Below are 57,671 nucleotides of genomic sequence, written 5' to 3' on the forward strand. Positions count from 1 at the left end.
TGGGACGAAACTTATTACAGCATACGATCAACCGGCACTTGGAGCTGTTTATAAACTAGTTTCGATTGAGAATGAAGATGGAACCATGATGGATACAATAAAAATTTCCGGTAATCCAGAGAAAGTCACCACACCTGGTCTTAAGCGTGTCTATCGAATTATTAATAGCAGCAGTGGAAAAGCAGAAGGGGATTATATTGCCCTTGAGGAGGAAAATCCACAAGAAGAAGAGCGCTTGAAAATGTTTCATCCTGTTCACACCTATGTGAGCAAATTTGTTACTAATTTTATAGCGAAAGAACTTCATAAGGACATATTTATTAAGGGAGAGCTGGTGTACAAACTACCAGACCTTAAAGCGGCTCAACAATATACCTTTGAAAATCTTGAGCTGTTATGGAATGAATACAAGCGCTCCCTGCATCCTGAAGAATATCCCGTAGATTTGAGTCAAAAATGCTGGGACAATAAAATGAAAAATATTGAAGAAGTAAAGCAAAAGGTTCAAGAGCGTCTGCAAGTAAAATAATCAAGGAGGAACAGAAGTGGGCAAAATAGGTATCTATGGATCATCCTTTGATCCGGTCACTAATGTCCATTTATGGACAGCGTCTACGATTGCTAATAGGGCGAAGCTTGACCGTGTCATTTTCCTGCCTTGTGCGAACAACCGAATTGATAAGCAGATGAAAACAAGTAATGAACATCGCTGGAACATGCTTCAAATGGCGATCGCAGATAATCATAAATTTGAAGCGAGTGATTATGAAATGAACGAGCTTGCCGGTACAAGTAAGCAGTACACTTGGTATACGATGGAATATTTTACAGAGGTATACCCGAATGATGAACTATATTTCATTATGGGAGCAGATCTCCTAATTGAGATGGATAATCAAGATCTGCCTATTCATAAGCGTTGGAAACATCGAGAAAAGCTGATTGCAAATCATAAATTTATCGTTATGGCCCGAGATGGAATTGATATGTTAAAAGCTATCTCTAAAAGTCCGCTGCTTCGAAATTCCGATGACGGCAGAAAGTTTCACTTAATCGATAAAGGATTGCAAATGGAAATAAGCAGTTCTTACATCCGCGATGAACTGGCTGCAGGAGGAGAACCAAGATACCTTTTGCCTGATCCATGTTACCAATATATAAAGGATCATGGTTTGTATCAGAAAGAACGATTGTAGGTGTACATGCATAATCAAGCTGTCGATATTCTCGACAGCTTTTTTCTGTGTTGCCGCACCAAGCCTTCCGCACAAGAAGATGCCGGAAGCGCACACTATTTGTCCGATTCCGCACACAAAAAAGCTTCAAGCGCACAGAAATATTCTGTTTCGCACAAAAGAGATGCCTAGAGGAAAGCAACCCCCTAAGCAACACGCGAATAAAGACAGTTTGGATGGAGAAAGAGTCTCGGTTGAAGGGATGAGTGATGGTACGAAGGATCAATTATACTTGGCTCTCCGCCTGGCAAGTATTGATAAATATGTTCAGGAAAATGAACATATTCCTTTCATAGTTGACGATATACTGATCCATTTTGATGATGAACGGGCAAAAGAAACCTTAAAGGTACTATTAGAGCTATCAAAGAAAACACAAGTTATATTCTTCACTCATCATTCTAGGTTGATTGAGTTAATGAAGGATATAGCCAGTGAGGTGAACAACTTACGAAGTTAGTGGGTGTTTAGTGAATTTTTTTTACCAAATCCTTCGAAGGTAACTAGTATGAATGGTATTTAATTGGTAAAATATGAATACCCAACTTTGGTGTCGGCATAGATATAACCTGTCAGGAGGAGTGAAAAATGGAACAAAAAAAAGTTCATTTATTTCCGTATCAGGTGAAAACTGTCGAACTTGAAACAACTGAAGTGCCAAGAGGAGTCGAATTGATTCAGGCTCCAAACGTGTGGAACAAATCAAAAGGAAAAGGTATTACAGTAGCCATACTCGACACAGGCTGTGATATAACCCACCCAGATTTGAAGAATCGGATTATCGGCGGGCGGAATTTTACTGATGATGATCAATCCAATCCCGAAATGTTTGTCGATTATAATGGACATGGTACCCATGTGGCCGGGACAATTGCGGCGGAAAAGAATGATGTTGGTGTGGCAGGAGTGGCACCTGAAGCTGATTTATTAATTTTGAAGGTTTTAGACAAAAAAGGTTCCGGCCAATACGAATGGATTATTAATGGAATCAATTATGCGGTCGAACAAAAGGTAGATATTATCTCAATGAGTCTTGGAGGTTCTGAGGATGTCCCAGAGCTCCATCAAGCAATCCAACAGGCAATTTCTAAACAGATTCTTGTCGTGTGTGCAGCAGGGAATGATGGTGACGGAGATGATACTACGGATGAAATGGGCTATCCCGGCTGCTATAACGAAGTCATTAGTGTAGGGGCAATTGATTTAGAGAGAAGGTCTTCACCGTTTACCAATTCTAATAATGAGGTGGACCTGGTTGCTCCGGGTGAGGAGATTCTCTCAACCTATCTAAATGGCCAGTATGCTAAACTGAGTGGTACGTCGATGGCGACTCCTCATGTATCTGGTGCGCTGGCGTTAATTAAAGTGATGGTAAACGAGAGCTTTGGACGAACACTGACTGAACCGGAGCTCTATTCACAGTTAATTAGAAGAACAATTCCGCTGGGGAATTCCCCGAAGCTTGAAGGCAATGGGTTGTTATATCTTACAACGGTAGACTATTTAGAAGAAGTCCTAAGTAAGAAAATGAAACCTGAGAAGTTAAGTATATGATGAATGACCTTTTGCATGAACTTGCCCAAGAACGTGCGTGGTGCAAAGCTGAGCTAAAAGCTGTTTTGAATCGTGATTATTATAATGAAGGTACCGACTTAAAACAAAAAAATGACTATTACCGTATGATTTCTTTTAAGGATAGTTATCTATCTTCACGAATAAGAAAGCTTTTAGAAGAAACACATCTTCAAAAATTAAGCTATACCCCGCATCGATATTTATATCCCTGGGTCGATCTACAGGAAGATCGAACGCTTAAAAGTTTGTATTCGGGGAAAAGGATGGATCCCCTTGAGGTGATTGAAGCGGATATTCGGAAATTAGAGCAAGAAGCTCAGCAGGGACAATTAGGGACGTCACTTTTAAACTGTGAACATGTGGTTCCACAATCCTGGTTTCACAAGAAAGATCCGATGAAAGGAGATCTTCATCACCTTTTTGCCTGTGACCCTGGATGTAATAGCATCCGCGGTAACCATCCATATGATGACTTTTTAGATTATATTCCAGAGCGGTTGATTCTTGGTATAAAGGATGGATGCGGAAAAAATGAGGGTGGAAAGTTTGAGCCTGAATACGGAAAAGGAATCGTGGCTCGGTCCACCCTCTATTTTTTACTGCGCTACCCGCAAACCATATCGCACGAACTGGTGAATATCTCTCTTTTACTAGAATGGCATCAAAGGTTTCCGGTATCACGCTATGAATTGCACCGAAATCAAGCCATTCAGGAGCTGCAAGGAAATCGTAATCCTTTTATTGATTTTCCTGAATCTGCACGGTCAATGATTCTATAAATATAGGGAAAAACTTGAGAAAACCCGGAATTTCGGCATTTCTCAAGTTTTTTTTGTTATTTTAAAAGAACATAGAATGTAAAATCGTCCGCTGGTTTGATACAATTAGTAGTATGAGTATAATAAAGGAATGATAATTTTGAAAAAACTTAGCTGGATAATTTCAGGAATTGGTGCCTTGTTGATTGTTGGGGGGCTGCTTTATCCTCTGGACATGATTACAAAAAATACATTTATTTATATGCTGCTTGGCGGTTCAGTCACTATGTTTATTGCATCAATGATTAGAGCCTATGCGATAATGAAAGACAAATAAAAAAGTTGTACCTGTAAAAACAGGTACAACTTTTTATTATTTAGTTACAAAATTTTCGGTATAATAGGGTCGTTTGTCTGAACTGAAGTCAACACCGACGCCTAATTCTCTGAAGTCCTTCTGCAGGATGTTTTCCCGGTGGCCAAGTGAGTTCATTAGGCCCTCATGTGCAAAGATACTACTGAGCTGTCCAGTAGCTAGGTTTTCCCCAGCTGTGCTAAAGCGGATGTTGTCAGCTTTCATTCGGTCAAAGGGAGACTCACCTCTGAGGTTAGTATGGTTAAAGTAATTATTCTTAGCCATATCAGCACTGTGCTTACGAGCAGTGTCCTTAACGACTTCATTCCATGTTAGGAAGTTAAGGCCATGGGTGACTCGAGCAGCATTGGTCAAATCAAATAATTGATATTCAAATCCTTCTTTAAGTTCATCATTCGGTTCAGGATAGAATGTCTTTTTTTGCTTTTCAAGTTCTGCAGATATGATTTGAATCGCAGTAACGCGATCGTTTTCATGTTTATCGTAAAAAATAGTAATATAGTTGTCATCGAGTTTGAAGAGGGTAGATTCCTGCGTGTCTTGCATCTGATAAGTAACAATACCTTTTCGCATAGACGTAAGTGGTTCACCAAGAAGCTTAAGTGCTTCATTTTTAGAACTGTTCAGGGTAATTCCAGATTTAGACGTAATTAGGTCCTGATTAGTATACAGCCCAGCGACCTTCCCTGCATCGTTGTAGGCGGCCATAAAGAAATTTTGATAATCAGTATGATAAGTGTGCCATTTCACACCATATTCGTTAATAGACGCCCGTTTAGCCTTCCCAACCTGTTTCTCAACTTTTTCTTTTGAATCACCAATTTCGATGTTATAAACAGAGAATGATTGAGTAGTTGGTGAGGATAAATCAGGTTTTTCCACTGACTTTGACTCGAACTTCGAATCAGGGTCCATTTTTTGATCCAATTTATCAATCAATGTAGATAATCCAGTTTGTAATCGTTCAAAAGTTGAGATGACAGTAGGATTTTCTTTGATAGATATAATATCAGTCTTAGCATCTATATAGGCAGCTTGATAATTGCCGTTCTTTAAATGGTCGCCGTACAAATTCCAGACACCAGCTAGAATAAGGCATACAATGATTAATTTTATCAAACGTTCCAAATATTCTCCTCCTAACTTTATATAGAAACGTGTATAGTTATATCCATTTATGAAGTTGTATCAAACTATTTTATCTTTTTTTAATAAATAAATGAAACATTGGGTCTCTAGTAAATTAAGTAAAAAAAGAGGGTGACACTAGAACGTTGGCCGTTCGGTGTCATCCTCTTTTAAAATCAGCTGATTTTGAAGCTGAAGAGTTTATGCCATTTTTTTTGTTGTTTAGTCAAGGTAATGCCCATTTTATTCAGGAGAGTTTCACAGAACCTTCCGTTGTCACTGATGACTAACTTACCGGAAGGATCTACTATTTCTGTTTCCATACTGCCATGATTCACTGGCATTCCATCGAAGAAGGTAAGCGGCCACTTTTTAATGAGAGCAGCACTACGTGTTTTATTATTATATTCATACAATAGAATATCTTGATCTATCGTAATAAAGTTTCCAGCTTTTTGTTCATCCTCGTAGTATCCTTCGGAAATAAACTTAGCAGTTGGATGCAGCTCCTGCAGCATTCTTATTCCGTTTTTACTCATTCCCATGTTATCCCGTTTAAGCAAGAAAGGGGTGACTTGGATGTTTTTAATATGATAATCATGTAACCGTTCAGCGGTCAGCAAGTATTTAAAATCATGTGTGACCGTTGTTTGTATTGTATATTCAGGATGCGCAAATTTCATTTCCAGCGCATCAAGAAATTCTTTTGAATCCTCATTTTTATTAATATTTTCATAGTTTAAATGCCCGCAATTTGTAAGGAATGATAAATTCCAATTGTCTTTATTGTGAATATCTGTATCCAAACGGTAGTCCAACAGTTCTTCAAGACTGTATCTAAAATATTCATTCAGCCCAAGAAAAGCAAAATACCGACTTGTTAGGATTAACAGGCCATAGACTTTAGTTTCGTTCTTCACAAATTCCGCTTCAATTGCTTTTAATATTACCTCATCAGAATGAAGGCAGTATTTTTCAGCTTCAAGCAATAGTGGTTCAAACTGACTGATCAACGATTTTTGTGAAAAAGTCGGCTTGCTTCCAATCCAGTTATACATGATATCCTCCCAGAAATTACTTTATTTTGCTAATTCATTTGTTTATTATAAAGAGTGTTTCAGAAATAAGATAGTGTATTTTTTTCCTTTTTATCTTTTTTTATTTTAGTAAAGATTATCTCCACAATATAATAAGTTTTTCGTCAATCTTCGTCATGGTTCTTTCCTTATTTCTTCTGCTTGTCGAAATGTATTTTTCCCCTTAACTTCGAACGAAACGCTGTAGAGTTAAGCAATTTTCATAGATTGTCTTAGTATCTTCTATAAGATTATAATTACCTTTGCCTGTATTATATAAGAAGAAATAAAAAATGACAGGACTTTATAATTATTTTCATTTATTTGATTTGCTTTTTGGGTATTTTCCTGTTATTCTAAATAAGAATTATTTTTGTTCGGTACTACGATTACAAAAAGTTTTTACTTTTCGTCTCGATATGTAACTTAGAGCAAGAATAGTAATACATTGTGTGTAAAACGCACTAGGAGGCAACAAAAATGGAACAAGGTAAAGTAAAATGGTTTAACGCAGAAAAAGGATTCGGCTTCATCGAACGCGAAAACGGAGACGATGTATTCGTACATTTCTCAGCTATCCAAAGCGAAGGTTTCAAATCTTTAGACGAAGGTCAAGAAGTTACTTTTGAAGTAGAACAAGGTCAACGTGGACCCCAAGCTTCTAACGTTCAAAAAGCATAATATTGATCCATCATATAGAACAGGCTCTATTTATAGAGCCTGTTTTTTTGTGTATAAAAACACTTATTCCTTGACGAGATGGGCAAAGATAGGAGAAAAGTTATAAATTCGATCAGAAAAGTCGGAATATTTCATTTCTTTATTGACATCTATAATGTATACGTGTAAGTTTATAAAGAATTTAATAATAATCTTATCAAGAGAGGCGGAGGGACTGACCCTGTGAAGCCTCGGCAACCGGCAAGTGTACGGTGCCAAATTCAGAAGGACCGTGGTGTCCTGAAGATGAGATGTGGTGGTACGTGATAGTTTCTTTGTACTTTGCCCTTCTCATTGAGGAGGGCTTTTTGTTGTTTTCTGTACGATTACGAATTAAAAGGAGGAAAAGGAGTATGACACAACTGAAATTTGCCTATTGGGTACCAAACGTAAGCGGGGGATTAGTCATATCAAGGCTGCCGCAAAGAACGGACTGGAGTTTTGAAGCGAATAAGCGTTATGCACAAATAGCAGAGAAAAATGGTTTTGAATATGCATTATTGCAAACACGTTTTATAGCAAGTTATGGCGCAGAAAATCAACTAGAAGCCATTACACTAGCGTCTGCTTTAGCAAGTGTCACGGAAAAACTGCACCTTATATCGGCTGTTCATCCAGGATTATGGCATCCTGCAGTATATGCGAAGATGCTGGCAACACTCGATCATGTAAGTAACGGACGGGCAGCGGTTAATATCGTCAGCGGGTGGTTTAAAAAGGAATTTACAGGTTATGGTGAGCACTGGCTTGATCATGATGAACGATACCGCCGTTCTGAAGAGTTTATCGATGTTCTTCGTTCACTTTGGAAAGAAGAAGAAACAACATATAAAGGTGATTTTTACCGAATCAATCAAGCTCCTTTTAAACCAAAACCAAAAGAGAGAGACGGTATTCCTATCTTTCAAGGAGGAAATTCAGAAGCAGCAAGAGCAATGGCTGCAAGAGTATCGGATTATTATTTTATGAACGGTAATACACTTGAAGGATTTAAAAAGCAGATAGATGATGTGAAAGCGAGGGCAGCAAAAGAGGGACGAGAGGTTAAGTTTGCTGCAAATGGCTTTGTAATCGTGAGAGATACGGAAGAAGAGGCAATTGAATTGCTGCGAGACATTATAAGTCATGGAGATTCAAAGGCCGTTGAAGGCTTTAAAAACAGCGTGAAGGGTGCAGGGCAGTCAACCAAGGATAAAGACGGCATGTGGGCGGAGTCAACGCTCGAAGATCTCGTTCAATATAACGATGGATTTAAAACAGGATTGATTGGCACGGCTGAGCAAGTAGCGGATCGTATTATTGAACTTAAGAAACTAGGTATAGATTTAGTATTAACCGGTTATTTCCATTACGAAGAAGACTTAGAACGCTTCGGGCAAGATGTAATCCCCTTAGTCCGCAAAAAAGAAGCAGCACTAACAGTATCTCTCGTTTAAACCATTCTTCCATCCATACCCCATTGGGATATGGATTTTTTTTTAGTAGCTGAAACCCTCTATACGCCTCTTATTTATCAGAATTTACAGTCTATTTGTAAAATTTAAACATTGTCATTGTTTACATTTTTAATTACTATCTTTATAAAATATTTTATTGGAGGAGGAATGCTCGAATCGTCGTTTTATAACAAAAATAGAAGGGGGTAATGGGTAATGAAAAATATGAAGATACACGCTATTGTTTTCATGCTAGTTGTACTTACAGAATATATAGGCATACATAAGTTTGATCTTGGAATAGGGGTATTGGCATTATTTCCGATGCTTTATGCTATGGTACTCGGAGCCATTATCAGCTGGCCGTCGTTAAAGCTGCTAAAGAAACAGGAAATGAAGAGGGCTGCCTATGTCTTAGAAATTGCTTTCTTATTATTTGTGGCTAAATTAGGGACGATGATGGGTCCGTCTTTATCTCAACTTGCGGATGCCGGTCTGCCTTTGTTGTTTCAGGAAATGGGACATTTCCTCGGAACTATTGCTGTAGGCTTGCCGATCGCCCTTTTAATTGGGATGAAACGCGAAGCGATTGGCGCCACCTTTTCTATTGATCGTGAACCCAATCTTGCTATTATTGCTGAAAAATATGGTGCTGATTCGCCGGAATCAAGAGGAGCGCTTGGTGTCTATGTTTGTGGGACATTATTTGGTTCCATCTATTTAGCCTTACTGGCTGGATTCCTAGGAAACCTTGGGATCTTTCATCCGATTTCCTTAGCCATGGGAGCGGGTGTCGGTTCAGGAAGCATGATGGCTGCTGCGACTGGGGCACTAGCTGTTGTATTCCCAAAAGATGCAGAACAAATTGCCTTATTTGCAGGTGCAGCTAATATTATGACCATCATCATTGGGACGTATGTATGTATCTTTTTCTCTCTTCCTGTTACAGCTAAACTCTACGATAAGTTTGAACCGATTTTGGGAAGATGGAGCAAAAGTAAACCAACAGCGAAGAGTGAGGGGAAATCAATATGAAACAAAAAATAGGAATCATTTTTATCATTGGTATAATCGCCTTATTGGGTAACTGGGTAGGGTATGGAATACCTCCGCAGGATGCACTCGCAGGTATGCTTATCGTGATTGCCGTTACTGCTGCTGGACTGGCTATTACAACCTTCTTACCGCTGAAGCTGCCAGCAGTTGTCTGGATTTCGCTGCTGGCTTTATTGGTTACATCCCCAATTTTTCCAGGGCATGAATCGTTGGCTCAAGCAACTGGAAAGATTGAATTTATGGCGCTTGCCACACCAATTCTCGCTTATGCTGGTCTCTCTTTTGGCAAGGATATTCAAGAATTTAAGAAGCTGGGCTGGAGAATTGTGGTCATCTCACTGGTTGTTTATACAGGTACCTTCTTATTTGCAACCATTTTTGCTGAAATTACCTTTAAACTAACAGGAAAATTCCATTAATAGTTACGAAAGAAATTTGCTGTTAAGAAGAAAGATAGGAAAAGGGATAAACCAACTCGTCTTCCTGTACATGATTTCAACTAACGTGTATACTTTACTCAATTAACGCAGAGAATAATTGGGGTGAAGAGTTGGGACATTTATATGGAAAAACGTTTAATTGTGAAAAAGAATTGACCTTGTCGATCATTGGAGGCAAGTGGAAAATGCTTATCCTGTGGCATTTGGGAAGAGAAGGCACCAAGCGCTTTGGCGAATTAAAAAAAATGATACCTGGTATTACTCAGCGGATGCTTGCCAGCCAATTGCGCGAACTAGAAGATGATTTAATCCTTCATCGGGAGGTTTATCCTGTTGTCCCTCCAAAGGTTGAATATTCACTAACTGAGCGCGGTGAAACGTTAATGCCTATTTTGGAAGCGATGTATAATTGGGGTAAAGAGTATATGGACACTACTTCCGTTGACAAAGTGGTTGAAATATTAGAAAGTCATTAGATATTATTTTTGCTTAGTATACTTTTTCGCACTATATGCGGAAAAAGTGCGTACTTCTCATCACTTGTATATTGATTTAGAATGACATTAACAACATGAAAGATAAAATCCATAAGGGGAGTGAATAGATTGGAATTACAATTAGCAATAGATCTTGTAAATACAGAAGAAGCAATTAAAATCGTGGAAGAGGTTGCTGAATTTATTGATATCGTAGAAATTGGAACACCAGTCATTATTAATGAAGGACTAAGAGCGGTTAAAGAAATGAAAACTGCTTTTCCTTCATTAAAAGTACTTGCTGATTTAAAAGTGATGGATGCAGGCGGCTATGAGGTAATGAAAGCATCAGAAGCAGGAGCTGATATTGTTACAATATTAGGGGCTACAGATGATGCAACTATTACTGGAGCTGTGGAAGAAGCAAAAAAACATGGCAGTAAGATTTTAATTGATATGATAAATGTAAAAGACATCGCACAACGTGCACAAGAAATTGATGCACTTGGAGTCGATTATATTTGTGTTCATACTGGTTATGACCTTCAAGCAGAAGGTGAAAATTCATTTGAACAGCTTCGCACCATTAAAAAAGTTGTAAAACACGCTAAGACTGCTGTAGCAGGTGGAATTAAACTTGATACCTTGGCTGAAGTACTTGCTGCTGAGCCAGATTTAGTGATTGTAGGCGGCGGTATTACGGGTGTGGATGATAAAAAAGCGGTAGCTGCTCAAATGCAGCAAATGGTGAAGCAGGCTTCCGTTAAAGCATGAACACAGTTGATTACACCAAAGTGATTGTAAATGAACTTGAGCAGACTTTGGCTAAGGTTTCTGCTGATGAGTTAGATCAACTTGTCAATGCAGTCCTGAGGGCAGAAAAAGTCTTTGTAGCTGGTGCTGGCCGCTCGGGGTTCATGGCGAAATCCTTTGCCATGCGCTTGATGCATATGGGTGTACAAGCCTATGTTGTAGGAGAAACAATTACACCTGGAATCGGAAAAGCTGATCTTCTGATTGCAGGCTCTGGTTCTGGCACGACAAAAAGCTTAATCGCGATGGCTGAAAAAGCTAAAAGCCTTGAAGCTATCTGTACAGCAATCACTATTAATGCTGATTCCAAATTAGCAAACATATGTGATATTACTGTTCAGATTCCCGCCAAGCCAAAAGACAGTGAAAGTAATCAGTATCAATCGATCCAGCCCATGGGATCTTTGTTTGAACAAAGCCTTTTGCTGATCTATGATGCAGTCATCTTAGCGCTCATGGATAAAAAGGAACTCAATGGACAAACCATGTATGGGCAGCATGCGAACTTGGAATGAAAAATCAAAAATTCCCTCTGTATTTTTATACAGGGGGTTTTTTGTCGTTAAAACGTGTGTATAGGACAAACCTGGATGTGGGGAACATGTAAACAAGGAGGCGATAACTAAATGGAAACCATTGAAATTTTGTCCTTGATGATCAGCTTTGGGATGTTTGTGATCGCGATACTCCAGTTTCATGACGATGATAAAAAATTCTAATTCATTAAAAGAGTGAAGCGGGAGAGGAATAATACCCGCTTTTTTTATAGTTGTTCGTACGACTATATACAAATCTATCAGATTCCCATATAGTTACAATAGGGAAAAGAAATAGATACATAGGGGGGATTTTAGATTAATCATTTCTTATTTAATATTCCAGGTAATAATAGCTGGAAGAGATACCTGCTGTCTTCAGTTATTATAATTGCTTCTATATTTGCAGGTAGTTTTCTTTATTTAATTCTAGGTTTTCTTTATTCGACAATGAGTGGAAGCGATGCTCATCTCGATCTGGAAACAGGTGAAATAGTGGGGATGGACCCTACCATTGACTTGTTATTCTTAAATTTACTTTATGTCTTTTGGTTTTTAGGCATCTGGTTTTCTATTAGGGTTGTTCATAAACGTAAACTTAGAACACTTGTTACCGGAGCCACACGAATTCAGTGGAAACAAATCTTTAGTGGATTCGGGCTTTTCTTTGCACTTTTAATGATGCTTCAATTCATTTATTTCGTTTTGTTTCCTGAGCATTATATTTGGAACGATTTTGATGGTTCTAAATTTCTTTTCCTTTTTATCGTCGTTTTACTTTTAACACCGATTCAAACCACTGTCGAAGAATTAATCTTTAGAGGCTTCTTATTACAATGGATTGCAAAACTGAGCAGAAACCCAGTTATCCTGTCAATCATCATGGCAATCATATTTGGTTCCTTACATTTTGCTAATCCAGAAATGGAGCGTTCCGCAATGTGGGTGGGGCTGGACTATGTATTTGTTGGCTTTATGCTGACGTTTATCGCTGTGAAAGTTGGCAGTTCTGAGCTATCGATAGGGGCACATGCAGCGAATAATATGTTCCTTTTTTGGTTCTTAGCTGATGCTGATTCGGTTGGCGGTTCTGTTCCTGCCCTATTTACGGTTGCCGGGAATAACCCTGCTGTCTCATTTTTTATGGACGTCGTTTTATTTCTCGTATTTTATTTAGTAGTCACAAAAAAATTTAAACCTTCTGCTAACAAATTTGTATAAAAAAATGACCATCCCCTCATGTAGAGTGGATGGTCATTTTTTATAATTATATCTTTTTCTTCATCCAGAGTGGATAAATTAGTAATCCGAAGACAAATAATCCGATTCCAAGTAAGAATGTAGTCATATTAGCCGTACCAGTTTTAATGACCCAAATCGAATAGAATAGAGCAATTACGGTAATGACACCGTCGATTTTCCTTGCTCTTTTCGTTAAGTCATAGGTGTCACCCGTGATAACGAGTTTAAGCTGGTATACAGCAGAAACTAGGTATGGAATTAAGTACGCTAATGTCGCAATTGTCATTGAAAACTTATAGGCTTGAGTAACAGTTGCCGAGATCGTCGAGAATAAAAACAGTTGTGTCATAATGTTCGTTAAGGTCATAGAGCGAATGGGTGTGCCATTTTTGTTAGTTTTAGCGAAAAAGGCTGGAAATAAATTTACCTTTGCCGCTTGATAAGGTACTTCGGAGCTGACAACAATCCAACCGATTGCTGAGCCAAGTAAAGAGATAATCGCTAAACCAGACATCAGGTAACTGCCGCCGCTGCCAATCACCTGCTCTAACGCATCTGCAAGTGGTTTTTGTGAACCGCGTAACTCTTCTTGAGATAAAGCTCCCATTGTTAAGAGGGTAATACCCATATAGATGATTAGAGATACAATCAGACCGATAATTGTTGCCTTTTTAACATCATTTTGTGATTTAGCCCGGTTTGATAGCATAACAGCTGCTTCAATCCCGATAAACGCCCATAGCGTAGAGATTGCTGCTGAATTAATTTGACCGCCTAGTGACAAGGGATTGCCGGAAGGGTCGATATATTCAGCGCTTCCGCCAAGGTTAGAAGCATCAAAGATAAATAGTGCTGCAATAATAAAGAAGGCGAATCCTAACACTTTTGTTATCGTTGCTGCTAAATTGAGCTTACCAGCACTGTTAAAGCTTCTGGATAAAATTAATTGAATACCCCATAGAGCTGCAGAACAAATGATGAAGGTAATTCCTTTACCGACTTCCACTGAGTAGTTTCCAATAGTAAACCAAATTTTATTACTTTGCATAACTGGGAAAAAGGTTGTTAGGTACCCGGCAAATGAAATGATTACCGAAGCAGTAGCAGCCCAGTTTGCTGCCCAATATCCCCAAGCCATACTATATCCCGCAATCCGTCCGGTTTTTGGTGAAGAAAACATATCCTGTGCATAGCTTTGAGGTCCAGCTTTCAATTCGGGCTTGCGTACGGCTAAATTCCCGAAGACTAAAGCGATAAATAATACCCCGATGCCAGTTACTGCCCAAGCAAGTGTTGAACCAAGTGGACTTGAATCAACGGCTAAAGTTGCTGGAAGTATGAAAATCCCGCTTCCGACCATATTTCCTATTACGAATGTGGTTAGTATCCACAATCCCCATTTCTTATCCATCTTAATCTACCTTTCTAGTGAATCATTTTTTTGAAAGTCCTATGTGTTTTTACTTATAAGAAGCTGTGGAATCCTGCAAATGTATTAGTTAAAAATAATGTAGTCATATGATATATAGCCTGTGAAAAATTTAAATAACTACCTTAATACTTTGTCAGTATAATACAACATTTTAGTCTGGTAAAGTGGTAAATAACTAAAACATCAAAGTAAAATAAATGAAAATCATCGCAATAGTAAGAAAATTTAGTTTCAACACAGGTTTTCTGATAGCCTAGTATAATTTAAATTGATAAATAATTAAGAATAGTATGTATAATTAGATTGAAAAAAATTCCTTTTTGAAATATAATTTATAGAATATTTAAAAACTTCCAACAGGAGGAACTATCATGAAATTATTTATATCTGTGGATATGGAAGGGATTACGGGTTTAGTAGATTATACCCAAGTTGATTCTGGGAAGCATAATTATGAACGAAGTCGAATTATTATGACAGATGAGGCAAATGCTGTGGTCGAGTCAGCTTTCAAGTCGGGCTGCAAGGAAGTGTTTGTAAATGATAGTCATTCCAAAATGAACAATTTGCTTATTGAGAGGTTTCATCCAGAAACACAAGTGATTACAGGAGATGTTAAGCCCTATTCTATGGTACAAGGCCTTGAGTCCTCCTTCACAGGAGCGATTTTTACCGGGTATCATGCCAGAGCTTCCGTACCGGGAGTTATGTCACACTCGATGATTTTTGGAGTAAGAAATATGTACATAAATGATGTAACCATCGGAGAATTAGGATTTAATGCGTACGTTGCCGGTCATTATGGCGTTCCAATCTTAATGGTAGCGGGAGACGACCGTGCCGCCTTAGAAGCAGAACAGCTTATTCCTCATATCACGACAGCCATAGTGAAGAAAACGATTTCCCGTTCCGCCGTCACGACACTCACCCCAGCTAAAGCTCAAGATCTTTTAAAGGAAAAAACAGCGCTCGCTTTAAAGAATTCAGACAAGGTAAAACCTCTTATTCCTCCGAACGATCCACTTTTAGCGATCGAATTTGCTAATTATGGCCAAGCTGAATGGGCAAACTTAATGCCCGGAACAGAATTGGTACCTGGAACAACCACTGTTCGTTTTCAGGCAAAAGATATTTTAGAAGCATACCAGGCCATGCTTGTCATGACAGAATTAGCGATGAAGACGACATTTTGCTAGGGAGGATTAGCGTATGACTTCTTACATATTAAAGCGGCTAGGAGCTATGCTAGTAACACTGTGGCTGATTGTTACGCTGACATTTTTCCTTATGCATTCCGTGCCAGGGTCGCCATTTAATGAAGAAAGAACAACAAACGAGGCCATTCAAAAAAATCTAGAGGCCTATTTTCATTTAGATGAACCTCTTTATGTACAATATGGAATCTATATGAAGTCACTGGTTACATTTGATTTCGGTCCATCGATTAAACGATCATCAGATTCGGTAAATGCAATGCTCGAAAGAGGATTTCCGATATCCTTTGAACTTGGCTTCATCACGTTAGTAACAGCAATTGTTTCTGGCCTGTTTCTTGGAATAATTGCGGCGCTTCGTCACAATGGTTTCGTTGATTACTTAGCTATGACCATTGCTGTTTTAGGCATATCTATACCAAACTTTGTTCTAGCGACTTTACTAATTCAACAATTAGCTGTCACCTACGAGATTTTTCCTGCAGCAACATGGCAAAGTCCAATGCATATGGTACTGCCGACACTCGCACTTGCTACAGGACCTATGGCGATCATTGCCAGGCTGACCCGCGCGAGTATGCTTGAGGTATTAACACAAGATTACATAAGAACAGCGAAAGCAAAAGGATTATCACCAGTTAAGATTGTATTTAAACATGCATTAAGAAATGCAATGCTTCCAGTAGTAACGGTTTTGGGGACGCTTGCCGCCAGTATTTTAACCGGAACGTTTGTCATTGAAAAAATCTTTGCTATTCCGGGTATGGGAAGATATTTTGTTGAAAGTATCAGCAACCGTGATTACCCCGTTATTATGGGAACAACGGTTTTCTATAGTGCGATCCTAATTATTATGCTTTTTTTGGTCGACATCGCCTATGGACTTCTCGATCCACGAATAAAACTGCATAAGAAGGAGGGGAGATAATGGAACTGCGTAAGAAACAGAATTCACCCATCACCCCGGACATCCCCGATGAGTGGTTTACTCCAAGGGCAAAGGATATTGAACAGGCAGAAAAGGTTACAAGGCCAAGTCTTTCCTATTGGAAAGATGCTTGGTACCGGCTATTAAAAAATAAGCTTGCTATTTTAGGCCTTTTCTTCTTACTGTTTGTCGTTTTTATGGCCATATTCGGTCCATTAATTTCCCAGCATGGATTAGATCAAAAGCTGCAGGACCAAAACCTGCCGCCATCTACTACGTATTGGTTTGGAACAGATGGATTAGGCCGAGATGTGTTTACACGGACTTGGTATGGAGCTAGGGTTTCGTTATTTGTCGGTGTGGCGGCAGCATTAATAGACTTTATTGTTGGTGTTACATATGGAGGGTTTTCAGGTTATAAGGGCGGTAAAATCGACAATGTTATGATGCGTATTATTGAAGTGCTCTATGGTCTGCCTCATTTATTGGTCGTCATCTTGTTAATGGTAGTAATGGGGCCGGGTCTTGCGACAATTATTGTCGCCTTATCGGTAACAGGGTGGATTGGAATGGCACGGATTGTTCGCGGGCAGGTTTTACAAATAAAGAATTATGAATTTGTATTGGCTTCTAAAACATTTGGGACCAAAACAGGTCGAATTATTCGGAAAAACTTACTTCCCAATACAATGGGACCGATTATCGTTCAAATGACTTTGACGGTACCAGCCGCCATATTTGCAGAGGCTTTTTTAAGTTTCTTGGGTCTTGGTATTCAACCCCCGTTCACCAGCTGGGGAATGATGGCTGATGAGGGGTTATCATCGATCTTAACGGGTTATTGGTGGAGATTATTTTTCCCGGCATTCTTCATCTCTGTCACAATGTTTGCATTTAATGTGCTGGGAGACGGACTCCAGGACGCACTAGATCCAAAAATGAGGAGGTAAGCAGCATGGAAAAAATCCTTCAAGTGAAAGACCTTCAAGTCGCATTTAAGACATTTGGCGGTGAAGTTCAAGCGGTTCGCGGGGTAACCTTTGATCTTCTAAAAGGAGAGACGCTGGCCATTGTAGGAGAATCAGGCTGTGGTAAAAGTGTGACCTCACAGGCCATTATGGGTTTGATTCCATCGCCTCCAGGTAAAATTGCCGGCGGAGAGATTATTTTTAAAAATCGTGATTTAACGAGTTTACCAGAAAAAGAGTGGCGCAATGTCCGCGGAGCTGATATTTCTATGATATTCCAAGATCCAATGACGGCTTTAAATCCGACATTGACTGTTGGCGAGCAAATCATTGAAGGAATTATTCAACACGAAAAAATAGCGCGGACTGAAGCAAAAGCGAAGGCCATTGACATGCTGAATCTAGTAGGGATTCCAGTCCCTGAATCAAGAATGAAGCAATATCCTCACCAGTTCAGCGGCGGTATGCGGCAGCGGATTATGATTGCAATGGCATTAATTTGTCAGCCAGAGATTTTGATTGCAGATGAACCAACCACAGCTCTTGATGTGACCATTCAGGCACAAATTCTTGAACTTTTTAGAGATATCCAGAATCGAACCGGTGTATCGATTGTTCTAATTACACATGATCTCGGAGTAGTAGCACAAGTCGCTGACCGAATTGCGGTTATGTATGCAGGTAAAATTGTTGAGACTGGAACAAGAAGAGAAATCTTTTATAATCCTCAGCACCCATATACAAGAGGGCTGTTACAATCAGTTCCGAGATTAGACAGGGAGGATGCCGAGCTGATTCCAATAGCGGGATCACCGCCAGATTTATTTGCTCCTCCAACAGGGTGTCCATTTACGGCTAGGTGTGAATCAGCTATGGAAGTATGCAGCCGAGTTTATCCGATTGAAACGAGGTTGTCTGAGCAGCATCAAGTGCATTGCTGGTTACAGGACAAACGGGCTCGGAAACTGGTTGTACCGGTTATTACAATTAGTTAATAATCATTCCGGTGGAGTGATTTTTATAAAAATTAAGGGGGAAGAAAATGAAAAAACTTTCGATGTTACTGCTCATAATCATGGTATTTGCACTTGCTGCCTGTACGGCGAACGAAAATGCCGGTACAGAAAAGAAAGAAGGAGAAGAAAAGAATAGTAAAAAGGAAAAAATCCTTTATCTAAATAATGAATCAGAACCGACTTCGTTTGACCCTGTGATTGGGTATGATATTAAATCTTGGGATCCATTGAACAATCTGATGGAGGGGTTAACACGACTAGGAAAAGATCATAAACCAGAAGGGGCTATGGCCGAAGACTGGAAAGTATCAGACGATGGTAAAACATATACATTCAATCTTCGTAAAGATGCTAAATGGTCTAATGGTGACGATGTTACAGCAGGAGACTTTGTCTTCGCTTGGAAAAGACTGCTCAATGCTGAGACAGGTTCAGGAGCAGCGTTCTTAGGCTACTTTATCGAAGGTGGAGAAGCTTATAATACGGGAGAAGGTACAGCAGATGATGTGAAAGTAAAGGCTGTTGATGAAAAAACGTTTGAAGTTACGTTAACAAGCCCTCAAGCCTACTTTCTTAGTGTCATTACAAACCCTGCCTTTTTCCCAGTGAATGAAAAAGTAGCTACTGAGAATCCGCAATGGTTTGCTGAAGCAGATAGTTTTGTTGGTAATGGACCGTTTAATTTAACGGAGTGGGTTCATGACAGTCACTTTGTGATGAAGAAAAATGATACGTACTGGGATAAGAAAAACGTGAAACTTGATCAAGTAAATTGGGCGATTATTGATGACAGAAACACAGCATACCAAATGTTCCAAAAAAATGAGTTGGATGTATCTGCTATACCGCCGGATTTAAGTGAACAGCTAATGAAAGATGACAAAGTAAAAATTGATGACCAAGCAGGACTGTATTTTTACCGATTCAATATAACCATGGAGCCTTTCCAAAATAAAAATATTCGAAAAGCATTTGCATTGGCTGTTGATCAAGCACAGCTTGTAGACTATGTAGTAAAAAATGAACATAAACCAGCATATGGGTATGTTTCAAATGGATTTGAAGATCCATCTGGAAAAGATTTCAGAGAAACGAATGGCGATTTAATTAAAACCGATGTAAAGCAGGCAAAAGAACTATTAGAGAAAGGACTAAAGGAAGAAGGATATGAGAAGCTTCCAGAAGTAACGTTAACTTACAGTACACTTGATACTCATCAAAAAATTGCTGAGGCTATGCAGCAGATGTTTAAAGATAATCTTGGTGTCGAGGTCAAGTTAGCAAGCGTGGAAGCCAATGTTTTCGCAACAGATCAGAAAGCTTTAAAATACCAATTTGCCCGCAGCTCGTTTATTGCTGACTATGCAGATCCAATTAACTTTGTCGAAAACTTTCAAACTGGTCACCCGAACAACCGTACAGGTTGGGGAAATAAAGAATACGATCAGTTAATTAAAGATGCTAAAAATGAAAAAGATGAAGCAAAACGTTATGAACTAATGTATGAAGCTGAAAAATTCCTTATGGAAGAAGCACCGTTTGTTCCGATCCACTTCTATAACCAAGTTTCTCTATTTGCTGAAGGCGTAACGGATATTGTCCGTCATCCAGTTGGTTATACGGAATTGAAATGGGCAGATAAAAACTAAAAGATCCAAGATTACTGGCAGAATGGGGATGTTCCTAGGACATCCCCATTCTGGATAAGATAAGGATGTGAGGAACATGATCGTTAAACCATCCCGGCTGAAACGGGGAGATACTGTTGGAATTATTGCACCAGCAAGTCCGCCAAATCGTGAAAATTTACAACGGTCTCTGGCCTTTCTAGCGGATTTAGGGTTAAAAGTGAAAATGGGTCAGCATGTAGAACAAATAAATGGTTATTTAGCAGGATCAGATAATGAAAGAATAGAAGATTTACATACTATGTTCCAAGATGATGAAATCAAAGCGATTATCTGTGCTGGAGGCGGGTATGGAACCGCACGAATTGCAGACAGAATTGATTATTCCTTAGTGGCAGCTAATCCAAAAATATTTTGGGGTTATAGTGATATTACTTTTTTACATCAAGCTTTTTTGAAAAAAACGGGTTTGGTCACATTTCATGGACCGATGTTGGCTTCAGACATTGGGAAGGAAGACGTTGACGAGTTATCAAAAAAATTATTTGCTCAGCTTTTTGTGCCAGGGGAGGTTACCTACAATGAAGAAATTTCTCCTCTTCATACTGTCGTCAGCGGAAAAGCAAGCGGACAGCTGATCGGTGGAAATTTGTCATTACTAACAAGTACACTTGGCACGCAGTTTGAACTGGAAACAGCGGGAAAACTGCTGCTGATTGAGGATGTCAATGAAGAACCACGTGCAATAGATAGGATGCTGAATCAATTATATATGAGTGGAAAGTTGAGTCAGGCCGCGGGTATCGTTATCGGAGATTTTGCCAATTGTGTTCCTACGAGAAATCTGAGCTTATCACTAGTTGAGGTCCTTGACCATTATCTAAAGCTCGCAAACAAACCAGCTCTTTCAGGCTTTAAAATTGGCCATTGTTCACCTAATATCTCCATCCCGCTTGGCGTTGATGCCACACTTGATGCGGATAAAAAAGAGTTCATTGTATCAGCAGGAGTCGAATAGGCTGACATGAACAATACTGCGTGGGGTAGTTATTACACGCAGACGGGAATTTGGAGGATTTCAGTCTAATTTCAATCCAGAGAAGGAAGGTCATCATATGAAAATTGTCCAAATGGATACGTTTAGGATTGCTGTTCCTTTAAAAAAACCATTTAAAACCGCCTTACGGACAGTTCATACAGCTGAAGCTATATATGTGAAAATCATCTGTGATACTGGCGTGATTGGATGGGGAGAAGCACCGCCGACGCTTGTCATTACAGGAGATAGTTTACAAAGTATCGAGACAACTATTCAAATGGTTATCAAACCTGTTTTAATAGGAAGAAGTTTGTCGAATTATGAAGATATTTTCCGGGAAATGAATGCAAGTATTGTGGGTCATTCAAGTGCAAAAGCTTCGGTAGATATGGCGGTTTATGATTGTGTATCACAGCATGCTAAAATGCCGCTCTATCAATTTTTAGGCGGCTACCGTGACAAACTGGAAACGGACTATACTGTCAGTGTAAATAGTCCTCAAGAAATGGCTGAAGATGCTGTTTCGTACATTCAGCAAGGCTTCAATGTATTGAAAATTAAAGTCGGAAAAGATGATAGTTCAACAGATATTGAGCGGATTTCAGCCATCAGAGAACAGATTGGTAAAGATGTCGTGATTAGACTCGATGCGAATCAAGGCTGGGAGCCTAAAGAAGCTATTCGAGTCATCCGAAAAATGGAGGATCTCGATTTACAAATTGAACTCGTTGAGCAGCCTGTTAAAGCATGGGATATACAGGGAATGAAGCAGGTAACAGATGCTGTCGATACACTGATTATGGCTGATGAAGCTGTTTTCACACCTAAACAGGCGTTCGAAGTATTGAAAACGAGAAGTGCCGATTTAATTAACATTAAGCTGATGAAAGCAGGTGGCATCCATCAAGCTCAAGCCATTAATAGTATGGCAGAAGTATGCGGTGTCGAATGCATGATGGGAAGTATGATTGAAACAAAGCTTGGTATTAGTGCAGCGGCTCATTTCGCAGCTAGCAAAAAAAACATAACGCGCTATGATTTTGACGCACCATTAATGCTGTCGAAAGACATAATTAATGGAGGGATAATCTACCAAGGAAGAAACATTCGTATAAGCGAAAGTCGTGGATTAGGCATTAAAAACGTTGATCTTACTGGAGGTGCAGGGGATGGGAACTAAGTATATCATCAATGTGCCAGTTGCGAGTATTTGGACAAATCCGGAGAGTGTGAGGGATATTGACAGTCAAACAATTTCTAATCCTGCATTCCTGGAAGAGTGGCTCGACGAAATGACTTATGACGATAGGCTGGCGCTATGTGACCAAAACCTTTTACAAACACAAGCACTAATCGGCGAAGAAGTGGACGTTATCCATGAAATAGATGGTTGGTCAGAGATCATTCTTCTAGGGCAGCCCACAAAAAAGCATCCTCGTGGTTACCCAGGCTGGATTCCAAGTATCCAATTAACGGAGGTAAGCGATTGGAATCTTGACGAGATGGTGGCGGTAGTAAGTAGTAAGCAAATCGTTATCTATTTGGAAGATGACACGGAAATGATGAAGGTTAGTTATCAAACAGTACTTCCTATTCTAGAAGAAAAACAGGATGAGATCGTTGTTCAATTACCAGTAGGAACGGGGATTTTGAAAGCCAGTGACGTAGAAATTCTATCTTCACTCGCAAAGAGACCTATGGGTTTGGGGCAGCAAATTATTAACAGCGGTGAGAGATTTCTAGGTCTTCCTTATTTATGGGGCGGAACCAGCAGTTATGGCTATGATTGCTCTGGATTCACGTTTAGTATGTGCAAAGCGAATGGGTACGTGATTCCACGCGATGCAGACGATCAATTTACACAAGGATTGCAGGTAAATCTTGAACACATAGAACCTGGAGATTTATTGTTCTTCGCATATGAAGAAGGAAAAGGAACACTACATCATGTTGGTCTATATTACGGTGAGGGCAAATTGCTGCATTCACCCAATACGGGGCGAAGTATCGAAATTATCGATCTTGCAGGAACCATTTATGAAAAAGAGCTTTGCGGGGCCTGCCGTTATTGGACTGGGACGGAGGAATAGAATGGAAGATCAAGTGCTGTTAGAAGTAAAAAACTTAAAAAAACATTTTTCTTTAGGTAAAGGAGAAACATTAAAAGCGGTCGATGGAATATCTTTTAAAGTATTAAAGGGAGAAACCTTTGGCGTTGTTGGAGAATCTGGCTGTGGTAAATCCACGGCAGGGCGGACGATTATCGGGCTTTATGATCAAACGGACGGGGAAGTTATTTTTAAAGGGAAAAATATCCATAATATGAATGAAAAAGAACGATTTTCATTTTATCGCAATATGCAGATGATTTTTCAAGATCCTTATGCTTCCTTGAATCCTCGTTCAACTGTCAGGGAAATAATCTCCGAACCAATGGAGGTTCATGGATTATATCCGGATAAAAAAGAACGATTGGAGAGGGTGCAGGAGCTTCTTGAGGATGTGGGGTTAAATCGTGACCATGCAGACCGTTATCCGCATGAGTTCAGCGGTGGTCAAAGGCAACGAATCGGGATAGCCCGAGCGCTTGCATTAAATCCCGAATTTATCATCGCCGACGAACCCATATCAGCACTAGATGTATCTGTTCAGGCACAGGTGGTTAACCTGCTAAAACGTCTCCAAAAGGAGAAAGGGTTGACCTATCTCTTCATAGCGCATGATTTGTCGATGGTTAAACAGATTTCAAGTAGAATTGCCGTTATGTACCTAGGACATATCGTAGAGCTGACGGACAGCCGCCAACTATATAAAGAGCCCCTTCATCCATATACAAAAGCGCTGCTGTCGGCTATACCGATACCTGATCCAGATATCGAAGATCAAAGAGAGCGGATTATCCTAGAAGGAGAATTGCCAAGTCCAGTTGATCCTCCAAGTGGATGTGTTTTTCGGACTCGTTGTCCATATGCAATGGATACGTGTGCTGCGCATAAGCCGGAGTGGCAGGAAATTGAAACGGGACATTTTGTAGCCTGTCATTTATATAATAAAAAATATTCTCAAGGTGACTTCAGCACAGTAGCTGTAAGCAAGTAGAAAGAAGGGGACTAGATGTCGTTACCGACTATTGAAAAAGATATAATCGAATTAGTTCAGCAATTCGACGGCAGGATCAGCTATAAAATTGAAAAAGCCGAACAAGTCATCGAATACAACAGTCATGATATCTATCAATCTGCGAGTCTAATCAAAATCCCAATGCTTGTGGAAGGCTTTCGGCAAGTAGAAAAAAACAAAATTTCTTTTACTCAACATGTTCCCTTTATTCAAGGGGATGTGGCAGGTGGATCTGGAGTGTTGTCTGCCCTATCTAATTCACTTCATTTAACAGTTAAAGACTTGCTGGTTCTCATGACCATTGTCTCAGATAACACGGCAACGAACATGCTGATCAGCTTACTAGGAATGGATAACATTAATACGTGCATGGACGACCTAGGGATGAAAAATACTATGCTGCAAAGGCGAATGATGGATCTTCAGGCGGCAGCAGACGGCCGTGAAAACATTACCTCGGCAGCAGATATGGTTACCTGTCTCAAAGCAATTCATAAGGGTGGAGAGCTGCTTTCGTCAAGCAGACAGCAAATCCTAGAGATCATGGGAAAACAGCAGTTTTGCGACAAACTGCCTGCCATGATGGGGAACAAAGTGAAGATCGCAAATAAGACCGGTTCCCTTGACGGTGTTTCTCACGATGCCGCTATTATTAGCTACAAATCAGAAACGGTCTACGCGGCCATTCTTACTGACCAGATTTCTTCAAATGAAGAAAGCCGCCAACTCATCAGCCAAATCGGTAAATTGATTTATGATGACTTAGTGGAATGATAAAAAAACAGTGCCATTCATCCGAATGCACTGTTTTTTTATGGTATATTATTACAAAACGAGATAAGGAGAATACTAAGGATGAAGGTGAAAAAAAGAACGGGAATGAAAATACTGATCGCTGTCATTTTAGCAGGCTCCGTATATACAGCATTTTTACATACAAAAATCTATACATATAGTCATCGTGAAGTTTCAAAGGGAGCCGATTACCTGATCATACTCGGAGCAAGAGTAAAAGGAACCGTGCCATCCCTTGCACTAAAGCATCGAATTGATGAAGCTGCAGACTATCTTAAGGATAATCCAAAGACGATTGTTATTGTGTCAGGCGGCAAAGGTCCTGGAGAGGATATAACGGAGGCAGAGGCGATGCAAACAGATTTAATCGCACAAGGCATTGCGACTAGTCGAATTATTCTTGAAGACCGATCGACAACAACAGATGAAAACATTCATTTTTCAAAACAGCTAATCCCTGCTGATAAAGAAAAAGGGTTACTCGTTACGAATGATTTTCATATTTATCGTGCGATAAAAATAGCCGAGCAATATGACTTGGAAATGGGCGGTATCCCAGCAAAAACACCAGAGGTCATACTAGTTAAAACATACGTACGGGAATACATGGCTATTACTAAGTTTTATCTATGGAGTCTTTTTAAGTAAGTATTCGAGTTAACCCACTAAAAGATCACAATATTACCTTTCATTTTTTGTAGGATACTTTAAGCTTCTGCCCATCAGCCAAATTGCAAGACTAGTACCCCACAGAATTAAGGCAGAGCCCAACCCAACCACAGACATAAATGTATGAATTTGATGCTCCCCGAGTGAAATTTTTTCAGGTAAAAACAGCCATGTACTAATCGCCAGTAAACAAAGCAATGCGCCTGTAACATAATAGAGTTTGACGTGGAATAGAGAAGCCAGCGGGAGAAAATGAACACCGACAATGATAGCTATTATAACCGGGATAAGTTCAGTGTGATGAGTAACATTACTGATAGCAATCGTGATTGCTATGGCCAAACCCTCTGCGGCAAAAATAACGTTAAACCAAACCATTCTACGCTTCTCGTGCCTTAGGTCATCTCTTGAGACCTGATTCGTCAATTCCCGCGTTGCTCGGATTAATGAGACTCCGCAGCTGAGTAGTGCTATACCGATGGCCGCAGCAATAAGTAACAATAATGGCCCTCCCAAGCCTTCTAATCCCATAATTCCTGTGTACGCCCAAAGAGTACCGAAAACCGCCATGAAAATTACCCCAGATGCCGTTCCGCGTAAAGCAGAAGCAGTAATCGTTTTTGATGATTGTGTCACAAATGAAACCACCTTTCAAACCAAGAATAGTTCATTATGACCCTATAAAGGCCTAGTGCACTCCGAACTAAATAAAAGTTAACCAGCTTTATTATTTATGACTTTATTTTAAGTTAAATACCTTTTTATCTATTTTGGCGTTTCACTTCCTCAATGGGATGCAGGGTTAAGTAGGTTATAGGCGTTAAGAACAACAAAGTGCTCAGTCTCAAAAAATATTCGTGAAAATGTAGAAGAGGATGAACAGGGAAAAGAGTAATGCTATTGAAGGTATAGAGTGAGTGCTTAAAACAAATAGTAAGGTAAAATTCGCTAAGAGAGGAATCAGCTATGTCCGTAAAAAAACTGAGTAAAGTCTTCCTCTTGGTTTTGCTTATCTATGTGTTTTACGTATGTGTAACTGCTGTGGCAATCTTTTATATTCCTATTGAAAAAGAAGCACAACTAAAAAATGTGCCATCATTTTTAGGTAAGGATTCGACGGATCGAGTCTTGCTTCTTGAAAATGGTTATGATTCAGGCAAAGTCCGTATTCAAATGATTAAAGAAGCTGATCAATCTATTGATATTGCCTATTATTCATTGGGAAAAGGGGAAACAACAGAGTTATTTCTTGGAGCTCTTTTGGATGCAGCTGATCGAGGTGTCCGCATTCGCGTTTTATTGGATGGGATCTGTCATGGACTAAGAGGCAAAATGAGCGATGCCCGTTATGCTCTGGCCTCACACAAAAACATTGAACTAAGGTATTATGAATCAGTTGATCTCTTGAGGCCTTGGACTTGGCATAACCGTCTCCATGATAAAATTATGACTGTTGATCAGAAGCTAAGTATCATTGGCGGCAGAAATATAGGGGATAAATATTTAGCAAAGAAACCTCCTGAAGATTTTGTTTATGACCGCGACTTACTTATTTATAATGCTAAACAGGATACAGAAAGTGTTATTGTTCAAATGCACAGGTATATGAGTGATTTATGGAGTCATCCATTTACCGATAAACCATTTTCTGATCTTTCGAAACGGCAAATAAAAAAAGGGAAGCAAAGCAGTGCGGCGTTAACAAATACCTACAAAGAAGCTGTTAGTGAAAAAAAGAAATTTGTCAGCTCATCTATTAATTGGGAAAAATCGAGTATAAAAGCCAATCATGTGTCATTTATACATAATCCGATTGAACGTTTCCATAAGCAACCGATTGTCTGGCAAACACTTAGCATCCTTGCAGAAAGAGCACAAAAATCGGTCATCATACAAAGTCCCTATATCATTCCCACTAAGCCAATGAAAAAGGTTATACCACAAATAACAAATTCTTCAGCGGAATGGACGATTCTCACGAACTCTGTTAAATCAACGCCTAATATCATGGCCTTTTCCGGCTACCTTGAAACGAGAGATGACATCGTACAAACAGACGTAAAGCTATATGAGTATCAAAAACCGTATTCCATACACGGAAAATCAATTGTCTATGACCAGAACTTAAGTGCTGTCGGGTCATTTAATCTAGACTCACGCTCAGCCTTTTTAAATACCGACTCCATGGTCTTAATTGACAGCTCAGTATTTGCAGAACAGCTGACTAAGGCCATAGAAAAGAAAATAACCAACAGTCTCCTTGTGGCAGAAAACAAACAATACATTGAGTCAGCCGAAGAACGAAAAGAAAAAGAACCTATTATAAAGGGAACCTTCCTGCATGCCCTTTCGAAAATCACAATATTTTGGAGAAGACTTATTTAATAAATAAACCAGCTGCTGTTTCTAGGTAGAAACAGCAGCTGGTTTGTTTTGTTTGTTAAAACGCCCAATCCCCATTACGGAAGACAGGTTCGCTTGATCCGTCGGGTTTGATACCGTCGATGTTCATTTTGGCTGAACCGATCATGAAGTCAACATGTGTAAGGCTTTCGTTAAGGCCATTTTCGGCAAGTTCCTGTTGATTCATTGTTTTTCCGCCTTCAATACAGAAAGCATAAGAGCTTCCGATAGCTAGATGGTTAGAGGCGTTTTCGTCGAATAGGGTGTTGTAGAATAGAATATTCGATTCAGAAATAGGTGAATGGAAGGGTACTAGTGCAACTTCGCCAAGGTAGTGGGAGCCTTCGTCAGTTTCAACCAATTGCTTAAGTATTTCTTCACCTTGTTCGGCTTTGACGTCAACAATCCGCCCCTCTTTAAAGGTAATACTGAAGTGGTTGATAATATTCCCACTGTAGCTAAGTGGTTTAGTACTCGTAACGGTTCCGTTTACACCTGTTTTTAATGGAACAGTGAACACTTCTTCGGTCGGCATATTCGCCATGAAGGAATGTCCTTTTTCATTAATGCTGCCAGCGCCAACCCAAAGATGTTTTTCTGGAAGTTCAATGGTTAAATCAGTGCCAGGTGCGGTATAGTGCAATTTTTGATAATTTTTTTCATTTAGGTAGTCCACTTTTTCATGAAGTGTATCATCATGTTTTTTCCATGCTTCTACTGGTTGGTCTACATCAGCTCTTGTAGCGGTGAAGATTGCATCCCAAAGCTTTTCTATTCTATTTTCTTCTGCTTCATCTGGGAAGACTTTATCTGCCCAAGCTTGCGATGGGACGGCTACGATTGACCAGCTGATTTTGTCTGATTGCATATATTGACGCCATTTCTTCAATGCCATTCCGGAAGCTTTTTGGGAATTGGCAATCCGTTCCCTTTTGACGTTTTTTAATAGGTCAGGACTGCTGGAAATGACTGATAAGAAAGCTGCTCCATTTTCGGATAGCTCAATGGTTTCTTTTGCACGCCATTCGGGATATTCGTTGAAAATTTCATCAGGAGCCAATTCAAATTTGGTTCGATTAACGATATCATCATTCCAATTCACAATCACGTTACGGGCGCCAATTTCATAGGCTTTTCTGACTATAATACGAACAAGCTCTGCCCCTTCAAGTGTCGAGTTGACAACGAGAGTCTGCCCAGGCTGTACATTGACGCCGACTTTTACGGCAAGTTCAGCATAATTTTCTAAATTCTCTTTAAAGCGATTCATAGTCAAATATCCCCTTTCAAAATCATCTATTTTATTGTAGCTATAAATTCAGAAAAAAGAAACTTTTTCAACTGTTTTCCTTTAAGATAAGATGGTTTTGTCGAATATTAAAGGAAAATATACTTTTTTAACTATTCGTTGTATGTTTTTGAATAATAAATAAATCAAATGGCACAGGGGATAAGTGTAAAAAATTGGTATAATAAAAACGTACAGGTTTCCTAGCCCGCAACTTCCCATTATAGGAGGTATGTCGGTTATGCTGAAAAGGCAAAAGAACCCGCGTATTACCAAAAAAGCAGCCGAGGCTTATAAAACAAAATGTGAAGGATATTCACTGGTTATTAGAGCATGGATGCCGGCTATCCTCTTAGTTATTGTGATCACGGCAGTTATTTTGCTCGCTTCATTAGGGATTGATCCTACGGTGATGATGCCGGTGTTGTCAATTCTGGGTAAATAGACAGTACGAATAGTCAGCACGTTTTTTATACAAAACTCCCGTCGCTCAATTCACTGGAAACCTGTTATTCATAAGGAGATTGCAAGAATTATACGGATGCAAGAGGCAACGCCGAAGGGAATTGCCTATCCACCTGTCAATCGCTTTACTCGCCGGGGCTAGGATGTATAAGGCAAGCTTTCTTCTATGATTGGGTTGATTATAAAAAAGAAAACGGAGACAGCTGCCACTGTCTCCGTTTTCTTATGGACTTTTAAAGCAGAAGCGAAGGGTATTTTTTTTCCTTTATGGAAGAAAGATTCCTGCCCGCCTCGGCATGCTCGAAAGCAAAAGTATACCCTTTATTAGTATATCACTGGTCAAGACTTTTTAAACATTACATTCTTTACAAAATATTGGAAATGTGAGAATCTAATTTGAAATACTTCATCTAAATTGACAGCTTTGTTAAGGATGTTTCATTGGTGCCTTATTTTAAGAATATCTGTGCCAACTAGTTAAAAGTAATGTACCTCAAAACCTCTTTGTTAATAGGATAAACAAGAGAGATAGAACTCGATGGGGAAGAAGATTATTGCCCTAACATAGATTATTCCGTAAGACAATGTAAATAAAGAAGGGGGGCGGTCCCGCGTGAAAGATCTCATTAATCAGCTGAAACCAGAATTAAATGATGTATTTGAACATTTACATCAAATTCCGGAAGTTGGTTGGCAGGAGCATAACACAACCGCCTATATAGCTGACTATTTATATAAAAAGGGGTTTAGGGTGCGGACATTTCCAGACTGTACAGGATTATTTGTAGAAGTCGGTAAAGGCGATTTATGCATCGCGGTTCGTACGGATATTGATGCATTATGGCAGGAAGTAGATGGGGAGTTCAAGGCGAATCATTCCTGCGGTCATGATGCACATATGACGATGATCATTGGGACGATGCTTCTGATGAAGAAACTGGGTTTTCCTTCAGGTATTCGTTTTAAATTCATTTTTCAGCCCGCGGAAGAAAAGGGCAGCGGAGCGCTTAAACTAATTGATTTGGGAATAATGGATGATGTGAATTTCTTATATGGTGTTCATCTTCGTCCTATACAGGAAATGGCGGATGGGTTTGCCTCACCGGCAATCTACCACGGTGCCTCTAGATTCATTGAAGGCAGAATTATTGGTGAAGATGCTCATGGTGCTCGTCCGCATCTTGGTCATAATGCAATAGAGATTGGGGCTAAACTGATTCAAGAAATACAAGGCATACATCTTGATCCAATGGTACCTTACTCTGCAAAATTAACTAAATTTCTAGCAGGAGGCAGTTCAGGTAATATCATTCCCGGCAAGGCAGCGTTTAGTATCGATGTCAGGGCACAAAACAATCAAACCATTGAAGCACTTTATTCCAGAATCGAAGCCATAGCAGACTCACTTTCAAGCCTTCATGATGTAAAAATACCGCTTGAAATAATGGGGAATACAGCTGCAGCCCGCGTAGGTGCTGCGGCTAAAGAATCAATGAAATCAGCTATTATTGATACGATTGGAAAAGAAAAATTGATTGATCCAATTGTCACTTCCGGCGGGGAAGATTTTCACTTTTATACGTTAAAAGGGCCTGGTATTCAGGCTGCGATGCTTGGACTTGGCTGCGGTCTTACACCGGGCCTTCACCATCCACAAATGATATTTAACCGTGAAGCTATGTATACGGGCATTGAAATTCTGACAAAAACGGTTATAAATACAGCTAAAGCTCATCAAGTAAATGCAAAAAAAACACGTTAACTTAATGAATAGTTAACGTGCTTTTTTTGTATTAAATCATAATCAACCTAAGTTAATCCACACACTTTTCACTTCAGTGTAGTTATTAAGTGCGTAGGAGCCCATTTCACGACCCATACCTGATTGCTTGTATCCGCCAAATGGTGAAGCGGCATCAAAGGCATTGTAGCAGTTAACCCAGACAGTACCAGCGCGAAGCTTGCTTGCTACATAATGGGCATTGGATATATCACGTGTCCAAAGACCCGCAGCCAGACCATAGTCACTTTCATTTGCCCGTTTAATCACCTCATCTATATCATCATAAGGCATTGCAGCGATAACCGGCCCAAAGATTTCTTCTTTTGCAATTGTCATTTCATCATTAACGGCAGCAAAAATTGTTGGTGATACAAAGTAACCATCGTCTTGTGGTTTGCTTCCGCCAACGAGAACTTCTGCACCTTCACTAACGCCTTTTTCAATGTAATTTAACACTCGATTTTGCTGTTCTTGGGATACAAGCGGTCCAATTTGTGTGTTTGGATCAAGACCAGCACCTTGTTTAATGTTCTTCGCATGGGAAGCCATATCAGCGACGACATTATCATAGTGTTTTTTCTGTATAAAGACACGGGAACCAGCACAGCAAACTTGTCCTTGGTTAAACATAACTCCGTTCAATGCACCTGGAATGGCTTTTGAGAAATCCGCATCTGGGAGAATGATATTAGGTGATTTTCCGCCAAGCTCTAGTGTCACCCGTTTTAGAGAGTAAGCCGCGGAACGCATAATAGATTTTCCAACTTCAGTTGAACCAGTAAAGGCAATTTTATTGACTTGTGGATGATCGACAAGTGCTTGCCCAGCTGTTTCACCGAATCCTGGCACAATATTAATGACTCCATCAGGGAATCCGGCTTCCTGAATAAGCTCTGCCAGGTAAAGAGCAGATAGTGGAGTTTGTTCAGCAGGTTTTAAAACCACTGTACATCCTGTGGCCAGTGCTGCACCAAGTTTCCACATTGCCATGAGTAAAGGGAAGTTCCACGGAATAATTTGTCCAACAACGCCAACTGCTTCATGACGTGTGTAATTAAAGTAATTGCCGGCAACAGGAATCGTTTGACCAACGATTTTTGTAGACCAGCCAGCATAATATCTCATATGTTCAACAGCGAGCGGAACATCTGCGTTTGTCGTTTCACTAATAGGCTTTCCGTTATCAAGTGTTTCTAATTGAGCGAGTTCGGTTTTATTTGCTTCCATAAGATCAGCAAGCTTATACATTAATCTACTACGCGAAGCAGCACTCATTTTAGACCATTCACCTTCATCAAAGGCTTTCCGTGCTGCTTTAACCGCTAAATCAATATCTGCTTTATCTGCTTCATATACATCAGCAAGTACTTCCCCTGTCGCAGGGTTGGGAGTGGAAAAGGTTTTTCCTGAGGCGCTCTCAACGAATTTACCATTAATAAAGAGTTTCTTAGGACCTTTTAAAAACTGCTGTACCTTCTCATTGACTTCTAACGTAAGATTTGTCATGAATACCCTCCTCGAATTTTAGCTGGATAGATGAGTAAATCTTGTTGTATGTAATGAATGAAAGCGTTTTCTCAACCTTGTTAATCATACCGAAATTGATACTAGTTTTCAATAAACAAATACCAACACGATTCTTACATACTATAGGAAATTGTCGAATTGGGTAAAATAGACTGGATTATGAGGGTGAGAGGTAAGTGGATTCGAAGGAAAACTAGACATAAAAAAAGACAGATATTGTATCTGAAGTTTAGGTATGGTACATTTATAGGTAATGGAATAATAAGTATAAAAATATATATTTATCCTAATTTACATTATATATCAATGGAAAGTAGATGTCAATATATTTTATAAAAAGGAGTGGTTTGATGGCGGACTGGGAGTTAGAGAAAATTCACGAACAAAATAGGGTGAATGAATTGAAGCGAAAGGTACACTACGAATCAAATCGGCTGCAGAAACTTCTCGGTACTGCTGGTTCTGAAATCAAATCGATTAAGAAAAACTTTTGGGATGATGTTACTGTGAATTTGGAAGATGCGCATGAAGCAGCAGAAACACATGCAAGCATCCGGCAGCAGTCTGAGCTGTTATCTGAACGTGAAAGGCGGCATAAACATTCTATTGAGCAGGTTAAATTGTTAAACCGTTTAGTGAAGACTCCTTATTTTGGGCGGATTGATTTTCTTGAAACGGATGAAAAAAATGTCGAACAAATCTACATCGGGGTAGGTTCCTTTTATGATGAAGAAAGTTCTTCATTTTTAGTTTATGACTGGAGGGCGCCTATTTCTAGTGTGTATTATGATTATTCAGTGGGACCGGCTAGGTACGAGGCTCCTGAAGGAATAATTGCAGGTACGTTGGAGTTGAAACGGCAATTTGTCATCCGAAGTGGTGAAATTATAAGTATGTTTGATACGGGGATAACAATTGGTGATGAATTGCTCCAGAAAGTTTTGGGGAAACAGGCGGATTCGCAAATGAAAAGCATTGTAGCCACCATTCAGAAAGAGCAGAATACGATTATTAGAAATACGAAAAGCAGACTTCTTATTGTACATGGGGCAGCCGGCAGCGGAAAAACATCGGCTGCACTACAACGAGCAGCCTATCTTTTATATCGATTCCGGGATCAGCTTAGCAGTGAACAATTACTATTATTTTCGCCTAATCCACTATTTAATAGTTATGTATCTAGTGTCTTGCCTGAACTTGGTGAAGCAAATATGCAGCAAACGACTTTCCAGCAGTATTTAAATCAGCGTTTGGGTGATGTATTTGACATTGAAGATCTTTTTCAGCAAATGGAATATGTATTGAGTTCAATTGATGATGAAGAATATGAAGCAAGACTAGAGGGAATTCGTTTTAAATCCTCACAAACTTTTTTACAAGAAATTGACTTCCTGTTAAATACTTTGAAACAAGCTGGGATGATCTTTAAACCGATATATTTTAGAAGGGAGAAAATCTTTTCTGCAGAAGAAATCTATCAATATTTCTATCAACTAGGTAATGAACTATCCTTGCCTGCTAGAATGAATTTGACTGTTGATAAAATACGTAAAGAGGTAAGAAAAAGAGAGCTGGAAGAACGTAAGAAGGCTTGGGTAGAAGAAGAAATGCAGTATCTTGATAAAGGTGAATATCTTAAAAGCTATCGTAAGTCTCTTAAAGCTGAGGAACATGAATTCAATGGAATAGACAGTGAAACGCAATATCTTGCATCGGCGATAGTGAAAAAACGATTTAAGAGTCTTTATAGAAAAATTAATGAGTTTGCTTTTGTAGATACAGAGGCAATCTATCGAACATTATTTGAGGTGAAACATAAGAAAGAGGTAAATCATTGGGGACTAGTATGCAAACAGTCTATCGAGGAAATGGATCAGGGGAGACTCTTCTACGAAGATGCAACACCTTATTTATATTTAAAAGATCAACTTGAAGGCTTTAAGGTTAACACAAGGGTGCGTTATTTGTTTATTGATGAGGCTCAGGACTATTCTTCCTTTCAATTTGCTTTTTTAGCGAAACTTTTCCCCCATTGCAAAATGACCATTTTAGGAGATCCTAATCAGACTATCGTTGCTCATGGTGAAATGATAGGAGGAACAGATGTCTTAACATCACTCTTCACAGAAGCAGAAACCGAGAAGGTTGTGTTAAAAAGAAGTTACCGTTCTACTAAAGAAATCGTCCAATTCACCCGAGAAATCGTAAAAGACGGGGGAAGCATTGAGCCCTTTAATCGACCAGGTCAAAAACCAGTAGTATTCACAGTCAAAGACGAGCAGCAATACATGTTATGTTTAGAAAAAGCGATTCAACGCTTACAAGACCTGGGGCTTCAAAATATTGCTTTAATAGGAAAGAATGCTGCTGAAAGTGAAAATGTCTATAAAGAATTAAAGAGTAAATTGGAGATCAAACTAGTGAGTAAAGGTAAGTCTGAATTTGAAGATGGACTCCTTGTGATTCCGACGTATCTAGCGAAGGGCATTGAGTTTGATGCGGTGATTATCCTGAATGCTTCGAAGGATCGATATTACTTAGAAAGGGAACGAAACCTTTTTTATACATCGTGCACAAGAGCCATGCATGAGCTTTGCTTGATTTCCATCGGGGCTGTTTCGCCGTTTATCTCCGAGATGAGTAAAGGCTTGTATACAGGTGTAAAGTGGTGTTAAGATATACTTTGTAATTATCATTTATATAAAATGGAAAAGTTGCATTGTTTTAACGTCTCAGGAGGAAAATATGGCAAAGAAAAAGAAACCTTTATCAAGTCGTAAATTATTGAGTATTGCCGGTCTTGGCTGGATGTTTGATGCCCTCGATGTAGGGATGCTTTCATTTATTATTGTAGCCTTGCAGAAGGAATGGAGTTTAACGACCGAACAAGTTGGCTGGATTGGAAGCGTTAATTCTATTGGGATGGCAATAGGTGCCTTAGTATTTGGAGCTATGGCAGATCGGGTTGGCCGGAAGAATGTGTTTATTATTACTTTGCTGTTATTTTCAATTGGCAGTGGATTATCTGCCCTTACAACATCGTTAGCGTTATTTTTACTTCTTCGCTTGCTGATTGGGATGGGATTAGGCGGGGAACTGCCTGTTGCTTCAACGCTTGTTTCTGAAAGTGTTTCAGCCGATAAACGAGGAAGAGTAGTTGTACTTCTTGAAAGCTTTTGGGCTGCAGGGTGGTTAATCGCGGCATTGATATCTTATTTTATCATTCCAGTGTATGGATGGCGGATTGCGTTGCTCTTAAGTGCTGTACCGGCTTTATATGCACTATATTTACGTTTGAATCTTCCAGATTCGCCTAGGTATACAGCATTGGAGAGAAAACAGAAACCTTCTATTCTACAGAATATGAAAAGTGTTTGGGCTAAAGAGTATGCTAAACAGACACTTGTTTTATGGATTCTTTGGTTCTGTGTGGTCTTTTCTTATTATGGAATGTTTCTATGGCTACCGAGTGTCATGGTTATGAAAGGATTTAGTATGATCAAGAGCTTTGAGTATGTATTAATCATGACACTGGCTCAGCTTCCGGGTTATTTCACTGCAGCATGGTTTATTGAAAAATATGGACGGAAATTCGTGCTTGTTACCTACTTATTAGGTACGGCAGTCAGTGCATATTTCTTTGGAACAGCTGAGGAACTACCCTTGTTACTCACATCTGGTATTATGCTTTCCTTCTTTAATTTAGGTGCTTGGGGCGGGTTATATGCTTACACTCCAGAGCAGTATCCCACCTCCATCAGGGGAACGGGTTCCGGGATGGCAGCTGCTGCAGGAAGAATTGGCGGCATTTTAGGACCGCTTTTAGTCGGTTATTTAGTTGCAGCAGGTAAAGATATCTCAATCATATTCACCATTTTTACTATAGCCATTGTAGTTGGGGCTGCTGTTGTACTCATTTTTGGTAAAGAAACGAAAAATACAGTGCTCAAGGATTAAGTAACTCATTTAAAACAAATTATTTGACACTTATTTAAAGAAGGTATATATTCTCAAGTACATCATAAACTATAAATATAAATTAATATTCTTATCTAGAGAGGTGGAGGGACTTGGCCCTGTGATACCTCGGCAGCAGACCCGTACCCGGGAACTGTGCCAAATCCAACAAGCCTTAGGCTTGAAAGATAAGAGAAGCCGATACGAATGTCAGCCTCTTCTTATTTTAGAAGGGGCTTTTATATTTAATGTTCATGAAATATGTTTAGAATGTGTATGTAGATGGTATATAAACGTTGGCGATAAAAAGTGAAGCGGTAATTCCAAGTCTAACGATAGAAATATGCATACATGTTTTTGGAAGGAGCCAAACAGCTTGACCGAATTATTAAAAACAATAGAAACCAGAAAAGCTCTGTTAATAGAAGAACTACTTAAGCGGGGCGTATATAAAACATCTGATGAAAAGCATTTATATGATGCAACAATAAAAGTACTTGAAGATGAATTTTCACTTGCTAAAATCAACGAAGCGGCACCGACTATTAATTCTGTGAGTACCTAGCTTTGCAGAGTAAAATAAAAAGGAGGTCATTTCTTACTATCCACATGAGATAGGAAATGAACCTTCTTTTTTTTCTATTTATAATATGAATAGTAGACGCTTTAGCGAAAAAATAAATATTTTTATTTTTCTTATTGATTTAATTTGTGAATGATTTTATTATTAGATTATTGTAAAAAAAAAGAAAAGGAGGTTCAATATGGCAACAATGTCCTATCATCTTATCATTGAAGAAAAACGCAAGGAAATGATACAGTTGGCAGAAGATTACGGCTATACAAGCACCCTGACTGTTCAGGCAAGTCAAGAGCTGGATTATTTGCTAAACACCTTCTCTCCGAGTTACCAATCTTCTCTCGTTTCTTCGAATTAGTCTAAATTTCGAATTTATTATAGTACTTATCCCTCATTCAACTCATTCCATTATCCGTTATTTGTGGTATAATTAAACATATTGAATTTCAGGATTTTGACTGATTTCTTTTGAAATGCGAAAGATGGAGGCCAGAAAAAAGTATTCCTGAGAGGCGGACTAGGATGTTTAAAGACCATAGATTTTCGATTCGTTCTAAAATAAGTTTAGGTTATTTTTTAGTTATTGTTTGCCTTGGAATAGCTCTGGTTTTAGTGAGCAGCAGAATCTCCTCTCTTCAGAAAGAACTAGATTTTATCGTAGCACATGACCTACAGGTTCATGAGTTAGCCAGCCAAATTGAAACTAGTTTGCTAAATATGGAATCTGGTCAGCGCGGCTATGTGATTACTCATGATGAAGAATACTTAGAGCCGTATTATAATGGAAAAAAAGATTTTGATAATGTTTATGCAGAGCTGTCAGATTTATTGGCAGATAACCCAGAACAGCAGCAAAATTTAAAGGATTTATACATAGATATTGAAAAATGGATAGATAATGCCGGGACACCGGTAATTAGCTTTGTTCAAAATGGTCAAACTGATAATATTGACCGTTTTTTTCTGAATGACAGCGGAAAACAGGCAATGGGTGATATTCGTGACAAACTATCTTTTTTCCAAGATACAGAATATGAGTTAACGACTCAACGAACAGATGAAATAGCAGAAAATAACAATCTGCTGAAGATCCTTATGTATATATTTTGGCTGATTGTTTCGTTATTTACTGTCCTTGCCTCATTGATTGTTTCTAGATCAATAACTAAAACTCTTAAACAAGTTACAGAATCGATTCAGGAAATTGGATCAGCCAACAGCGATTTGTCTGGAAGAATACCGGTTAAATCAAGAGACGAAGTTGGGATGCTTGCTTCATCCACTAATCAATTACTAGACAATATCCAATTGCAAAATGGGATTAAATCACATATAGGCGATTTAGTTGGACTTACTCAGAAGACAACTGATGTAAAAACATTGGCAGAGCAGATTATTCAACGTGTATCCTTGCTGATTAATGCACAATATGGTGCGCTGTATCTACATACAAGTTTAATTGAGAGAGAGCAATTTATGCATGTTGCTTCATACGCATGGGAAGGACGTCAAACATGGAAGTCTTCCTTTGTACCAGGCGAAGGATTACTGGGTCAATGTGCAGTAAATCGAGAAATGCTAATTCTTGATAACATTCCAGATCAGTACATAAACATCGGTTCAGGAATAGGCCGGTCTATGCCAAAGCAAATTTTAATTGTACCGATTCTTTTTGAAGACCGGACTTTAGCAGTGCTGGAGTTTGCAGCCTTGCAGCCTTTTCAAGTTTCTGATAAGCAATTTTTAGAAGAATTAATGGTAACGTTTGGACCTTCTATCCAAAGTTTCTCAAGCCGGGTAGAAATTGAGCAGCTGTATAGTGAGTCACAAGCCATGACGGAAGAGCTTCAAGTACAAACTGAGGAATTAAGAAATCAGACTGAGGAATTAAAAATTATAAATGAAGATTTAGAGCATCAAAAATTTCTTGCCGAAGTAAAGTCACGTGAAGTAGAGCAGGCTAAAGAGGAACTTGAACATTATGCTGAGCAGCTAAAGCTTAGTTCACAGTATAAATCGGAGTTTCTTGCCAATATGTCTCATGAGTTACGAACGCCTCTTAATAGTATTTTGATTCTATCTGAATTTTTAAATGATAATGAGAATAATACGTTATCAGCAGAAGAACAAGAATATACTAAAGTAATTCTTGATTCAGGTAAGGATTTACTTACGTTAATTAATGATATTCTTGATTTGTCTAAGGTAGAGGCCGGAAAAATGGACATAAAAAATGACTACGTCAATATAACTGCTCTTCCTGAGAAAATGGAACACTTCTTTAGACCAATTGCTGATAAAAAAGGCCTTGTCTTTTCTATTAAAGTACATCGCAATGTGCCGGATCTTTTCTACTCGGATGATAAAAGAATCGAGCAGATTCTAAAGAACTTATTATCAAATGCATTCAAATTTACTGGAAGCGGCGAGGTAAAGCTTGAGATTAGAATGGCAGACCAGGGTGAAACTTCTCAATATGGCTCAATGACCGACCGCATTCCTATTCTTGCTTTTTCGGTTATTGATACAGGAATCGGTATTCATATAGACAAGAAAGAAGTGATCTTTGAATCCTTCCAGCAGGCAGATGGAGCTACATTCCGAAAATACGGTGGAACTGGACTGGGACTTTCCATATCTCGAGAGTTGGCAGAGTTATTGGGAGGATGGATTACACTATCTAGTGAAGAGAACGTTGGAAGTACGTTCACTTTATATTTGCCTTCAATGGAACAGGAGTTTTCAGAAAATCTTACGTTAGCTGAGTCAGAAGCTGCTACTTCTGAACTAGATGCAGATTATCCAATACAGTTGACATCATTACAAGAGGTTTTTTCAGGTAAGACAGTACTGATAGTAGATGATGATGACCGAAATGTTTTTTCTTTGTCAAGAATATTGGAAAAACAAGGAATGATAATTAAGCAAGCATCAAATGGTGCGGAGAGCCTGGAGAAACTAGCTAATGATGACCAGATTGATATCGTCCTGATGGATATTATGATGCCGGAAATGGATGGTTATCAAACCATTCAGGCGATTCGAAAACAGAAAAAATTTGAGGTTCTGCCTATAATAGCTATTACAGCTAGAGCGATGAATAACGAAAGAGAGAAATGTTTGACTGTTGGTGCAAATGACTATATCAGTAAACCAATTCAGCTTGATCAATTATTATCAGTAATTAGAGTTTGGTTAAGTGAAGACCTATTATAAGAATTCCCCGTTATCGAAAAGGATGGCGGGGCATTTTTATGTAATTAAAGGACATTTGTTTTTTTTCTCGAATAAATAACGGGAGCTTTATTGAGGAGGAACTAACATGGAGTATAGAGGATCTTCTGTTTATGATAATGATGATTTTTTAAGTACCTATTTAATGAGGAGACAAAGGCAAGCGAGCCCTAATAATATCCTTGAAAAACCCGTATTGCTTCAGTTAATAGGTGAAGTAAAGGGGAAAAAGGTGTTGGATTTAGGATGCGGGGATGCAGAAATTGGGAAGGAACTTCTTGAAGCCGGGTGCAGCTTTTATGAAGGTGTAGATGGTTCCGTTAATATGGTCGCAAAAGCACAACAAACCATAACATCTAATAATAGCCGTATACACATGGCTTCTATGGAAGAATGGGATTTTCCTAGCGAGTCCTATGATCTTGTTATATCTAGATTGGCCCTTCATTATCTGGGGGATTTACAAAAAGTAGTTCAACAGATACATCGTTCAATAAAACCAGGCGGCCACTTCATTTTTAGTGTACAGCATCCCATTCTTACTTCTTCTATTAATCATCCAGAGGGGGAGCAGAAAAGAAGTTCTTGGGTAGTCGATGATTATTTTAAAATGGGGGATCGAACAGAAAAATGGATGGGGAAAGATGTTATTAAATATCACCGGACTACAGAGGAATATTTTCGTATCGTCAATGACTGCGGGTTTAGGGTGTCCAGCTTAAAAGAATGCACCCCTCAGCGGAAATATTTTACTAGTGAAGAAGAATATCTTCGGAGAGTGAGAGTACCTGTTATTTTACTGATGAAATGCGTGAAGGCTGGATAAGAGCGTATATCTCCAATCCAGCCATAGGTTACTCTATTCTTTTTCCGAGGATAAGCAGATCACGTTCAACACCGTCAAGTTCAGCAATATCAGGTAAACAAGCCCATTGCTCAAATCCGAATTTTGAAAACAAACGAATACTTGGAAGGTTATGACCAAATATAAACCCTAGCAAATTTTTAATTCCGAGCGAGGGGCATTCGTTTATCGCTTTTTCTAAGGCTAGTTGTCCGACACCTTGTCCGCGGCATACTTCGTCTAAATAGATACTAACCTCAGCAGTTGCGTGATAGGCAGGTCTGCCATAAAAAGATTGAAAACTAATCCAGCCTACTATTATTTTGTCTTGTAATAGGACGTATAGAGGGCGGTTGGTTTTGTTGTGTTCATGAAACCACGGGAGCCGTGACTCTGGTGTAATTGGGTCTAAGTCGGCGGTAACCATTCGCGAAGAGATTGTCGAGTTGTAAATTTCGATAATACGAGGCAAATCATTAAGTTCTGCGTGCTGAAATTGGATCATGCTCATAGATATTAGCTCCCTATTTAATTGATGTAAAGATATCATACGGGAATAATTTAAATTAGGCTAGTCGAATTTGGTAGAGAAAGTGTTTGGTCTATTAAAAAAGGGTATAGAAGAGAGATAAAAAACATCATCGGCATGTTACAGAGGAGCGTACCCATGAAAAAAACAGCAATTTTTTTAATTATTTTGGTACTTATTTGTACGGTTATATTTCAATTTCAGAAAAAGGAAAATAATAAAGAAAATCGAATCGTGATGGCTTTCGGTGATTCTCTCACACATGGAAAAGGTGATAAAAAGGGTCAGGAAGGCTATGTAGACGGAATAGAAGAGCAGTTAAATCAAGATGGAGAAAAGCCGAAAGTTAAAATTTGGAATTATGGTATTCCAGGACAAGAAACAGATGGTGTGTTAAAGCAGCTAAATGATCTTGAAATAAACTCAAAGCTGGACAAGGCAGAGGAATTTATTGTCTTTATCGGAACCAATGATTTTATAAATGCTAATGGCGGTGATCTGAAGCAGGTTCATGACGAGGACATTAAGCAAGCTAAAACAGAATACATCAGTCATTTCAAGAAAATAATCTCGATTTTAGAAAAAGAAAATAAAGAGGCACCTATCTCAGTTATTGGTCTGTATAATCCTCAAGAAGATCGTGACGCGATTGAAAAGCATATTATTGATTGGGATCATACAATTGCTGATATTGTAGAGAGTGATGAACGCATTACTTATATTCCTACGAACGATTTATTTAAAGACAAATCGAAAAAAGACTATTTCTCTGATTCTCTCCACCCTAATCAAAAAGGGTATGAATTAATTACTAAGCGCATATTAGAGAAAAATGACTTCCGTGAATCATAACAAAAAAGTCTAGCCGCAAATGTCATGACATTTGCGGCTAGATTTTTTTTACGTTTTACTTACAAAACCTGGGTGGTCTGCATCGATGGATATTCAAATAGGTAATATTCATCCCTTCCATTTTTGGGCACTTCATCTGGTTTTGATCTTTAAAAAAAGTGTATCTTTCTCTTTTTTGTACAATTGGATAAGCTTTTCCCCAATAAGAGACGAATTTTAAATAAAACCAGCTGCGGTCTGGGTGGTGGGGGGTCAATGATACTTAAAACAGGCAGGTATTCGGCCCTTTCAGAGGAACATTCGTCCCAAACACGAAAACATTCGGCCCTTCCTATCTGGGCACTCCATCTGGTCTTGATCTTATAAAAATAGTGTATCTTTCTCTTTTTTGTACAATTGGATAAGCTTTTCCCCAGTAAGAGACGAAGTTTAAACAAAACCAGCTGCGGTCTGGGTGGTGGGGGGGCAATGGATACTCAAAACAGGCAGGTATTCAGCCCAAAAGAAACTTTATTCGGCCCTTCCTATTTGGACACCCCATCCGGTATTAAAAGAGTATCATTGCAATCGCATCTAAAAAAAGCAGCTGCCCTTTTTGAGGGCAACTGCTTAGTTTTTTATAGTGTGCCTGGATGCCTTGGGCGTCCGGGATTTTGTGTTGGTGCGGCTGCTTGGTGATTCGGTTTTTTTTGTGGAAATTGTAAATCATGCAGCTGTTTATATCGGCCGCCATGGTTTAGTAAGGATTCGTGTGTGCCTGTTTCAACAACGCTTCCTTTTTCAAGTACAATAATCTGATCGGCATTTTGTATCGTAGAGAGACGGTGTGCTATTACAATACATGTCCGGTTGATGAGCAGAGATTGCAGGGCTTCCTGAATTAAGTGTTCGGATTCCGTGTCAAGAGAAGCAGTAGCTTCATCTAAGATAATGATTGATGGGTTTTTCAGAAGGGCACGAGCGATGGCAATTCGTTGTTTTTGCCCTCCTGAAAGTTTGACACCGCGTTCGCCTATTTGAGAATCATAGCCGTTAGGAAATGCTGTGATAAATTCATCTGCATGAGCTGCTTGGGCAGCTGCGGCGATATCTTCATCACTGGCTGTGAGCTTACCGTAGGCAATATTTTCTCGTATGGTTCCATTAAATAGAATAATGTCTTGTGATACAATCCCAATCTGTTCGCGTAATGACTTAAGTGTGACACCCCGAATATCTTGGCCGTCTATGGTAATCGACCCTTTTTGCGGATCATAAAAGCGGACTAACAGGCTCGTTAAGGTAGATTTTCCAGCTCCTGACGATCCAACCAGAGCCGTGACTTGTCCGGCTTTCATGGAAATGGACAGATTTTGAACGACGGGTACACCTGAATCATAGGAAAATTCAATTTCATTAAAGTCAATTTTGTCATGAAAATCAACAAGGTTTTGAGCGTTTTCTTTATCATAGATTTCTGATTTTGTTTCAAGGATTTCGGTGATTCGTTCGTAAGCAGCAGCGGATTGTTGGACTGTACTTATGACACGGCTGAAATTACGAACTGGACTTTGTAATAAGCGTAAATAAGATAAAAAGGCCACAATGGCGCCGACTGTAAATTGACCGTTCATAACCTGCCATGCCCCAAAGATTATCACGATGATAAGTCCAATGTTATTAAGGAAATCAATAATGGGTCCAAGCAGAGCTCTATATTTTAGTGATTTTAAATTAGCGGTCATGTTTTCTTTGTTTCGTTCACTGAATTGCTTTGATTCGTGTTCTTCGTTTGTGAAAGAGTGAATCAGGCGCATTCCTGACAGTGAGTCCTGGAGCTGGTTGCTGACATCAGCAACTGAGTCTTGCACTACTCGGAATGAGGTACGTATTTTTTTTCCAAAGCTTCTGGTGAAATAAATCATGAATGGAAAAGTCAACAGTAAAATCACAGTAAGCTTCCAATTAATAAAAAGCATATAAGCAGCTACTGCAAAGAATGTAATGATATCAGTAAATACCTGGAGCATACTTGAAGAAATCAGCTGTTGTAAAATATTGACGTCATTCGTAATACGAGACATCAAATCACCAGTTCGGTTTTTATCAAAGAATTTCATATCAAGAGACTGGATATGATTATACATGCTATTCCGAAGGTCAAGTATGGCATGTTGTCCGACATAGGAGACCATATAGCTGTTCAAAAAATTAAACAGGCTTAAAAATACGGCAGCACCAAGTATGCCAGATCCAACCTTAACTAATGATTGATATTCCTTTCCAGGAATAATTTTATCAATTGTATACTGTGTCAACTGTGGGATGACGAACTCCAGCAATGATATTGCCAGCATGGAAAGCACGATGGCAATTAAGTACCTCCATTTTGAACGAACACGCCCAAGCATGTCCCTTAACATACTCCAAATGCTGCCTTTTTTTGGAGGAGTACTGCTAAAGCTGCGGCCCCTATGACTGAATGGTACATGGCCACTCATATAGTTCACTCCAATCTTTTGTCCAAGTTACCGAAAAAAGATTCGGCATTCCTATCATAAAGTTTTTTAAAAAATATACAACATTGGATTGGTTCAATACATCCAATTCTCAAAAAAACACGTATGGTTTGTAGAGCCGCTTTAAATGGAGTATAACAGAACGTTTTCCAGTATAATGAATGGATAAATATAACAAAGGGGATATATATGAACCAATCGGATGAACTATTATATCGTAAAATTCTTCAAAAAGATAAAAAGGCTCTGGAAAGTCTTTATGATCGCTACGAAAAATTGCTATTTTCTTTTGCTTACAAGATGACAGGGGAGAAGGAATTGGCGGAAGAGGTCGTTCAAGAGGTATTTATAAAGTTGTGGACACAAAAAGGAACCTATGACACAGCTAAAGGGAAATTTTCAAGCTGGCTGTTAACAATTGGACGGAATACGGCAATTGATCTGATACGAAAGCAAAAAACACTGAGTATACCATTAGAACATGAAGAAATATTGCCAAGTGGAGAACCAAGCATCGAGGATGTTGTAGAATGGAAGGAAAAGGGCAGTGATTTGAGAAAAGCAATAGCTGAATTAGGCGAGGAGCAGCAGGCGATGGTGGAATTATTTTATTATAAAGGACTTTCACAAGCCAAAATTGCAGATAATTGCAGTATTCCATTAGGTACGGTTAAAGGGCGAATCAGGCTTGCTTTGAAGCATATGCGTAAAATAATGGCTCGTGAAGAGAAAGGGGGAGAATACGTTGGAAATAAAAAGCTGTGAACGTCTAATTGATTATCTCAATAGGGGATTGAATGAAATGGAAATGAAAAAATTCGAGCAGCATATTAAAACATGTGATGATTGCCAAAAAGAAATCGCAGAGTGGGAAATCCTTACGAGTGATTTACCTTATGCCGTTTTACCTATAGAGCCGCCAGAAGGAATGAAACAGCGGGTATTTGCCAATGTATTTTCTCAGGAAGAAGAAACGTCTCACAAGCCACGAGAAAAGACATGGGTAAAACCGTTATTAGCTGCCGCCCTGTTTATTTCACTTCTAGGTAACGTACTGGCTGTTATCGACAAGCAGAATGACGAAGGGCAGCCAGAAACGGCTGTAATTGATCGATTAGAAAAATCTGTAAGTCTCCAAGCATCCGAGAACGTTGACTCGGTAGCCACGGCTATTATGATCAAGAAAGACGATATGATGGAACTAATTGTCCATGCTGATAATCTCACCGTAATTGAAGGTTCTGAGGTTTATCAAGTATGGCTGTTAGAAGATGGGAAGCCATCCCGCGCTGGTACATTTATTCCTAATGAAACAGGTGAAGGTGGCGTTACTTACAGTCTCGTTAATGACAGCGGTAAGAAGTGGGATACCATTGCTATCACACGCGAACCGGATGGAACGAGTGAAACACCAAAGGGCTCTATAATCCTGAGCCAGGCATTATAAAAGAAATGAAGATGCGTACTTTCGGCTGCCGTTCTCCGGCAGCTTTTTTGTGAAAATTTTTAAAAAAGTGATCCAATTCTTTTTTTCTGTCGTTAGCTAAGTGAAAAGAAAAAAAGGAGAGTGGAAATGTTGAATTTTAAAAAATTAATCGTCCCCGTTCTTAGTTTATCACTATTGGTTCCTGGTATGGCAGGGGCAGAAGAGCAGAAACCAACTGTGGATACTCCCGCTGCAGGTTTACGAGCAAGTCTTGATCACTTATTGTCCGAACATTTTGTATTGGCGGTAACATCTATGACGAAATCTTTTGATGGAGATGAAGATGCTGAGGCAGCTATGAAGGCGCTTAATCAGAATGCAGCAGATATGAAACCAGCTATAGCAGGGATCTACGGTGATGATGGGGCAGCTAAATTTGATGAAATTTTTAGTGCACATAATAGTGCAACAGATGAATTTGCAAAAGCTGTAAAAGACGGTGATACAGAAGGCGAGAAAGCGGCGCAACAAAAAGTTGAAGACTTTATCTCTACCTTTTCTGGTTTTCTTGGTCAGGCTACAGAAGGAAAGCTTCCAGAAGCAGCCGCAAATGAAGCACTGGCTGTTCATGAAAAGCAGGTGATGGAAACATTTAAATTCTACGTTGATGGGGACTATGAGAAAGCATACATGACATTCCGAGAAGGCTATAAGCATATGTATGTCGTAAGTAAAGCTTTATCAAATGCAATTGTAACACAAATGCCTGACAAGTTTGAGAACACGAAGGTCGATACTTCAGCAGCGGATCTGCGCTCCACGTTAAACAGTTTAACAGCTGAACATTTTGCTTTAGCAGTTATGGGTATGCAAAAAGAGTATAACGCAGCAGATGATTTCGATTTTGTCAGCTGGGCTGAAAACGAAAACACTGCTGACTTTAGTGCAGCAGTAGGCTCAATCTATGGGGAAGATGCTGGTAACCAGTTTGAAAAGATTTGGCAGACGGATCATATTGCTGCACAAAGTGATTTAGTGTCGGCAGTGAAAAAAGAGGATCAGTCAGCTAAAGAGAATGCAGAGAAACGTTTAGGCCGTTTTTCAAATGAGTTTGGTTCTTTCCTTGGAGCAGCAACCGAAGAAAACTTACCAACCAAAGATGCTCAAGGTGTTGTACAAATACACGAGAATCAAGTATTGAAGACGTTTGATAACTATGTAAAAAAAGATTATAGCGAAAGCCTTGCCTCGTTCCGTGAAGGATACGCGTTCACATTTGAAATTGGAAAAGGGTTATCAAATGCGATTGTTACGCAAATGCCGGATAAATTTGCTTCTGGAATGCCTGACATGCCAAAGACAGGTATGGGAGGAGCTAGTAAATCATCAAACTCTGGCATTCTTCTTTGGATTTCATTCAGTAGTTTATTTGCCGCAGCAGCTGTTTATGGAATTAGAAGAAAGGCAGCTATGAAGTAAAATAAAAGTTAGGGGAATGGTGAAGCGAGGGGAATCCTTCTCTTCTCCATTCCCTATTAGACTTAAAATGAGGTGAGAATATATGAATAAATCAAAAGGATTATTACTTGTTGCCGCAGCAATCTTAATCTCTGGAATAGGTCAGCTATCATTCTTTCAATCAAATGAAGAAGCTGAAGCTAAAGAAGAGCTTAAACAAGAAACTGAATCACTCTCCCTTTATCAAGAATTTTCAACAACGGTAAATGATGTCCAAAAGAAACACAAGCAGCAACAAGATTCATCCTCAAATGGTATAATCCCCGTTTCAATCGAAATTCCTGCGATTCAAGTAAAAGCAAGTGTCGTTAATGTCGGAAAACGTTCAAATGGTCAGATGGATGTCCCCAAAAATGACAAAGATATTGGCTGGTATGAACCGGGGATCATGCCCGGACAGACAGGAAATGCAGTTATGGCTGGACATGTTGATAATAAAACTGGACCAGCTATCTTCTTTAATTTGAAGAATGTCAAACCTGGTAATGAAATCATAGTTGAAAATAATAAAAAAGAGAAAGTAATTTTCATAGTCGAAAAACTTAAAAGTTATGATTATGAAGAAGCTCCTCTTGAAGAAATTTTTGGATATAGTGATTCAGAAAATCTTAATCTTATAACTTGTACAGGATCCTATAACCGGAATAAAAAGACACATGAAGAACGACTAGTGGTTTATACGAAAATAAAAAAAGAGAAAATAAATAAACCGCTTCCAGTTGCACCAGAAGCCATTCAAATAAGCGGTAACTTGTTAACGTGGCATGCAGTCAGAAATCCAGATATTATTGGGTACCGAATATATCGTGACAGTCACGATGGAAAGGGACAACAAATTGGAAGTGTTGGTAGTAATGAACGAAAAAGTTTTGCCGGTGTGGAACCAGAAAACTTCTCCTTTTTTTTAACAGCCGTCAATATCTATGGAGAGGAGTCTGCTCCTTCCGAAAAAACGCCGATTATAAAGTAAGATATTCGTAAAGTAAATTTGGTTCTGCTAGAATATGGATGTGTAATAGAATGAGAGATAGCGTATAGTTAATACTAATTGAGGGCGTGACAATATGAAGAAGAATATCGAAATTAGAAATCAGCTATTTAACACAATAAGCGGGTTAACTGATGAACAACTTAATAAACACCCCGAATTCGGACGATGGAGTATTATCCAAGTGATGGATCATCTATATTTAATGGAACGTGCGATAACCAAAGGGATAGCGGATACGCTGACTGCGGATGTCAGGAAGAAGGCGGCAGATAAACCTATTCACCTGGCGGTAGATCGTTCAATGAAAGTAGAAGCTCCAGCTTATCTCGAACCAACTTCTGAATTCATAACAATAGAGAGTATGACAGAAAAACTAATACAATCTCGTGAATGGCTCTCAGAAGTTACTAAACATGCCAAAGAAGAAGACCTCGTAAATAAATCGTTTCCACATCCGATTTTTTCTAATCTAAGTTTAAAGCAGTGGATTCCTTTTGTAGGTATCCATGAACTGAGACATATTGAACAAATTGAAGAGTTGAAGGCAAAACTATAAGGAAAACTTAAAAACGTGCAGCTCTCTGCACGTTTTATTTAATGACAACAAGAAGGGAAATGCCTGTGAAGAAATTACGCATCCGTATATTTGTATTTATTCTACTATTAATTATGATTTATTTTGGATTCTCTTATTTAATGCCACCGGACATTGATGATATAGAAGTTCCAAACGGCCTTCATCCCATTGTTGAAGAGAAACAAAATGAATTAATGGAAAGAGCCAATCAAAAGGGCATACCTATTTTAATAAGTGATGGTTTTCGTTCTATTGAAGAGCAAAATAATTTGTATGAACAAGGAAGAACCAAGCCAGGCAAAATTGTCACAAATGCACGCGGCGGTGAATCACTGCATAATTTTGGATTGGCCATCGATTTCGCATTACTTAATAAGGATGGTATTGCCATTTGGGATATGGAATATGACGGCAATCAGAATAATAAACAGGATTGGCTTGAAGTAGTAGATCTTGCTAAAGAGTTAGGCTTTGAATGGGGCGGAGATTGGGCAGCTTTTAAAGATTACCCCCATCTGCAGATGGACTTTGGCATAAGTTTAAGAGAATTGCAGAGAGGGACATGGAGATTGCCGTAGGATCTTATCAGCTTTGTTGCTTTAGCCTGTTCAAAAGGATAAAGTAAGTAAGAGTGGATATTTAAATAAAGGGGATCAGACAGCATGGAAGAAATTAAATACACCCAAGATTCAATTGTAATTAAAACGAGTATCGTCTTACCACCCGATACAAATAATATTGGAACAATGTTTGGTGGTAAGTTAATGGCTTATATCGATGATGTGGCCGCTATTTCAGCTATGCGCCATGCACGGAGTTCCGTGGTGACAGCATCTACTGATTCAGTAGACTTTTTGCATCCTATACACGAAGGAAATGCTGTTTGTCTTGAAGCATTTGTAACCTATACCGGCAGAACTTCCATGGAAGTGATTGTAAAGGTAGTTGCAGAAAATTTACGGTCAGGTGAGAGGGATTTATGTGCCATTTCATTTCTAACTTTTGTGGCAATTGATGATGATGGGAAACCAACCCCGGTACCACGACTCGTACCGCAGACAGAGATGGAAAAGAGCTTATATGAATCTGCTAAGGGCAGGGCTGAGGTTCGTAAGCGACGCCGTTTTGAAACCCAAAGCATTGCAGAGGTATTTGGCACAGATTTACCTTGGAAAAAGTAAACAAACGAAAAGCCAGCATTAATCATGCTGGCTTTTTAGGTATGATTCTTAGTCTTTAGAAAGAATACCAAAGAAACGAAGAATGTTAATGAACAAGTTAATAAAATCAAGATATAAGTTAAGTGCCATTAAAGGAACTTCCTCAGCAGTAACCCCATACTGTTTCATCCGGTTAAAGTCGTATAAAATGTATCCGCTAAAGACAAGAATGCCTATGAAAGAAAAGACAAGCATAGCTGTAGAGCTTAATGGTGAAAAAAGATTGAATATACTAATGGCAATTAAGGCTAGCAAGGCCGCCATCAACATTCCGCCAAGGAAGCTAAGGTCACGTTTAGTCGTTGTGGCATATAAAGCCAAGCCGCTGAATACTACTGTAGTTGTAACACCAGCCATTAAAACGACATTTGAACCAGCTACGGCAGTATAATGGGCGATAATTGGAAAAGTGGTAATACCTGAGATGAATGTAAAGACATATAAAAATGTATAACCGATTGCTTTTTTCTTTCTAAGAAAAAATGCACCTATCAACATAGCAATTTCAAGGATGGCTAATGGTAGAAAAAGTGCGGCAGGTACTTGTGTGCCAACGGCCATACCAAGTACAGAAATCGCAAGAGAGAGTGCGAATGTCCGTAATACAGATGGCATATAACTTTGAATGGATTGTGAATACATACTCGTAACCTCCAATTTGTATTTAATAAGAATACGTTGCACGTTATAAAAAGTTTCATATTTTAAAAAAGATATAGGTAGTATATCATAGTAAGAGCGTTAAGAAAGAGCTGAAAAATTGTTCACTACTGTAACGCGTTGGTGGAGGTATAATAGAAGAAACACACATGCGATGTAAGGAGGAATTAGGATGAGTGAATGCAAGTTGAACCATTCAAAACATGATATTCAAAATAAATATGATCAACAACAAGAATATCTTCCAGAAGAAGTAAGGGAGCTCTTTCAGGTGTTTTTAAATAAAGAGCATCCACAGAGTACGCTCAATACTATTTTTCATTTATTGAAGAAATATGATTTAGCTGAAAGTAGTGAACAACAGCGTAGAAATGAACAATTAAAAGAAATAGTATGTTAGTAAAAAACGCAGTTTGACTTCCTTTGTCGACTGCGTTTTTTTACTATAGATGACTGTTTAGTATGCTGCGATAATGCAAAAATACGATTTCGAGATCATTCATTTTCTGCAAAATGGGTCTTTAGTGTGTGGATTACTCGAGCAAAAAATGGCTTATTTGAATACGAGAAGAAAGGATTAAATAATGTTTAAAGATTGATATAACAGTAGATAAACCAATTAACTAACTAAAAAGTTATAATATGGAAATTAATTATTTTTTAAATTTCTAAAAAATGTTACATTAAGATATTTTATTTATAGGATATTTATGGTATTGTAAGTAAATAAGACATAATATTTTGAAAATTGTTTCAAGTGTAAAGCAATTAATATTATATTACGAAAATTAATAAGTAGTTCATTACAAATATTACATAAATATTAATGAAAACGAATTAATTGAAATTTTTTTTACAAAACTATTGAAAACTTCTCAGAAATTGTATAAACTCAAACTTAATTATCAGAAAATTTTTATTTTATCGAAAAAGTAGTTATAAAGTTAGGGGGAACTTCGATGGAGAAACCAATATTACAAATAGAGAACCTAACCACTTCATTTAGAATAAAGGACGACTATCATGCAGCTGTTGATAATGTTTCATTCACAGTTAATGAAAATGAAATTGTTGCTGTTGTTGGGGAATCTGGTTGTGGAAAAAGTGCATTGGCTTTGTCCATTATGCAATTACATAGTAAGGATCGAACCAAGCTGGAAGGAGCGATAAATTTTAAAGGGAAAAATCTATTACCTTTAAATGAAGCTCAATTAAACAAGGTTCGCGGCAAGGAAATGGGAATGATTTTCCAAGAACCCTTAACAGCACTAAATCCGTTGATGGTGGTAGGGAAACAAATCGAAGAAAATTTAGATTATCATACAAAGCTCTCCAAAGAACAGAAGAAAACTAGGACGTTGGAATTGTTGACACAGGTTGGAATTCCTTATCCTGAGCTGACATATAAACAGTACCCGCATGAACTGTCTGGCGGAATGAGGCAAAGGGTAATGATTTCTATCGCCATTGCTTGTAACCCAGACTTAATTATAGCTGATGAACCTACGACTGCACTGGATGTCACCATACAGGCTCAGATTCTCGATTTGTTAAAGTCGATTCAACAAAAGACACAGATGGGAATTATCTTGATTACCCATGATTTAAGTGTTGTAGCTGAAGTAGCTGATAAAATTGTGGTTATGTATGCGGGGCAAGTAGTTGAAACAGGTACGGTTAGAGAAATATTAAAAAATCCGCTGCATCCATATACAAAGTCATTGCTTCATTCTATCCCATCGGCGTTAACAGATAAAAGCCGTTTGCATGTAATTGAAGGAATTGTCCCTTCCATTGCAAAGATGGATAGAGTTGGCTGCCGCTTTAAGGATCGGATAGCTTGGATTCCAGAAGAAGCACATGAACATTCCCCTGAGCTTCACGAAGTTGAAACAGGTCATTGGGTTCGCTGCACCTGCTACCAACACTTTCACTTCCAGGATGAAAAAGGAGAAATGATAACTCATGACATTACTTAAGGTTGAAGATTTAAAAGTTCATTTTCCAATCAGGGGCGGTTTTTTTAGAACGGTGGTCGATCATGTTCGAGCAGTAGATGGCGTATCTTTTGAGCTGGAAGAAGGCGAAACCTACGGACTGGTCGGTGAATCAGGCAGCGGGAAATCAACAACTGGAAAAGCCATTGTGAAATTAAACAAGGTTACTTCAGGGAAAATCCTTTTTGAAGGACAGGATATTGCTAACTATAGCAGCAGACAAATTAAGCCTTATAGAAGAGATATTCAGATGATTTTTCAAGATCCATATTCATCACTAAATCCGAAAAAGAGAGTGCTTGATATTATTGCCGAACCGTTGAGGAATTTTGAAAGGCATTCACCAGGTGAAGAAAAGAAAATTATACAAGATTATCTTGATAAGGTAGGACTTAGTCCAGATTCCATTTATAAGTACCCGCATGAGTTTTCAGGTGGGCAGCGACAAAGAATTGGAATTGCCCGATCGTTGACATTGAAACCTAAATTAATTATTGCCGATGAACCAGTTTCTGCCCTTGATGTATCTGTTCAAGCGCAGGTCTTGAATTTCCTCCAAGATCTCCAAGAGGAATTCAAATTAACTTATTTGTTTGTTGGACATGACCTAGGAGTAATTCGCCATATGTGTGACAGGATGGGAGTTATGTATCGCGGTCGTTTAGTGGAAGAGGGGACAAGTCAGGAAATATATAATAACCCTCAGCATATCTACACGAAACGGTTAATTGCTGCTATTCCAGATCTTGAACCGAGTGTTCGAGAGGAAAAGGCAATAGCGAGACAAAAGGTTTCCGAAGAATATGAACAGTCTTATTCAAAGTATTTTGATGAAAAGGGCCGGGCTTATGATTTAAAACCAATCTCCACAACACATAGAGTCGCATTACCATAGGAGGAGAAAAAAATGTGGAAATTTATTCTTAGACGGGTTTTACTGATGATTCCCCAGCTTTTTATCTTAAGTATTATTGTGTTCGCCATGGCGAAGGCTATGCCGGGGGATGCGCTTTCCGGTAAAGTAATGGATCCGGGCATTAGTCCAGAGCGAATCGAAGAACTTAGGGAACAAATGGGTCTAAATGATCCAATGCACACACAATATATCAGATGGGTATCAAATGTCGCACAAGGTGATTTTGGACAATCCTACACTCATAAAACGAAGGTAATGAATGTTATAGAAGACCGCGTTTGGCAAACCGTGTATTTGTCTCTATTTACAGTAATTATCATTTATGCCCTGGCAATTCCTTTAGGGATACTAAGCGGACGATATAACGACTCATGGATTGATAAAGCAATTACTGGCTATACATATGTTGGTTTTGCAACGCCAACCTTTATCTTTGGGTTAATCGTACTATTCTTGTTTGGTTTTACTTTTGATTTATTCCCAACTGGGGGAACAGTTAGTTCAAAAGTAGATGAGGGAACTTTTGCTTATTTCTTAAGTAAGCTGAACCATATGGTACTTCCAGCATTCAGTGCAGCCCTTATTTCTACGGTAGGTGTTGTTCAATACTTACGCTCCGAGGTTGTCGATAATAAATTAAAAGATTATGTTCGTACGGCTAGATCGAAAGGAATTCCCGAATCGAAAGTTTATTCACGGCATATTCTAAGAAATTCTTTCTTACCTATAGCTGCATTTTTAGGCTATGAAATTACCGGGTTAATTGGTGGTTCGATCATCATTGAAACAATATTCAGCTATCCAGGGATAGGGCAGCTTTTTGTAACATCGATCAGTCTGCGGGATTTCAGCGTCGTTACGGCACTCGTCATGTTGACAGGTTTTGCCACATTGCTCGGCACTCTTCTTTCAGACATCATATTAAGTGCGGTTGATCCGCGCATACGGATTGAATAGAAAGAGGGTGGACTAAAATGGGAATGAATGTAGAAACGGTAACATCAGCTCCACCAAAGGAAGTTAGTCCTTCCGGGATGAAAGTCATTTGGCGGGAGATAAGAAAAGATCGAATGGCCATGATTTCACTAGTGATTTTAGGCATCGTACTAATTGCTGTTTATTCCGCTGCACTGTTCATAGATGAAGATGCAGCTGCGCGGGTTGACGTATTTGCGATTTATATGGATCCATCAAGTGCTTATTGGTTAGGAACAGATTATGGCGGACGTGATGTTTTTCAACAATTAATTATCGGTACACGTAACTCATTTTCTATAAGCTTGGGTATAACCGTACTGACCGCACTGATTGGGCTAAGTGCGGGGTTAATCGCTGGATACTTTGGCGGTTGGACAGATAACATAATCATGCGTGTTATCGATTTTGTTATTACACTGCCTCAAATGATGTTTATTATCGTTCTTGTAACGATTATTCCTAAATTTAATGTGACTACGTTCATCTTAATAATGACGCTCTTTTTATGGACAGGAAAGGCAAGACTGATTCGCTCGAAGGTATTATCTGAACGCGAATTGGATTATGTTCATGCATCACAGACACTAGGTACACCGCATTGGAAGATTATTTTGTATCATATCCTTCCGAATGTCAGCTCGTTAATCATCGTGAATTTTACGTTGAATCTAGCAGGAAATATCGGTTTGGAAACAGCTTTAACGTTCCTTGGGTTTGGACTTCCTGAAAGTACACCAAGTCTTGGGACTTTGATAGCTTATGCAACAAATCCTGAAGTATTAGAATACAGATGGTGGATCTGGTTACCCGCGTCAGTCATGATTTTAGTGCTGATGCTGAGTATAAATTTTATAGGGCAAGCCTTGAAACGTGCAGGAGATGCAAGACAAAGAAGAGGATAAAAAAAAGGGAGAGTGGATTTTGTGAAATTGAAGGGATATAGTAAAGTATTGAGCGTAATGGCAGTTTCAGCTTTATTGCTTGCAGCATGTAATGATGATAGTGAAAAAGCAGGTACAAAATCACCAGCCAAAGAAAAACCGACCAAAGAAGTGAAACAAGAGGATGCCACAGCATTCCCGCGTGCGACTACTAATGATAAAGAAGCACTTGAAGACGGTCACGTTAACTATGGTTTAGTATCAGATACCCCGTTCGAAGGAATCTTAAACTATAGCTTCTATGAAGGCGCACCAGATGAAGAAGTAATCCGTCTTTTCGATGAGGGCTTGTTGTCGGCAGATGAAGATTATGTCTATGATCAAAACGGCGCAGCTACATATGAGCTTTCAGAAGATAAAAAAACGATTACATTAAAGATTCAAGATCAAGTAAAATGGCATGATGGTTTGCCGGTAACAGCTGCAGATCTTGAATATGCCTACCTAGTAATCGGAAATAAAGATTACACGGGTGTCCGTTATGACACGCAAATGGCCATGATTGAAGGCATGGAAGAGTACCATGCTGGAAAAGCAGACACTATTTCTGGTATTAAAGCAGACGGTAACGAAATTTCCATTACATTTAAAGAAGCGAACCCTTCTGTATTAACGGGTCTTTGGACTTATCCGCTTCATAAAGAATACCTAAAAGATGTGAAGATTAAAGACCTGGTTGAGTCTGATAAGATTCGTAAAGAGCCAATTGGTTTCGGACCGTTCAAAGTCAAAAAAATCGTTCAAGGTGAAGCGGTTGAGTACGAACGATTTGATGATTATTGGGCTGGTAAACCAAAAGCAGCATCATTTA

Annotated in this window: 58 protein-coding genes and 2 riboswitches (2 of these 60 only partly in view); of the genes, 49 read left to right on the top strand and 9 right to left on the bottom strand. The window is 39.0% G+C overall.

The window, feature by feature from the left end:
• The 6 genes from MHI18_RS17320 to MHI18_RS17345 form a co-directional block, all read left to right on the top strand.
• Window positions 1-529: the 3' portion of a nicotinate phosphoribosyltransferase gene (locus MHI18_RS17320; protein ID WP_340849101.1), read on the top strand. It extends 941 nt beyond the left edge of the window; the window shows 529 of its 1,470 coding nt (coding positions 942-1,470); the start codon falls outside the window, past its left edge; the stop codon is at window positions 527-529.
• 16 nt (window positions 530-545) lie between these two features.
• Complete coding sequence (nadD, locus tag MHI18_RS17325) at window positions 546-1,196, top strand: nicotinate (nicotinamide) nucleotide adenylyltransferase (RefSeq protein WP_340849104.1); 651 nt, start codon at window positions 546-548, stop codon at window positions 1,194-1,196.
• A 211-nt stretch (window positions 1,197-1,407) separates the two neighbouring features.
• Window positions 1,408-1,695 carry an ATP-binding protein gene (locus tag MHI18_RS17330; protein WP_340849107.1) on the top strand — a complete coding sequence of 96 codons (288 nt, stop codon included), beginning with the start codon at window positions 1,408-1,410 and terminating at the stop codon, window positions 1,693-1,695.
• 128 nt (window positions 1,696-1,823) lie between these two features.
• Window positions 1,824-2,789 (top strand): S8 family peptidase, encoded by a 966-nt coding sequence (locus tag MHI18_RS17335; RefSeq protein ID WP_340849109.1) that lies wholly within the window; start codon window positions 1,824-1,826, stop codon window positions 2,787-2,789.
• The gene (locus MHI18_RS17340) at window positions 2,789-3,589 is read left to right on the top strand and encodes an endonuclease I family protein (RefSeq protein ID WP_445670043.1); all 801 of its coding nucleotides are present in this window, start codon (window positions 2,789-2,791) and stop codon (window positions 3,587-3,589) included. Before MHI18_RS17335 ends, MHI18_RS17340 begins: the two co-directional genes overlap by 1 nt.
• 139 nt (window positions 3,590-3,728) lie before the next feature.
• A complete protein-coding gene (locus tag MHI18_RS17345) occupies window positions 3,729-3,905 on the top strand; it encodes a hypothetical protein (protein ID WP_340849114.1) in 177 nt (58 codons plus the stop codon).
• A gap of 36 nt (window positions 3,906-3,941) precedes the next feature.
• On the opposite strand, the gene MHI18_RS17350 is transcribed toward MHI18_RS17345, so the two are convergent.
• Both MHI18_RS17350 and MHI18_RS17355 read right to left on the bottom strand, forming a co-directional pair.
• Window positions 3,942-5,072 (bottom strand): CAP domain-containing protein, encoded by a 1,131-nt coding sequence (locus MHI18_RS17350; RefSeq protein ID WP_340849116.1) that lies wholly within the window; start codon window positions 5,070-5,072, stop codon window positions 3,942-3,944.
• A 176-nt stretch (window positions 5,073-5,248) separates the two neighbouring features.
• Window positions 5,249-6,130 (bottom strand): hypothetical protein, encoded by an 882-nt coding sequence (locus tag MHI18_RS17355; protein WP_340849119.1) that lies wholly within the window; start codon window positions 6,128-6,130, stop codon window positions 5,249-5,251.
• A gap of 498 nt (window positions 6,131-6,628) precedes the next feature.
• Here MHI18_RS17355 and MHI18_RS17360 point away from each other — a divergent pair, with 498 nt between their 5' ends.
• From MHI18_RS17360 to MHI18_RS17400, 9 genes are all read left to right on the top strand, one after another.
• Entirely contained in the window at window positions 6,629-6,829 is a 201-nt protein-coding gene (locus MHI18_RS17360; protein ID WP_034304915.1) for a cold-shock protein, read from the top strand.
• Window positions 6,830-7,019: 190 nt separating this feature from the next.
• Window positions 7,020-7,121, top strand: a riboswitch (SAM riboswitch).
• A 100-nt stretch (window positions 7,122-7,221) separates the two neighbouring features.
• Entirely contained in the window at window positions 7,222-8,304 is a 1,083-nt protein-coding gene (sfnG, locus tag MHI18_RS17365) for a dimethylsulfone monooxygenase SfnG (protein WP_340849148.1), read from the top strand.
• A gap of 216 nt (window positions 8,305-8,520) precedes the next feature.
• Window positions 8,521-9,339, top strand: a complete 819-nt coding sequence (locus MHI18_RS17370) for a DUF3100 domain-containing protein (protein WP_340849151.1) — start codon at window positions 8,521-8,523, stop codon at window positions 9,337-9,339.
• Window positions 9,336-9,779, top strand: coding sequence for a hypothetical protein (locus tag MHI18_RS17375; protein WP_340849153.1), 444 nt, complete (start codon window positions 9,336-9,338; stop codon window positions 9,777-9,779). The genes MHI18_RS17370 and MHI18_RS17375 overlap by 4 nt, the downstream gene beginning before the upstream one ends.
• Window positions 9,780-9,910: 131 nt before the next feature.
• On the top strand, window positions 9,911-10,276 hold the full coding sequence (locus MHI18_RS17380) for a winged helix-turn-helix transcriptional regulator (RefSeq protein WP_201648071.1): 366 nt from the start codon (window positions 9,911-9,913) through the stop codon (window positions 10,274-10,276).
• Between the two features lie 129 nt (window positions 10,277-10,405).
• Entirely contained in the window at window positions 10,406-11,050 is a 645-nt protein-coding gene (hxlA, locus tag MHI18_RS17385) for a 3-hexulose-6-phosphate synthase (protein WP_340849156.1), read from the top strand.
• Window positions 11,047-11,604, top strand: coding sequence for a 6-phospho-3-hexuloisomerase (gene hxlB / locus MHI18_RS17390; RefSeq protein ID WP_340849158.1), 558 nt, complete (start codon window positions 11,047-11,049; stop codon window positions 11,602-11,604). Before hxlA ends, hxlB begins: the two co-directional genes overlap by 4 nt.
• 111 nt (window positions 11,605-11,715) lie before the next feature.
• The gene (locus tag MHI18_RS17395) at window positions 11,716-11,808 is read left to right on the top strand and encodes a putative holin-like toxin (RefSeq protein ID WP_235782502.1); all 93 of its coding nucleotides are present in this window, start codon (window positions 11,716-11,718) and stop codon (window positions 11,806-11,808) included.
• 267 nt (window positions 11,809-12,075) lie between these two features.
• Entirely contained in the window at window positions 12,076-12,846 is a 771-nt protein-coding gene (locus tag MHI18_RS17400; protein WP_340849161.1) for a CPBP family intramembrane glutamic endopeptidase, read from the top strand.
• A 46-nt stretch (window positions 12,847-12,892) separates the two neighbouring features.
• Here the strand turns inward: MHI18_RS17400 and MHI18_RS17405 are convergent, their stop codons facing one another.
• Window positions 12,893-14,278, bottom strand: a complete 1,386-nt coding sequence (locus MHI18_RS17405) for an amino acid permease (protein WP_340849163.1) — start codon at window positions 14,276-14,278, stop codon at window positions 12,893-12,895.
• A gap of 392 nt (window positions 14,279-14,670) precedes the next feature.
• Here MHI18_RS17405 and MHI18_RS17410 point away from each other — a divergent pair, with 392 nt between their 5' ends.
• From MHI18_RS17410 to MHI18_RS17460, 11 genes are all read left to right on the top strand, one after another.
• Window positions 14,671-15,495 (top strand): M55 family metallopeptidase, encoded by an 825-nt coding sequence (locus tag MHI18_RS17410; RefSeq protein WP_340849165.1) that lies wholly within the window; start codon window positions 14,671-14,673, stop codon window positions 15,493-15,495.
• A gap of 13 nt (window positions 15,496-15,508) precedes the next feature.
• On the top strand, window positions 15,509-16,441 hold the full coding sequence (locus MHI18_RS17415) for an ABC transporter permease (protein ID WP_040374933.1): 933 nt from the start codon (window positions 15,509-15,511) through the stop codon (window positions 16,439-16,441).
• Window positions 16,441-17,391 (top strand): ABC transporter permease, encoded by a 951-nt coding sequence (locus MHI18_RS17420; RefSeq protein ID WP_340849167.1) that lies wholly within the window; start codon window positions 16,441-16,443, stop codon window positions 17,389-17,391. Before MHI18_RS17415 ends, MHI18_RS17420 begins: the two co-directional genes overlap by 1 nt.
• A 5-nt stretch (window positions 17,392-17,396) precedes the next feature.
• A complete protein-coding gene (locus MHI18_RS17425) occupies window positions 17,397-18,404 on the top strand; it encodes an ABC transporter ATP-binding protein (RefSeq protein WP_340849169.1) in 1,008 nt (335 codons plus the stop codon).
• A 47-nt stretch (window positions 18,405-18,451) separates the two neighbouring features.
• On the top strand, window positions 18,452-20,074 hold the full coding sequence (locus tag MHI18_RS17430) for a peptide ABC transporter substrate-binding protein (protein ID WP_340849171.1): 1,623 nt from the start codon (window positions 18,452-18,454) through the stop codon (window positions 20,072-20,074).
• Between the two features lie 76 nt (window positions 20,075-20,150).
• Window positions 20,151-21,071 carry a S66 peptidase family protein gene (locus tag MHI18_RS17435; RefSeq protein WP_340849174.1) on the top strand — a complete coding sequence of 307 codons (921 nt, stop codon included), beginning with the start codon at window positions 20,151-20,153 and terminating at the stop codon, window positions 21,069-21,071.
• 97 nt (window positions 21,072-21,168) lie between these two features.
• Window positions 21,169-22,272 (top strand): mandelate racemase/muconate lactonizing enzyme family protein, encoded by a 1,104-nt coding sequence (locus tag MHI18_RS17440; RefSeq protein WP_340849177.1) that lies wholly within the window; start codon window positions 21,169-21,171, stop codon window positions 22,270-22,272.
• A complete protein-coding gene (locus tag MHI18_RS17445) occupies window positions 22,262-23,182 on the top strand; it encodes a C40 family peptidase (protein WP_340849179.1) in 921 nt (306 codons plus the stop codon). Before MHI18_RS17440 ends, MHI18_RS17445 begins: the two co-directional genes overlap by 11 nt.
• Window position 23,183: 1 nt before the next feature.
• Entirely contained in the window at window positions 23,184-24,191 is a 1,008-nt protein-coding gene (locus MHI18_RS17450; protein WP_340849181.1) for an ABC transporter ATP-binding protein, read from the top strand.
• Window positions 24,192-24,206: 15 nt separating this feature from the next.
• Window positions 24,207-24,986 (top strand): serine hydrolase, encoded by a 780-nt coding sequence (locus MHI18_RS17455; RefSeq protein ID WP_340849183.1) that lies wholly within the window; start codon window positions 24,207-24,209, stop codon window positions 24,984-24,986.
• Between the two features lie 81 nt (window positions 24,987-25,067).
• Window positions 25,068-25,655: a YdcF family protein gene (locus MHI18_RS17460; protein ID WP_340849186.1), complete on the top strand. Its 588-nt coding sequence runs from the start codon at window positions 25,068-25,070 to the stop codon at window positions 25,653-25,655.
• A 33-nt stretch (window positions 25,656-25,688) separates the two neighbouring features.
• Here MHI18_RS17460 and MHI18_RS17465 read toward each other — a convergent pair whose 3' ends face one another.
• Window positions 25,689-26,312 carry a DUF7010 family protein gene (locus MHI18_RS17465; RefSeq protein WP_340849188.1) on the bottom strand — a complete coding sequence of 208 codons (624 nt, stop codon included), beginning with the start codon at window positions 26,310-26,312 and terminating at the stop codon, window positions 25,689-25,691.
• A gap of 330 nt (window positions 26,313-26,642) precedes the next feature.
• On the opposite strand from MHI18_RS17465, the gene MHI18_RS17470 reads away from it, so the two are divergent.
• Entirely contained in the window at window positions 26,643-28,061 is a 1,419-nt protein-coding gene (locus MHI18_RS17470) for a phospholipase D-like domain-containing protein (RefSeq protein ID WP_340849190.1), read from the top strand.
• Between the two features lie 55 nt (window positions 28,062-28,116).
• Here MHI18_RS17470 and MHI18_RS17475 read toward each other — a convergent pair whose 3' ends face one another.
• Window positions 28,117-29,349: an aminopeptidase gene (locus MHI18_RS17475; RefSeq protein WP_340849191.1), complete on the bottom strand. Its 1,233-nt coding sequence runs from the start codon at window positions 29,347-29,349 to the stop codon at window positions 28,117-28,119.
• Between the two features lie 259 nt (window positions 29,350-29,608).
• On the opposite strand from MHI18_RS17475, the gene MHI18_RS17480 reads away from it, so the two are divergent.
• Both MHI18_RS17480 and MHI18_RS17485 read left to right on the top strand, forming a co-directional pair.
• Complete coding sequence (locus MHI18_RS17480; RefSeq protein ID WP_340849193.1) at window positions 29,609-29,812, top strand: hypothetical protein; 204 nt, start codon at window positions 29,609-29,611, stop codon at window positions 29,810-29,812.
• Between the two features lie 633 nt (window positions 29,813-30,445).
• On the top strand, window positions 30,446-31,594 hold the full coding sequence (locus tag MHI18_RS17485) for a M20 peptidase aminoacylase family protein (RefSeq protein ID WP_340849195.1): 1,149 nt from the start codon (window positions 30,446-30,448) through the stop codon (window positions 31,592-31,594).
• Between the two features lie 42 nt (window positions 31,595-31,636).
• Here MHI18_RS17485 and MHI18_RS17490 read toward each other — a convergent pair whose 3' ends face one another.
• Window positions 31,637-33,121 (bottom strand): aldehyde dehydrogenase family protein, encoded by a 1,485-nt coding sequence (locus tag MHI18_RS17490; RefSeq protein WP_340849197.1) that lies wholly within the window; start codon window positions 33,119-33,121, stop codon window positions 31,637-31,639.
• 371 nt (window positions 33,122-33,492) lie between these two features.
• On the opposite strand from MHI18_RS17490, the gene helD reads away from it, so the two are divergent.
• The 6 genes from helD to MHI18_RS17520 all read left to right on the top strand — a co-directional run bounded on the left by helD (window position 33,493) and on the right by MHI18_RS17520 (window position 41,739).
• Window positions 33,493-35,817 carry an RNA polymerase recycling motor HelD gene (helD, locus tag MHI18_RS17495; RefSeq protein WP_340849199.1) on the top strand — a complete coding sequence of 775 codons (2,325 nt, stop codon included), beginning with the start codon at window positions 33,493-33,495 and terminating at the stop codon, window positions 35,815-35,817.
• A gap of 70 nt (window positions 35,818-35,887) precedes the next feature.
• Window positions 35,888-37,099, top strand: a complete 1,212-nt coding sequence (locus MHI18_RS17500; protein WP_340849201.1) for an MFS transporter — start codon at window positions 35,888-35,890, stop codon at window positions 37,097-37,099.
• 88 nt (window positions 37,100-37,187) lie between these two features.
• Window positions 37,188-37,294, top strand: a riboswitch (SAM riboswitch).
• Window positions 37,295-37,475: 181 nt separating this feature from the next.
• Window positions 37,476-37,664: a Fur-regulated basic protein FbpA gene (gene fbpA / locus MHI18_RS17505; protein WP_340849203.1), complete on the top strand. Its 189-nt coding sequence runs from the start codon at window positions 37,476-37,478 to the stop codon at window positions 37,662-37,664.
• A gap of 199 nt (window positions 37,665-37,863) precedes the next feature.
• Window positions 37,864-38,037, top strand: a complete 174-nt coding sequence (locus MHI18_RS17510) for an aspartyl-phosphate phosphatase Spo0E family protein (protein ID WP_340849205.1) — start codon at window positions 37,864-37,866, stop codon at window positions 38,035-38,037.
• Between the two features lie 164 nt (window positions 38,038-38,201).
• Window positions 38,202-40,895 (top strand): CHASE3 domain-containing protein, encoded by a 2,694-nt coding sequence (locus MHI18_RS17515; protein ID WP_340849207.1) that lies wholly within the window; start codon window positions 38,202-38,204, stop codon window positions 40,893-40,895.
• Between the two features lie 106 nt (window positions 40,896-41,001).
• The gene (locus MHI18_RS17520; protein ID WP_340849209.1) at window positions 41,002-41,739 is read left to right on the top strand and encodes a class I SAM-dependent DNA methyltransferase; all 738 of its coding nucleotides are present in this window, start codon (window positions 41,002-41,004) and stop codon (window positions 41,737-41,739) included.
• 28 nt (window positions 41,740-41,767) lie between these two features.
• Here MHI18_RS17520 and MHI18_RS17525 read toward each other — a convergent pair whose 3' ends face one another.
• Window positions 41,768-42,268 carry a GNAT family N-acetyltransferase gene (locus MHI18_RS17525; RefSeq protein ID WP_340849211.1) on the bottom strand — a complete coding sequence of 167 codons (501 nt, stop codon included), beginning with the start codon at window positions 42,266-42,268 and terminating at the stop codon, window positions 41,768-41,770.
• 156 nt (window positions 42,269-42,424) lie between these two features.
• On the opposite strand from MHI18_RS17525, the gene MHI18_RS17530 reads away from it, so the two are divergent.
• Window positions 42,425-43,138, top strand: coding sequence for an SGNH/GDSL hydrolase family protein (locus MHI18_RS17530; protein ID WP_340849215.1), 714 nt, complete (start codon window positions 42,425-42,427; stop codon window positions 43,136-43,138).
• A 617-nt stretch (window positions 43,139-43,755) separates the two neighbouring features.
• On the opposite strand, the gene MHI18_RS17535 is transcribed toward MHI18_RS17530, so the two are convergent.
• The gene (locus tag MHI18_RS17535; protein ID WP_340849217.1) at window positions 43,756-45,618 is read right to left on the bottom strand and encodes an ABC transporter ATP-binding protein; all 1,863 of its coding nucleotides are present in this window, start codon (window positions 45,616-45,618) and stop codon (window positions 43,756-43,758) included.
• Window positions 45,619-45,825: 207 nt separating this feature from the next.
• On the opposite strand from MHI18_RS17535, the gene MHI18_RS17540 reads away from it, so the two are divergent.
• From MHI18_RS17540 to MHI18_RS17570, 7 genes are all read left to right on the top strand, one after another.
• Complete coding sequence (locus tag MHI18_RS17540; protein WP_340849218.1) at window positions 45,826-46,401, top strand: RNA polymerase sigma factor; 576 nt, start codon at window positions 45,826-45,828, stop codon at window positions 46,399-46,401.
• Window positions 46,382-47,083, top strand: coding sequence for an anti-sigma factor (locus tag MHI18_RS17545; protein WP_340849221.1), 702 nt, complete (start codon window positions 46,382-46,384; stop codon window positions 47,081-47,083). The genes MHI18_RS17540 and MHI18_RS17545 overlap by 20 nt, the downstream gene beginning before the upstream one ends.
• A gap of 126 nt (window positions 47,084-47,209) precedes the next feature.
• Window positions 47,210-48,541 carry a copper amine oxidase gene (locus MHI18_RS17550; protein ID WP_340849223.1) on the top strand — a complete coding sequence of 444 codons (1,332 nt, stop codon included), beginning with the start codon at window positions 47,210-47,212 and terminating at the stop codon, window positions 48,539-48,541.
• A gap of 82 nt (window positions 48,542-48,623) precedes the next feature.
• Entirely contained in the window at window positions 48,624-49,550 is a 927-nt protein-coding gene (locus tag MHI18_RS17555) for a class F sortase (protein ID WP_340849227.1), read from the top strand.
• 94 nt (window positions 49,551-49,644) lie between these two features.
• Window positions 49,645-50,127, top strand: coding sequence for a DinB family protein (locus tag MHI18_RS17560; protein ID WP_340849228.1), 483 nt, complete (start codon window positions 49,645-49,647; stop codon window positions 50,125-50,127).
• A 59-nt stretch (window positions 50,128-50,186) separates the two neighbouring features.
• Window positions 50,187-50,726, top strand: a complete 540-nt coding sequence (locus MHI18_RS17565) for a M15 family metallopeptidase (RefSeq protein ID WP_340850318.1) — start codon at window positions 50,187-50,189, stop codon at window positions 50,724-50,726.
• Between the two features lie 84 nt (window positions 50,727-50,810).
• Entirely contained in the window at window positions 50,811-51,329 is a 519-nt protein-coding gene (locus tag MHI18_RS17570) for an acyl-CoA thioesterase (protein WP_340849231.1), read from the top strand.
• Window positions 51,330-51,377: 48 nt separating this feature from the next.
• On the opposite strand, the gene MHI18_RS17575 is transcribed toward MHI18_RS17570, so the two are convergent.
• The gene (locus MHI18_RS17575) at window positions 51,378-52,010 is read right to left on the bottom strand and encodes a Bax inhibitor-1/YccA family protein (protein ID WP_340849233.1); all 633 of its coding nucleotides are present in this window, start codon (window positions 52,008-52,010) and stop codon (window positions 51,378-51,380) included.
• A 190-nt stretch (window positions 52,011-52,200) separates the two neighbouring features.
• Here MHI18_RS17575 and MHI18_RS17580 point away from each other — a divergent pair, with 190 nt between their 5' ends.
• The 6 genes from MHI18_RS17580 to opp4A all read left to right on the top strand — a co-directional run.
• Window positions 52,201-52,428 (top strand): hypothetical protein, encoded by a 228-nt coding sequence (locus MHI18_RS17580; RefSeq protein ID WP_340849234.1) that lies wholly within the window; start codon window positions 52,201-52,203, stop codon window positions 52,426-52,428.
• 559 nt (window positions 52,429-52,987) lie between these two features.
• A complete protein-coding gene (locus MHI18_RS17585; RefSeq protein ID WP_340849236.1) occupies window positions 52,988-54,007 on the top strand; it encodes an ABC transporter ATP-binding protein in 1,020 nt (339 codons plus the stop codon).
• On the top strand, window positions 53,994-54,920 hold the full coding sequence (locus MHI18_RS17590) for an ABC transporter ATP-binding protein (RefSeq protein WP_340849238.1): 927 nt from the start codon (window positions 53,994-53,996) through the stop codon (window positions 54,918-54,920). Before MHI18_RS17585 ends, MHI18_RS17590 begins: the two co-directional genes overlap by 14 nt.
• A 12-nt stretch (window positions 54,921-54,932) precedes the next feature.
• On the top strand, window positions 54,933-55,898 hold the full coding sequence (opp4B, locus tag MHI18_RS17595; RefSeq protein WP_340849240.1) for an oligopeptide ABC transporter permease: 966 nt from the start codon (window positions 54,933-54,935) through the stop codon (window positions 55,896-55,898).
• A 23-nt stretch (window positions 55,899-55,921) separates the two neighbouring features.
• Window positions 55,922-56,821, top strand: a complete 900-nt coding sequence (locus tag MHI18_RS17600; RefSeq protein ID WP_445670044.1) for an ABC transporter permease — start codon at window positions 55,922-55,924, stop codon at window positions 56,819-56,821.
• A gap of 57 nt (window positions 56,822-56,878) precedes the next feature.
• On the top strand, window positions 56,879-57,671 hold the start of the coding sequence (gene opp4A, locus MHI18_RS17605; RefSeq protein ID WP_340850319.1) for an oligopeptide ABC transporter substrate-binding protein. It continues 953 nt past the right edge of the window; only the first 793 of its 1,746 coding nucleotides appear in the window; the start codon lies at window positions 56,879-56,881; its stop codon lies off the right edge, out of view.

Origin of the sequence: Peribacillus sp. FSL H8-0477 (assembly GCF_038002765.1) — a bacterium.
Classification (GTDB): Bacteria; Bacillota; Bacilli; order Bacillales; family DSM-1321; genus Peribacillus.

What these genes read in the sequence shown, in the direction of transcription:
- MHI18_RS17335 (WP_340849109.1), top strand. Translation starts at nt 1,824, where the DNA reads ATGGAACAAAAAAAAGTTCATTTATTTCCGTATCAGGTGAAAACTGTC.
- MHI18_RS17340 (WP_445670043.1), top strand. Translation starts at nt 2,789, where the DNA reads ATGAATGACCTTTTGCATGAACTTGCCCAAGAACGTGCGTGGTGCAAA.
- MHI18_RS17355 (WP_340849119.1), bottom strand. Translation starts at nt 6,130, where the DNA reads ATGTATAACTGGATTGGAAGCAAGCCGACTTTTTCACAAAAATCGTTG.
- MHI18_RS17360 (WP_034304915.1), top strand. Translation starts at nt 6,629, where the DNA reads ATGGAACAAGGTAAAGTAAAATGGTTTAACGCAGAAAAAGGATTCGGC.
- sfnG (WP_340849148.1), top strand. Translation starts at nt 7,222, where the DNA reads ATGACACAACTGAAATTTGCCTATTGGGTACCAAACGTAAGCGGGGGA.
- MHI18_RS17370 (WP_340849151.1), top strand. Translation starts at nt 8,521, where the DNA reads ATGAAAAATATGAAGATACACGCTATTGTTTTCATGCTAGTTGTACTT.
- MHI18_RS17375 (WP_340849153.1), top strand. Translation starts at nt 9,336, where the DNA reads ATGAAACAAAAAATAGGAATCATTTTTATCATTGGTATAATCGCCTTA.
- hxlB (WP_340849158.1), top strand. Translation starts at nt 11,047, where the DNA reads ATGAACACAGTTGATTACACCAAAGTGATTGTAAATGAACTTGAGCAG.
- MHI18_RS17395 (WP_235782502.1), top strand. Translation starts at nt 11,716, where the DNA reads ATGGAAACCATTGAAATTTTGTCCTTGATGATCAGCTTTGGGATGTTT.
- MHI18_RS17400 (WP_340849161.1), top strand. Translation starts at nt 12,076, where the DNA reads ATGAGTGGAAGCGATGCTCATCTCGATCTGGAAACAGGTGAAATAGTG.
- MHI18_RS17405 (WP_340849163.1), bottom strand. Translation starts at nt 14,278, where the DNA reads ATGGATAAGAAATGGGGATTGTGGATACTAACCACATTCGTAATAGGA.
- MHI18_RS17410 (WP_340849165.1), top strand. Translation starts at nt 14,671, where the DNA reads ATGAAATTATTTATATCTGTGGATATGGAAGGGATTACGGGTTTAGTA.
- MHI18_RS17415 (WP_040374933.1), top strand. Translation starts at nt 15,509, where the DNA reads ATGACTTCTTACATATTAAAGCGGCTAGGAGCTATGCTAGTAACACTG.
- MHI18_RS17420 (WP_340849167.1), top strand. Translation starts at nt 16,441, where the DNA reads ATGGAACTGCGTAAGAAACAGAATTCACCCATCACCCCGGACATCCCC.
- MHI18_RS17425 (WP_340849169.1), top strand. Translation starts at nt 17,397, where the DNA reads ATGGAAAAAATCCTTCAAGTGAAAGACCTTCAAGTCGCATTTAAGACA.
- MHI18_RS17430 (WP_340849171.1), top strand. Translation starts at nt 18,452, where the DNA reads ATGAAAAAACTTTCGATGTTACTGCTCATAATCATGGTATTTGCACTT.
- MHI18_RS17435 (WP_340849174.1), top strand. Translation starts at nt 20,151, where the DNA reads ATGATCGTTAAACCATCCCGGCTGAAACGGGGAGATACTGTTGGAATT.
- MHI18_RS17440 (WP_340849177.1), top strand. Translation starts at nt 21,169, where the DNA reads ATGAAAATTGTCCAAATGGATACGTTTAGGATTGCTGTTCCTTTAAAA.
- MHI18_RS17445 (WP_340849179.1), top strand. Translation starts at nt 22,262, where the DNA reads ATGGGAACTAAGTATATCATCAATGTGCCAGTTGCGAGTATTTGGACA.
- MHI18_RS17450 (WP_340849181.1), top strand. Translation starts at nt 23,184, where the DNA reads ATGGAAGATCAAGTGCTGTTAGAAGTAAAAAACTTAAAAAAACATTTT.
- MHI18_RS17455 (WP_340849183.1), top strand. Translation starts at nt 24,207, where the DNA reads ATGTCGTTACCGACTATTGAAAAAGATATAATCGAATTAGTTCAGCAA.
- MHI18_RS17460 (WP_340849186.1), top strand. Translation starts at nt 25,068, where the DNA reads ATGAAGGTGAAAAAAAGAACGGGAATGAAAATACTGATCGCTGTCATT.
- MHI18_RS17470 (WP_340849190.1), top strand. Translation starts at nt 26,643, where the DNA reads ATGTCCGTAAAAAAACTGAGTAAAGTCTTCCTCTTGGTTTTGCTTATC.
- MHI18_RS17475 (WP_340849191.1), bottom strand. Translation starts at nt 29,349, where the DNA reads ATGAATCGCTTTAAAGAGAATTTAGAAAATTATGCTGAACTTGCCGTA.
- MHI18_RS17480 (WP_340849193.1), top strand. Translation starts at nt 29,609, where the DNA reads ATGCTGAAAAGGCAAAAGAACCCGCGTATTACCAAAAAAGCAGCCGAG.
- MHI18_RS17490 (WP_340849197.1), bottom strand. Translation starts at nt 33,121, where the DNA reads ATGACAAATCTTACGTTAGAAGTCAATGAGAAGGTACAGCAGTTTTTA.
- helD (WP_340849199.1), top strand. Translation starts at nt 33,493, where the DNA reads ATGGCGGACTGGGAGTTAGAGAAAATTCACGAACAAAATAGGGTGAAT.
- MHI18_RS17500 (WP_340849201.1), top strand. Translation starts at nt 35,888, where the DNA reads ATGGCAAAGAAAAAGAAACCTTTATCAAGTCGTAAATTATTGAGTATT.
- MHI18_RS17510 (WP_340849205.1), top strand. Translation starts at nt 37,864, where the DNA reads ATGGCAACAATGTCCTATCATCTTATCATTGAAGAAAAACGCAAGGAA.
- MHI18_RS17515 (WP_340849207.1), top strand. Translation starts at nt 38,202, where the DNA reads ATGTTTAAAGACCATAGATTTTCGATTCGTTCTAAAATAAGTTTAGGT.
- MHI18_RS17520 (WP_340849209.1), top strand. Translation starts at nt 41,002, where the DNA reads ATGGAGTATAGAGGATCTTCTGTTTATGATAATGATGATTTTTTAAGT.
- MHI18_RS17525 (WP_340849211.1), bottom strand. Translation starts at nt 42,268, where the DNA reads ATGAGCATGATCCAATTTCAGCACGCAGAACTTAATGATTTGCCTCGT.
- MHI18_RS17530 (WP_340849215.1), top strand. Translation starts at nt 42,425, where the DNA reads ATGAAAAAAACAGCAATTTTTTTAATTATTTTGGTACTTATTTGTACG.
- MHI18_RS17535 (WP_340849217.1), bottom strand. Translation starts at nt 45,618, where the DNA reads ATGAGTGGCCATGTACCATTCAGTCATAGGGGCCGCAGCTTTAGCAGT.
- MHI18_RS17540 (WP_340849218.1), top strand. Translation starts at nt 45,826, where the DNA reads ATGAACCAATCGGATGAACTATTATATCGTAAAATTCTTCAAAAAGAT.
- MHI18_RS17550 (WP_340849223.1), top strand. Translation starts at nt 47,210, where the DNA reads ATGTTGAATTTTAAAAAATTAATCGTCCCCGTTCTTAGTTTATCACTA.
- MHI18_RS17555 (WP_340849227.1), top strand. Translation starts at nt 48,624, where the DNA reads ATGAATAAATCAAAAGGATTATTACTTGTTGCCGCAGCAATCTTAATC.
- MHI18_RS17560 (WP_340849228.1), top strand. Translation starts at nt 49,645, where the DNA reads ATGAAGAAGAATATCGAAATTAGAAATCAGCTATTTAACACAATAAGC.
- MHI18_RS17565 (WP_340850318.1), top strand. Translation starts at nt 50,187, where the DNA reads ATGCCTGTGAAGAAATTACGCATCCGTATATTTGTATTTATTCTACTA.
- MHI18_RS17570 (WP_340849231.1), top strand. Translation starts at nt 50,811, where the DNA reads ATGGAAGAAATTAAATACACCCAAGATTCAATTGTAATTAAAACGAGT.
- MHI18_RS17575 (WP_340849233.1), bottom strand. Translation starts at nt 52,010, where the DNA reads ATGTATTCACAATCCATTCAAAGTTATATGCCATCTGTATTACGGACA.
- MHI18_RS17580 (WP_340849234.1), top strand. Translation starts at nt 52,201, where the DNA reads ATGAGTGAATGCAAGTTGAACCATTCAAAACATGATATTCAAAATAAA.
- MHI18_RS17585 (WP_340849236.1), top strand. Translation starts at nt 52,988, where the DNA reads ATGGAGAAACCAATATTACAAATAGAGAACCTAACCACTTCATTTAGA.
- MHI18_RS17590 (WP_340849238.1), top strand. Translation starts at nt 53,994, where the DNA reads ATGACATTACTTAAGGTTGAAGATTTAAAAGTTCATTTTCCAATCAGG.
- opp4B (WP_340849240.1), top strand. Translation starts at nt 54,933, where the DNA reads ATGTGGAAATTTATTCTTAGACGGGTTTTACTGATGATTCCCCAGCTT.
- MHI18_RS17600 (WP_445670044.1), top strand. Translation starts at nt 55,922, where the DNA reads ATGAATGTAGAAACGGTAACATCAGCTCCACCAAAGGAAGTTAGTCCT.